57 protein-coding genes (1 of these 57 cut by a window edge) are annotated in these 55,411 nt (G+C 71.3%); 34 read left to right on the top strand and 23 right to left on the bottom strand.

Going from position 1 to position 55,411, the window contains the following annotated elements; all coding sequences use genetic code 11:
* Positions 1-198 precede the first annotated feature (198 nt).
* The 6 genes from ACFXJ8_RS13020 to ACFXJ8_RS13045 all read left to right on the top strand — a co-directional run bounded on the left by ACFXJ8_RS13020 (position 199) and on the right by ACFXJ8_RS13045 (position 2,937).
* Positions 199-837, top strand: a complete 639-nt coding sequence (locus tag ACFXJ8_RS13020) for a hypothetical protein (protein ID WP_379644066.1) — start codon at positions 199-201, stop codon at positions 835-837.
* A gap of 106 nt (positions 838-943) precedes the next feature.
* Positions 944-1,168 (top strand): hypothetical protein, encoded by a 225-nt coding sequence (locus tag ACFXJ8_RS13025; RefSeq protein ID WP_379644067.1) that lies wholly within the window; start codon positions 944-946, stop codon positions 1,166-1,168.
* Between the two features lie 474 nt (positions 1,169-1,642).
* A complete protein-coding gene (locus ACFXJ8_RS13030) occupies positions 1,643-1,948 on the top strand; it encodes a type II toxin-antitoxin system Phd/YefM family antitoxin (protein ID WP_379644068.1) in 306 nt (101 codons plus the stop codon).
* Positions 1,945-2,190, top strand: a complete 246-nt coding sequence (locus ACFXJ8_RS13035; protein ID WP_379644069.1) for a hypothetical protein — start codon at positions 1,945-1,947, stop codon at positions 2,188-2,190. The genes ACFXJ8_RS13030 and ACFXJ8_RS13035 overlap by 4 nt, the downstream gene beginning before the upstream one ends.
* Positions 2,191-2,471: 281 nt before the next feature.
* Positions 2,472-2,597 carry a hypothetical protein gene (locus ACFXJ8_RS13040; RefSeq protein WP_379644070.1) on the top strand — a complete coding sequence of 42 codons (126 nt, stop codon included), beginning with the start codon at positions 2,472-2,474 and terminating at the stop codon, positions 2,595-2,597.
* 118 nt (positions 2,598-2,715) lie between these two features.
* Positions 2,716-2,937 (top strand): hypothetical protein, encoded by a 222-nt coding sequence (locus ACFXJ8_RS13045; RefSeq protein WP_379644071.1) that lies wholly within the window; start codon positions 2,716-2,718, stop codon positions 2,935-2,937.
* 32 nt (positions 2,938-2,969) lie between these two features.
* Here the strand turns inward: ACFXJ8_RS13045 and ACFXJ8_RS13050 are convergent, their stop codons facing one another.
* The 7 genes from ACFXJ8_RS13050 to ACFXJ8_RS13080 all read right to left on the bottom strand — a co-directional run bounded on the left by ACFXJ8_RS13050 (position 2,970) and on the right by ACFXJ8_RS13080 (position 13,817).
* A complete protein-coding gene (locus tag ACFXJ8_RS13050; protein ID WP_379644072.1) occupies positions 2,970-4,634 on the bottom strand; it encodes an acyclic terpene utilization AtuA family protein in 1,665 nt (554 codons plus the stop codon).
* Entirely contained in the window at positions 4,625-5,398 is a 774-nt protein-coding gene (locus ACFXJ8_RS13055) for an enoyl-CoA hydratase-related protein (protein ID WP_379644073.1), read from the bottom strand. Before ACFXJ8_RS13055 ends, ACFXJ8_RS13050 begins: the two co-directional genes overlap by 10 nt.
* Positions 5,395-7,353: an acetyl/propionyl/methylcrotonyl-CoA carboxylase subunit alpha gene (locus ACFXJ8_RS13060; RefSeq protein ID WP_379644074.1), complete on the bottom strand. Its 1,959-nt coding sequence runs from the start codon at positions 7,351-7,353 to the stop codon at positions 5,395-5,397. The genes ACFXJ8_RS13055 and ACFXJ8_RS13060 overlap by 4 nt, the downstream gene beginning before the upstream one ends.
* Positions 7,350-8,882: an acyl-CoA carboxylase subunit beta gene (locus ACFXJ8_RS13065; protein ID WP_379644266.1), complete on the bottom strand. Its 1,533-nt coding sequence runs from the start codon at positions 8,880-8,882 to the stop codon at positions 7,350-7,352. The genes ACFXJ8_RS13060 and ACFXJ8_RS13065 overlap by 4 nt, the downstream gene beginning before the upstream one ends.
* A gap of 53 nt (positions 8,883-8,935) precedes the next feature.
* A complete protein-coding gene (locus tag ACFXJ8_RS13070) occupies positions 8,936-9,631 on the bottom strand; it encodes a TetR/AcrR family transcriptional regulator (protein ID WP_379644075.1) in 696 nt (231 codons plus the stop codon).
* A 285-nt stretch (positions 9,632-9,916) separates the two neighbouring features.
* Positions 9,917-12,064, bottom strand: a complete 2,148-nt coding sequence (locus tag ACFXJ8_RS13075) for a protein kinase (RefSeq protein WP_379644076.1) — start codon at positions 12,062-12,064, stop codon at positions 9,917-9,919.
* A gap of 397 nt (positions 12,065-12,461) precedes the next feature.
* Positions 12,462-13,817 (bottom strand): FAD-binding oxidoreductase, encoded by a 1,356-nt coding sequence (locus ACFXJ8_RS13080; RefSeq protein ID WP_379644077.1) that lies wholly within the window; start codon positions 13,815-13,817, stop codon positions 12,462-12,464.
* A gap of 56 nt (positions 13,818-13,873) precedes the next feature.
* Between ACFXJ8_RS13080 and ACFXJ8_RS13085 the strand changes: the two genes are divergently transcribed.
* Positions 13,874-14,455: a hypothetical protein gene (locus ACFXJ8_RS13085; RefSeq protein WP_379644078.1), complete on the top strand. Its 582-nt coding sequence runs from the start codon at positions 13,874-13,876 to the stop codon at positions 14,453-14,455.
* Positions 14,456-14,464: 9 nt separating this feature from the next.
* Here the strand turns inward: ACFXJ8_RS13085 and ACFXJ8_RS13090 are convergent, their stop codons facing one another.
* Positions 14,465-15,724 (bottom strand): aminotransferase class I/II-fold pyridoxal phosphate-dependent enzyme, encoded by a 1,260-nt coding sequence (locus ACFXJ8_RS13090; RefSeq protein ID WP_379644079.1) that lies wholly within the window; start codon positions 15,722-15,724, stop codon positions 14,465-14,467.
* Between the two features lie 150 nt (positions 15,725-15,874).
* Between ACFXJ8_RS13090 and ACFXJ8_RS13095 the strand changes: the two genes are divergently transcribed.
* From ACFXJ8_RS13095 to ACFXJ8_RS13105, 3 genes are read left to right on the top strand one after another with little or no spacing between them, the layout of a single operon-like run.
* Complete coding sequence (locus ACFXJ8_RS13095; protein WP_379644267.1) at positions 15,875-16,600, top strand: TetR/AcrR family transcriptional regulator; 726 nt, start codon at positions 15,875-15,877, stop codon at positions 16,598-16,600.
* Complete coding sequence (locus tag ACFXJ8_RS13100) at positions 16,600-19,260, top strand: ABC transporter ATP-binding protein/permease (RefSeq protein WP_379644080.1); 2,661 nt, start codon at positions 16,600-16,602, stop codon at positions 19,258-19,260. The genes ACFXJ8_RS13095 and ACFXJ8_RS13100 overlap by 1 nt, the downstream gene beginning before the upstream one ends.
* On the top strand, positions 19,257-21,029 hold the full coding sequence (locus ACFXJ8_RS13105) for an ABC transporter ATP-binding protein (protein WP_379644081.1): 1,773 nt from the start codon (positions 19,257-19,259) through the stop codon (positions 21,027-21,029). The genes ACFXJ8_RS13100 and ACFXJ8_RS13105 overlap by 4 nt, the downstream gene beginning before the upstream one ends.
* On the opposite strand, the gene ACFXJ8_RS13110 is transcribed toward ACFXJ8_RS13105, so the two are convergent.
* The 5 genes from ACFXJ8_RS13110 to ACFXJ8_RS13130 all read right to left on the bottom strand — a co-directional run bounded on the left by ACFXJ8_RS13110 (position 21,026) and on the right by ACFXJ8_RS13130 (position 25,722).
* Positions 21,026-22,444, bottom strand: coding sequence for an MFS transporter (locus tag ACFXJ8_RS13110; protein WP_379644082.1), 1,419 nt, complete (start codon positions 22,442-22,444; stop codon positions 21,026-21,028). The two genes, ACFXJ8_RS13105 and ACFXJ8_RS13110, sit on opposite strands and share 4 nt — an antisense overlap.
* A gap of 83 nt (positions 22,445-22,527) precedes the next feature.
* Entirely contained in the window at positions 22,528-23,103 is a 576-nt protein-coding gene (locus tag ACFXJ8_RS13115; RefSeq protein WP_379644083.1) for a TetR/AcrR family transcriptional regulator, read from the bottom strand.
* A gap of 2 nt (positions 23,104-23,105) precedes the next feature.
* Positions 23,106-24,107: a zinc-binding dehydrogenase gene (locus ACFXJ8_RS13120; RefSeq protein ID WP_379644084.1), complete on the bottom strand. Its 1,002-nt coding sequence runs from the start codon at positions 24,105-24,107 to the stop codon at positions 23,106-23,108.
* Positions 24,104-24,946 (bottom strand): SMP-30/gluconolactonase/LRE family protein, encoded by an 843-nt coding sequence (locus ACFXJ8_RS13125; protein WP_379644085.1) that lies wholly within the window; start codon positions 24,944-24,946, stop codon positions 24,104-24,106. The genes ACFXJ8_RS13120 and ACFXJ8_RS13125 overlap by 4 nt, the downstream gene beginning before the upstream one ends.
* Positions 24,943-25,722 (bottom strand): IclR family transcriptional regulator, encoded by a 780-nt coding sequence (locus ACFXJ8_RS13130; RefSeq protein WP_379644086.1) that lies wholly within the window; start codon positions 25,720-25,722, stop codon positions 24,943-24,945. The genes ACFXJ8_RS13125 and ACFXJ8_RS13130 overlap by 4 nt, the downstream gene beginning before the upstream one ends.
* 43 nt (positions 25,723-25,765) lie before the next feature.
* On the opposite strand from ACFXJ8_RS13130, the gene ACFXJ8_RS13135 reads away from it, so the two are divergent.
* The 8 genes from ACFXJ8_RS13135 (at position 25,766) to ACFXJ8_RS13170 (ending at position 33,914) form a co-directional block, all read left to right on the top strand.
* Positions 25,766-27,466 (top strand): IlvD/Edd family dehydratase, encoded by a 1,701-nt coding sequence (locus ACFXJ8_RS13135; RefSeq protein WP_379644087.1) that lies wholly within the window; start codon positions 25,766-25,768, stop codon positions 27,464-27,466.
* Positions 27,467-27,588: 122 nt separating this feature from the next.
* Positions 27,589-29,304 (top strand): cytochrome c oxidase subunit I, encoded by a 1,716-nt coding sequence (gene ctaD, locus ACFXJ8_RS13140; protein WP_379644268.1) that lies wholly within the window; start codon positions 27,589-27,591, stop codon positions 29,302-29,304.
* A 91-nt stretch (positions 29,305-29,395) separates the two neighbouring features.
* Positions 29,396-29,629, top strand: coding sequence for a hypothetical protein (locus ACFXJ8_RS13145; RefSeq protein WP_379644088.1), 234 nt, complete (start codon positions 29,396-29,398; stop codon positions 29,627-29,629).
* A gap of 3 nt (positions 29,630-29,632) precedes the next feature.
* Complete coding sequence (frdA, locus tag ACFXJ8_RS13150) at positions 29,633-31,366, top strand: fumarate reductase (quinol) flavoprotein subunit (protein ID WP_379644089.1); 1,734 nt, start codon at positions 29,633-29,635, stop codon at positions 31,364-31,366.
* A 37-nt stretch (positions 31,367-31,403) separates the two neighbouring features.
* Positions 31,404-32,180, top strand: coding sequence for a succinate dehydrogenase iron-sulfur subunit (gene sdhB, locus ACFXJ8_RS13155; RefSeq protein WP_379644090.1), 777 nt, complete (start codon positions 31,404-31,406; stop codon positions 32,178-32,180).
* Positions 32,177-32,557: a hypothetical protein gene (locus tag ACFXJ8_RS13160; RefSeq protein ID WP_379644091.1), complete on the top strand. Its 381-nt coding sequence runs from the start codon at positions 32,177-32,179 to the stop codon at positions 32,555-32,557. The genes sdhB and ACFXJ8_RS13160 overlap by 4 nt, the downstream gene beginning before the upstream one ends.
* Positions 32,554-32,895, top strand: a complete 342-nt coding sequence (gene frdD / locus ACFXJ8_RS13165; protein WP_379644092.1) for a fumarate reductase subunit FrdD — start codon at positions 32,554-32,556, stop codon at positions 32,893-32,895. The genes ACFXJ8_RS13160 and frdD overlap by 4 nt, the downstream gene beginning before the upstream one ends.
* A 71-nt stretch (positions 32,896-32,966) precedes the next feature.
* On the top strand, positions 32,967-33,914 hold the full coding sequence (locus ACFXJ8_RS13170; protein ID WP_379644093.1) for a diacylglycerol/lipid kinase family protein: 948 nt from the start codon (positions 32,967-32,969) through the stop codon (positions 33,912-33,914).
* Here the strand turns inward: ACFXJ8_RS13170 and ACFXJ8_RS13175 are convergent.
* The 5 genes from ACFXJ8_RS13175 to ACFXJ8_RS13195 are packed head-to-tail and all read right to left on the bottom strand — an operon-like array spanning position 33,885 to position 38,653.
* A complete protein-coding gene (locus ACFXJ8_RS13175; protein WP_379644094.1) occupies positions 33,885-34,862 on the bottom strand; it encodes an NAD-dependent epimerase/dehydratase family protein in 978 nt (325 codons plus the stop codon). The genes ACFXJ8_RS13170 and ACFXJ8_RS13175 overlap by 30 nt on opposite strands.
* Positions 34,859-36,106: a nucleotide sugar dehydrogenase gene (locus tag ACFXJ8_RS13180; RefSeq protein WP_379644095.1), complete on the bottom strand. Its 1,248-nt coding sequence runs from the start codon at positions 36,104-36,106 to the stop codon at positions 34,859-34,861. Before ACFXJ8_RS13180 ends, ACFXJ8_RS13175 begins: the two co-directional genes overlap by 4 nt.
* Before the next feature lie 2 nt (positions 36,107-36,108).
* On the bottom strand, positions 36,109-37,002 hold the full coding sequence (locus tag ACFXJ8_RS13185) for an endo alpha-1,4 polygalactosaminidase (RefSeq protein WP_379644096.1): 894 nt from the start codon (positions 37,000-37,002) through the stop codon (positions 36,109-36,111).
* Positions 36,999-37,931, bottom strand: coding sequence for an NAD-dependent epimerase/dehydratase family protein (locus ACFXJ8_RS13190; protein WP_379644097.1), 933 nt, complete (start codon positions 37,929-37,931; stop codon positions 36,999-37,001). Before ACFXJ8_RS13190 ends, ACFXJ8_RS13185 begins: the two co-directional genes overlap by 4 nt.
* Positions 37,928-38,653 (bottom strand): sugar phosphate nucleotidyltransferase, encoded by a 726-nt coding sequence (locus ACFXJ8_RS13195; RefSeq protein ID WP_379644098.1) that lies wholly within the window; start codon positions 38,651-38,653, stop codon positions 37,928-37,930. Before ACFXJ8_RS13195 ends, ACFXJ8_RS13190 begins: the two co-directional genes overlap by 4 nt.
* A gap of 102 nt (positions 38,654-38,755) precedes the next feature.
* On the opposite strand from ACFXJ8_RS13195, the gene ACFXJ8_RS13200 reads away from it, so the two are divergent.
* The 8 genes from ACFXJ8_RS13200 (at position 38,756) to ACFXJ8_RS13235 (ending at position 43,459) form a co-directional block, all read left to right on the top strand.
* Entirely contained in the window at positions 38,756-39,493 is a 738-nt protein-coding gene (locus ACFXJ8_RS13200; RefSeq protein WP_379644099.1) for a class I SAM-dependent methyltransferase, read from the top strand.
* A complete protein-coding gene (locus tag ACFXJ8_RS13205) occupies positions 39,490-39,636 on the top strand; it encodes a hypothetical protein (protein WP_379644100.1) in 147 nt (48 codons plus the stop codon). Before ACFXJ8_RS13200 ends, ACFXJ8_RS13205 begins: the two co-directional genes overlap by 4 nt.
* Positions 39,637-39,807: 171 nt before the next feature.
* Entirely contained in the window at positions 39,808-40,251 is a 444-nt protein-coding gene (locus ACFXJ8_RS13210) for a hypothetical protein (RefSeq protein ID WP_379644101.1), read from the top strand.
* A 77-nt stretch (positions 40,252-40,328) separates the two neighbouring features.
* Positions 40,329-40,661 carry a hypothetical protein gene (locus ACFXJ8_RS13215; RefSeq protein WP_379644102.1) on the top strand — a complete coding sequence of 111 codons (333 nt, stop codon included), beginning with the start codon at positions 40,329-40,331 and terminating at the stop codon, positions 40,659-40,661.
* A 10-nt stretch (positions 40,662-40,671) separates the two neighbouring features.
* Positions 40,672-41,385, top strand: coding sequence for a DUF1838 family protein (locus ACFXJ8_RS13220; protein ID WP_379644103.1), 714 nt, complete (start codon positions 40,672-40,674; stop codon positions 41,383-41,385).
* 15 nt (positions 41,386-41,400) lie between these two features.
* Positions 41,401-41,913, top strand: coding sequence for a MaoC family dehydratase (locus ACFXJ8_RS13225; RefSeq protein WP_379644104.1), 513 nt, complete (start codon positions 41,401-41,403; stop codon positions 41,911-41,913).
* Complete coding sequence (locus tag ACFXJ8_RS13230; protein WP_379644105.1) at positions 41,913-43,061, top strand: acyl-CoA dehydrogenase family protein; 1,149 nt, start codon at positions 41,913-41,915, stop codon at positions 43,059-43,061. The genes ACFXJ8_RS13225 and ACFXJ8_RS13230 overlap by 1 nt, the downstream gene beginning before the upstream one ends.
* Entirely contained in the window at positions 43,058-43,459 is a 402-nt protein-coding gene (locus ACFXJ8_RS13235) for an HIT family protein (RefSeq protein WP_379644106.1), read from the top strand. Before ACFXJ8_RS13230 ends, ACFXJ8_RS13235 begins: the two co-directional genes overlap by 4 nt.
* Here ACFXJ8_RS13235 and ACFXJ8_RS13240 read toward each other — a convergent pair.
* Positions 43,443-44,390: a DUF2332 domain-containing protein gene (locus tag ACFXJ8_RS13240; RefSeq protein WP_379644107.1), complete on the bottom strand. Its 948-nt coding sequence runs from the start codon at positions 44,388-44,390 to the stop codon at positions 43,443-43,445. The genes ACFXJ8_RS13235 and ACFXJ8_RS13240 overlap by 17 nt on opposite strands.
* A 29-nt stretch (positions 44,391-44,419) precedes the next feature.
* On the opposite strand from ACFXJ8_RS13240, the gene ACFXJ8_RS13245 reads away from it, so the two are divergent.
* The 6 genes from ACFXJ8_RS13245 to ACFXJ8_RS13270 all read left to right on the top strand — a co-directional run bounded on the left by ACFXJ8_RS13245 (position 44,420) and on the right by ACFXJ8_RS13270 (position 50,450).
* On the top strand, positions 44,420-45,598 hold the full coding sequence (locus tag ACFXJ8_RS13245) for a sensor histidine kinase (RefSeq protein WP_379644108.1): 1,179 nt from the start codon (positions 44,420-44,422) through the stop codon (positions 45,596-45,598).
* A 95-nt stretch (positions 45,599-45,693) separates the two neighbouring features.
* Positions 45,694-46,431, top strand: a complete 738-nt coding sequence (locus ACFXJ8_RS13250) for a LytR/AlgR family response regulator transcription factor (RefSeq protein WP_379644109.1) — start codon at positions 45,694-45,696, stop codon at positions 46,429-46,431.
* Positions 46,428-46,790 (top strand): hypothetical protein, encoded by a 363-nt coding sequence (locus ACFXJ8_RS13255; RefSeq protein WP_379644110.1) that lies wholly within the window; start codon positions 46,428-46,430, stop codon positions 46,788-46,790. Before ACFXJ8_RS13250 ends, ACFXJ8_RS13255 begins: the two co-directional genes overlap by 4 nt.
* 64 nt (positions 46,791-46,854) lie before the next feature.
* Positions 46,855-48,345 (top strand): cation acetate symporter, encoded by a 1,491-nt coding sequence (locus ACFXJ8_RS13260; protein ID WP_379644111.1) that lies wholly within the window; start codon positions 46,855-46,857, stop codon positions 48,343-48,345.
* Between the two features lie 177 nt (positions 48,346-48,522).
* Positions 48,523-48,852 (top strand): DUF485 domain-containing protein, encoded by a 330-nt coding sequence (locus tag ACFXJ8_RS13265; RefSeq protein WP_379644112.1) that lies wholly within the window; start codon positions 48,523-48,525, stop codon positions 48,850-48,852.
* The gene (locus tag ACFXJ8_RS13270) at positions 48,849-50,450 is read left to right on the top strand and encodes a cation acetate symporter (RefSeq protein ID WP_379644113.1); all 1,602 of its coding nucleotides are present in this window, start codon (positions 48,849-48,851) and stop codon (positions 50,448-50,450) included. The genes ACFXJ8_RS13265 and ACFXJ8_RS13270 overlap by 4 nt, the downstream gene beginning before the upstream one ends.
* Before the next feature lie 53 nt (positions 50,451-50,503).
* Here ACFXJ8_RS13270 and ACFXJ8_RS13275 read toward each other — a convergent pair whose 3' ends face one another.
* On the bottom strand, positions 50,504-51,430 hold the full coding sequence (locus ACFXJ8_RS13275) for an aldo/keto reductase (protein ID WP_379644114.1): 927 nt from the start codon (positions 51,428-51,430) through the stop codon (positions 50,504-50,506).
* A 35-nt stretch (positions 51,431-51,465) separates the two neighbouring features.
* Here ACFXJ8_RS13275 and ACFXJ8_RS13280 point away from each other — a divergent pair, with 35 nt between their 5' ends.
* Entirely contained in the window at positions 51,466-52,437 is a 972-nt protein-coding gene (locus ACFXJ8_RS13280; protein ID WP_379644115.1) for an alpha/beta hydrolase, read from the top strand.
* Here ACFXJ8_RS13280 and ACFXJ8_RS13285 read toward each other — a convergent pair.
* Positions 52,421-53,914, bottom strand: a complete 1,494-nt coding sequence (locus ACFXJ8_RS13285; RefSeq protein WP_379644116.1) for an MFS transporter — start codon at positions 53,912-53,914, stop codon at positions 52,421-52,423. The two genes, ACFXJ8_RS13280 and ACFXJ8_RS13285, sit on opposite strands and share 17 nt — an antisense overlap.
* 50 nt (positions 53,915-53,964) lie before the next feature.
* Positions 53,965-54,525, bottom strand: a complete 561-nt coding sequence (locus ACFXJ8_RS13290; RefSeq protein ID WP_379644269.1) for a TetR/AcrR family transcriptional regulator — start codon at positions 54,523-54,525, stop codon at positions 53,965-53,967.
* Between the two features lie 120 nt (positions 54,526-54,645).
* Here ACFXJ8_RS13290 and ACFXJ8_RS13295 point away from each other — a divergent pair, with 120 nt between their 5' ends.
* Positions 54,646-55,239: a TetR/AcrR family transcriptional regulator gene (locus ACFXJ8_RS13295; protein ID WP_379644117.1), complete on the top strand. Its 594-nt coding sequence runs from the start codon at positions 54,646-54,648 to the stop codon at positions 55,237-55,239.
* 67 nt (positions 55,240-55,306) lie between these two features.
* On the opposite strand, the gene ACFXJ8_RS13300 is transcribed toward ACFXJ8_RS13295, so the two are convergent.
* On the bottom strand, positions 55,307-55,411 hold the 3' portion of the coding sequence (locus tag ACFXJ8_RS13300; protein WP_379644118.1) for a wax ester/triacylglycerol synthase family O-acyltransferase. Its footprint extends 1,347 nt past the window's final position; 105 of the gene's 1,452 nt are visible here — the last part of the coding sequence; its start codon lies off the right edge, out of view — the gene reads right to left on this strand; the stop codon is at positions 55,307-55,309.

A 55,411-nucleotide genomic window follows, 5' to 3' on the forward strand; every position in this document is an offset into this window, starting at 1 on the left:
GGCACAACGACAAGACCGGCCAGCCGATCAAACGGTCTCTGATCCCCTACGACCACTGAACTTGACCAGACCCCTTGGACTCATTCATCTAGGCGTGGTGTCCGGGTCTCCGAGGCGAACCGGACCACTTTCAGCGGGATCAAGGGAGCCTTCCTCACCCGGACCACCGGAGTGATCGGGTTCGGAAAGTCCGCGGCCGTGGACTACGACCTCACGTCGAAGACAAAGCTCACGAACGAGCAGAAGGCAGCTCTCGGGGTAGGCGAAGACTATGAACCGACCACGCTCCGTGCGATCAAGGTGGGCCGCGCCACCTACGTGAAGGGCATTGAGTGGGGCGAGATGCCCGAAGGCAAGCACTGGATCCGGTTCAGCGGAAACTCCTCGTGGGGCGACAAGGGGCAGCGCGGCGACCAGCGTGTCGACGTCCTGAACCCGGCGATCCTGAAGTTGGTGATCTCGAAGGCCACCTTCGCCAAGGCCGGCGAATACCGCGGCACTCTCAGCGGGAAGGAGCTGTACAAGGACAAGTACGGTGGCTCCGAGGTGGGCAAGATTTCCTTCAGGCTCTTCGTCAACCGTGACCAGCTGCCTGTCCGCCTGATCACGGAGTACACCCTGAAAACCCACGTGCCCAAGGACGACAAGCTGGTGAAGGCCACGGAGCACGACATCGTCGACACGCGCTACAGCGACTGGGGCACGAAGGTGGCGATTGCGGCGCCTCCGGCCGGCGAGGTCGTCGACTTCGATGATCTGAGGTGGCCGCCGATCGACGACAACCCGATCAGCGCTCTGACCGACAGCGCGCAGTCCGCGAAGGTGCGGAGGAACTGAGGGAGCGTCAGCCGTTCACGGGGCGGAGGGCGCCGGGGTGGCGGTCGAGCGCGGCGGAGGTGCGGCGTCGGCCGGTAGACAGACAAGGATGCGCTGTTCGCCGTAGATGCTGTGCAGCCTTGGACTCGAGCGGGATGAGCGGCTCACCCACGAGGAGGGCCGCCGCTACGTGTGGTGCGGATGGCTGCCCGGCACCAGGTGGCAGCTGTCGGCCGTCGCTCGCGTGCTGCACCCCTTCCTGCAGGGCGAGCACAGCAGGTCCGCGCGTGAGGCGCTGAGGCTCTCCAAGCTCGTCCAGGGCGCGGCCGTCCGGGAAGGGGGCTCCGCCTGAACGCGCCCGGCGGTGCGTCGTGACGGGGAGCAGAGGCGCAGATCCTTCTCCCGCGCCTCACCATCCCAGTGCAGTCGGTTCATGAACCGCTCGGCGCCGACGTCCAGCGCGCTCCGACCGCTGATACATCCACGAGAGGCGGACACCTTGGCCACCTTCTCGCAGTTGCTCGGGTAGGTGTGCCCGCGGCGGGCTGCGGATGCGAGCGCGTTCACGGCGTTGGGCGGCCAGGAGATGCTGAACAGCGGGATCCGTGTCCCGTCCTACACCCCCGAGATGGCCGCCGGTGACGCCCGGCGAACGGTCAGACGGCCCGAGGCGGATCCGCGTGCGGCTGCCCCAACCAACCGCATACCTCGGGCTGACCGAGCTGCACGTGACCCCAGGGCGTAGTCGACGAGCACGCTATCGAGCTGTCGATTTCGGTATACGGCAATCTGTCAGATCCGGCATCATGAGCATATGCTGAGAGACATGACGATCGACAAGACGAGCCTGGAGACCTTCGGCATCGCCGCGGCCCGCGACAAGCTCGGCCTGCTCGTGTCCAAGGCCGTGATCGGCCACCACCCGACCCGCATCAAGCGCTCCGACGACGAGCAAGCCGTCCTCATCTCCGAGGAGGCATACGAGGAGTACCTGCGCCTCAAGCGTCAGCGAGAGATCGACGACCTGCGCGCCCGCATGGAATCCACCAGCCGCGAGACCATCGAGAGGGACGCCTACTCCAGCCGCGAGCAGGCCTACGCCGACCTCGGGCTGGGCGGCGCCCACCAGTGAAGCTCCGCATCTACCTGGACCCCAGCGTCAAGGATGTGCTTCGTACGGCGGCGCCAACGCTGCGCACGTCGATCGTCGACACCCTGTTGGACCTGGGCGACGATCCCGTCCCGCCGGCCGCCACGCCCTACGGCGAGATCGAGGGCGCGTACGAACTGACCACGCCGACGTTCCGCGCGCTCTACACCTACGTCCCCGACCTCGATCACGTGTCGGTCTGGGTGCTCCACATCAACACGTGACGACCACAGCCAGGAGGGGCGACCAGGGCGAACGACCGGACCAGAACGTGTGACTGTGAAGCCCTGGCGCAGACGTTGCGCACCTGCATCGCGACGCTTGGGCAGGATGCACTCCGCCTGCGCAAGGCCGGGGCGCAGCCTGATGGGGACGGCTGGTCGCTCGGGCGGGAAGACGACCCGTTGGAGGCTGCCCGCTGGCTGACCACTGTGGCCTGCGCTTTCAAGCGCTCCCCACTGGTGCGCGGCGCTGTGCTCGCTCCTGCTGGGGACGCGGCGAACGTATGATGGCGCAGCGGCGGGCCGCGCACATGATCAGCAGAGACCTGCACCTCGGATACTTACTGATGGGCCTGCGGGTCGTGGTCGGGTGGGTGGCCACCTGGCCCTCCCCGGCCGGGCTCGGCTGAGGTTTCTCGCGTCGGTGTTCTGCGGAGTCCTACCGTACATCGTCTTCCGGCGCACACCGTCCTGTACGGCGCAGGGCAGCACGGCGGCCGCGGCGATCGTGACGGGATCGTGCTGCTGGTGTCCAATGCGCAGTGGCCGATATCGGCCGCGCTCGCGGGCCTGCTGGCCTGCCTGCTCGGCATGGTGCCGCTGGTGAAGTCCAATGGCGCGGTGGGGGCCGCCGCCTTCGTGGTCGCCGTACTCGCGTTGGGTGTCGACCTGGCGATGGCAGGGTCGTGGGGGTCTGCGCGGCGGCCGGGATCGGCTGGTCACGGGTACAGCCCCACTCGCGCTACCTGAACCCGGCCGACCGTCCCGCCGTCGAGAGGAGCTCAGCGCAGGAACGTCTTCGGCACCTCCACTGTCTGGGCGCGCAGTTCCTCACCGAGCGCCTTCGCCTGCGGGTCGAGCCGGGGGCTGGCCGCGACCCCCCTGCCGAGCAGCCCGTGGACGACGAAGTTCAGCGCGTTGAGGTTGGGCAGCTCGTACCGCTCGACCCGCGATCCCTCCAGCCCGGGCAGCAGCTCCACGAGCCGCTCGGCGGTCAGCGTCGCGGCCAGCCAGCCGTACTCCTCGGGGGTGCGCACCCACACGCCCAGGTTCGCGTTGCCGCCCTTGTCGCCCGACCTGGCCCCGGCGACCCGGCCCAGCGGTGCGGTCACCGTCGGCACCTCCGCCCCCTCCCACCGGGGCGGCGGCGCGACCGGCACCTCGACCGCCGGGCTGCAGGAACCGTCCGAGGGCACCGCGACCTCCTCGCCGCCCATGAAGACCCGAGGGGTGACGTCGGCGGCGGGGATGAGCGTCGGCCAGTAGACGCCGTACGGCGAGGCGTCTCCTGGCGGGGCGAGCCCGTAGAAGCCCGGGTAGCTGGCCAGGCCCGTCTCCACCACGGCCGAGGAGAACGCCCGTCCCGCCCTGCGCGCGTCACGGTCCATCACGGTGATCCGCAGCAGCGGCGGGTCGAAGGAGACGTCCACCGACTCGAACGACTCGCGCGGCGCGCGGGCCCAGATCGTCTCCTGCGCCACCCGCGCCTTCTCCTCCAGGTCGAGCCCGGTCAGCACGAGCGTCATCGTGTTGCGGTAGCCGCCCAGGTAGTTGACCGCGACCTTCAGCGTGTCGGGCGGCGGCTCGCCGCGCACCCCCGACACCCGCACCCGGTCCGGACCCTCCTGCGACAGCGAGATGGTGTCGAAGCGGGCCACCACGTCGGGCCCGAGATATCGCGGCGAGGCGATCTCGTACAGCAGCTGCGCGGTGACTGTGCCCACCGAGACCAGGCCACCGGCCCCCGGATGCTTGGTGATCACCGATGAGCCGTCCTCGTGCAGCTCGACGAGGGGGAAACCGCAGTGGGCCAGGTCGGGCACCTCGTGGAAGAAGGCGTAGTTGCCGCCCGTGGCCTGGCAGCCGCACTCGATGACGTGCCCGGCCACGACCGAGCTGGCCAGCGCGTCCAGGTCGCCTGCTTGCCAGCCGTACCGCCAGATGCCGGGGCCGGTGACGAGGGCGGCGTCGGTGATCCTGCCGGTGACGACGACGTCGGCGCCCGCGGACAGGGCTGCGGCGACGGGGCGGGCGCCCAGGTAGGCGTTTGCGGTCAGGACGGGCTCGGCGAGCTTCTCGCCGGTGTCGAGGTTGACCAGGTCGAGGTCGTGCCCGGTGACGTCGTCGCCGGTGACGTAGGCGACCTTGGCCGGCAGGCCCAGCTTCTCGATCGCCGCCGCGCAGCCCTCGGGGTCGAGCCCTCCGGCGTTGGAGACGACCTTGATGCCGCGCTCCAGGCAGGTGCCGAGCACCTGCTCCATCTGCTTGACGAAGGTCGTGGCGTAGCCGGGGCGGCCCTTCATCCGGTTGCCCGCCAGGATCAGCATGGTCAGCTCGGCCAGCCAGTCGCCGGTGAGCACGTCGATCGGACCGCCCTCGACCATCTCGCGGGCGGCCGACAGGCGGTCGCCGTAGAAGCCGCTGCAGTTGGCGATCCTCAGCACCACTTCGGCGGCCTCTTCTCCATGAAGGCGGCGATGCCCTCCTGGCCTTCCTCGGAGGTGAAGCGCTGGGCCGACAGCGCGGCCATCTGCCGCAGCCCCTCCTCGAAGGAGACCGAGGGCAGGTCGCGGACCAGCCGCTTGGTGATGGACAACGCCTCGGGGCCGCCCTTGACCAGCATGTCGGCGTAGTGGGCGACGGTGGCGTCGAGGTCCTGCATCGGCACCGCCCGGTTGATGAGGCCGATCTCCTGTGCCCTCGTGGCGTCGAACACCTCGCCCGTCATGAGGTACTCGGCCGCGGCCCTGGCCTCCAGCCGCCGCAGCACGGGCACCGAGATCATCGCGGGCACCACGCCCAGCCGTACCTCGGAGAAGGCGAACGACGCCGTCAGCGGCGCGATCGCGAAGTCGCAGGAGGCCACCAGGCCGAGCCCGCCCGCCCGCGCGGTGCCGTTCATGCGGCAGATGACCGGCTTGGGGCTCTCCCAGATCAGCGTCATGATCTCGGGGAACGACGCGGTCACCGGAGCGTCGCTCACGCCGCGCGCGGGCTCGATGCGCTGCTCCTTCAGGTCCGCGCCCGAGCAGAACACCGTGCCGGCGCCGGTCAGCACGATCACCCGCACCTCCGGCTCGGCCAGAGCCCAGTTCAGCCGGTCCTCCAGATCGCCCAGCAGCCGCACCGACAGCGCGTTGCGGTTGGGCGGAGAGTCCAGGGTGATGGTGGCAATGCCACCCTCCAACTCCTTGTGGACCAGGCGCGTCATGCTTCCCCTTCCTCGATGATCGCGAGCACGGCTTCCGCCTCGACCTGTGAGCCCTTCTCCACCATGACGGCGGCGACGACCCCGTCGGCGGGCGCGGCGATCTGATGCTCCATCTTCATCGCTTCGAGCACCAGGACCACCTGGCCCTTGACCACGGCGTCCCCCTGCTCGACCTCGACGCGCAGCACGCTACCGGGCATGGGGGCCAGCAGGGAGCCCGGCGCGTGGTGTTCGGCGGGTTCGGGCAGGCGGGGCAGCGGGATGAGCCGGGTGTCGCCGACGTAGACGCGGCCGCCGTGGTGCGCGACGGCGAACGCGCGCCGCACGCCCCCGACCTCGACCACCACCTGGTACGGCGTCGCGCCCACCACGGTCACCTCGTCGGGCACCGGGTCGTAGCAGACCTCGATCTCCTCGAACCTGGCCACCTGCGGCTGCGACCTGACGTTGCGCCAGCCGGAGGGCAGGCTCCGCTGCACGACGGCCGCGTCCTTGGCGCGGGCCGCGATGGCGAGGGCCGCCGCCAGAGCCTCCAGTCCGGTGGGTACGGCCCGCGCGGCGAGGTCGTGCTCGTCGAGGAAGCTTGTGTGCGTGTCGCCCGCGGCGAACGCCGGATGCGCCAGGATGTTCCGCAGCAGTCGGCGGTTGGTGGCCAGGCCGTGGACGCGCGCCCTGTCCAGGGCGGCGGTCAGCTTCCTGATCGCCGCGGTACGGCTCCCGCCGTACGCGATGATCTTCGCGAGCATCGGATCGTAGTGGGTGGACACCACCGAGCCCGACTCGACGCCCGAATCCACCCGGACCGGGCCAGGGACCTCGAACAGCTCGACCACCCCCGACTGGGGCAGGTGGTCGCCGTCCTCCGCGTACAGCCTGACCTCGACCGCGTGCCCGCTCGGCGCGGGCCGCTGGGCGGGCAGCGGCTCGCCCTCGGCGACGCGCAGCTGCAGCTCGACCAGGTCCACGCCGTAGACCAGCTCGGTGACCGGGTGCTCGACCTGGAGGCGGGTGTTCATCTCCAGGAAGGCGATCGTGTCGTCCTTGACCAGGAACTCCACCGTGCCCGCGCCGACGTAGCCGATCTTCTCGGCGGCGGCGACGGCCGCGGCTTCCAGGCGCTCGCGCAGCTCGGGGGTGGCGGCGGGGGAGGGGCACTCCTCCACCACCTTCTGGTGACGGCGCTGGATCGAGCACTCCCGCTCTCCGAGCGCCCACACCGTGCCGTGCGCGTCGGCCAGGACCTGCACCTCGATGTGGCGGGCGCCGTCGAGCAGCGGCTCGACGAACACCGTGCCGTCGCCGAACGCCGCCTCGGCCTCCCTGCTCGCCGCGGCCACGGCCGGGCCGAGCTCGGCGGGCGTCCTGACGACGCGCATGCCGCGCCCGCCGCCGCCCATCGACGCCTTGACCAGCAGCGGAAAGCGCCAGCCCGCGTCCTGGCGCGCCGTGGCCTCCTCGGCCGCGCTTTCGTGCGCCTGCGCCTTCTCGCCCGTGGGTGAGGGCGGCACCGGCACGTCCGGCTCGACGGGGAGCGTGGGCAGCACCGGCACGCCCGCCTCCGCCATCAGCCGCTTCGCCTCGATCTTGGAGCCCATCGCGGCGATCGCCCCCGGAGGCGGGCCCACCCAGGTCAGGCCCGCGTCGATCACGGCCTGGGCGAAGGCGGCGTTCTCCGACAGGAACCCGTAGCCGGGATGCACTGCGTCGGCGCCCGACCGTCGCGCCGCGTCCACGAGTGCCTCGACGTCGAGGTAGGCCAGCGGCGCGCCGAGCCGTACGGCCAGATCGGCCTCGATCATGTGAGGCGCGCCCTCGTCGGCGTCGGAGAAGACCGCGACCGTCTCGATGCCGAGCTCGCGACAGGTCCTGAAGATCCTGCGGGCGATCTCCCCTCTGTTGGCGACCAGGAGCCTGGTGATCGTGGAGTGCGCCGTCATGCCCTGAACACCCCTCATGGCCTGAACACCCCGAATCCGGTCGCCTCCGGCACGGCCGCGCTGTTGATCGCCGACAGGCACAGCCCGAGCACCGTGCGGGTGTCGCGCGGGTCGATCACCCCGTCGTCGTACAGCCGGCCCGACAGGAAGAACGGCATCGATTCGTGCTCGATCTGCGCCTCCACCATGGCCCGCATCGCCGCGTCGGCCTCCTCGTCGTAGATCTGCCCGCGGGACTGCGCCGCCTGCCGTCCGACGATCGACAGCACGCCCGCCAGCTGGGCGGGACCCATCACGGCCGACTTCGCGCTCGGCCAGGCGAACAGGAAGCGGGGGTCGTAGGCGCGCCCGCACATCCCGTAGTTGCCCGCGCCGTAGGACGCGCCCATCACCACCGTCAGGTGCGGAACCGTCGAGTTCGACACCGCGTTGATCATCATCGCGCCGTGCTTGATGATGCCGCCCTGCTCGTACTCCTTGCCCACCATGTAGCCGGTCGTGTTCTGCAGGAACAGCAGCGGCGTGCGCGCCTGGTTCGCCAGCTGGATGAACTGCGTCGCCTTCTGCGCCTCCTCGCTGAACAGCACGCCGCGCGCATTGGCGAGGATCCCGATCGGATAGCCGTGCAGCGTCGCCCACCCCGTGACCAGGCTGGCCCCGTACAGCGGCTTGAACTCCTCGAACTCGCTGCCGTCGACGATCCGCGCGATCACCTCGCGCGGGTCGAACGGCACCTTCAAGTCTTCAGGGACGATTCCCCTGAGCTCCTCCGCCGGATACCGCGGCTCGCTCACCGCCCGCGGGCTGAGGCCGAGCTTGCGCCACCGCAACGACTTGACGATGTTCCTGCCGATGCGCAGCGCGTCGTGCTCGTCGGCGGCGAGGTAGTCGGCCAGGCCGCTGACGCGCGCGTGCATCTCGGCCCCGCCGAGCGACTCGTCGTCGGACTCCTCACCCGTGGCCATCTTGACCAGCGGAGGGCCGCCGAGGAACACCTTCGCGCGCTCCTTGACCATCACCACGTAGTCGCTCATCCCCGGCACGTAGGCGCCGCCCGCCGTGGAGTTGCCGAACACCAGCGCGATCGTCGGGACGCCCGCGGCCGACAGCCGCGTCAGATCCCGGAAGATCTGCCCTCCCGGGATGAAGATCTCCTTCTGCGTCGGCAGGTCAGCGCCGCCCGACTCCACCAGATTGATGTACGGCAGGCGGTTGCGCAGCGCGATGTCGGCCGCCCGCAGCGTCTTCTTCAGGGTCCACGGATTGGAGGCGCCGCCCCTGACCGTCGGATCGCTGGCGGTGATAACGCACTCGACGCCCTCAACGACGCCGATGCCGGTCACCACGCTCGCCCCGACGGGGAAGTCGCTTCCCCACGCCGCCAGCGGCGACAGTTCGAGGAAGGCGGAGGCGGGATCGATCAGCAGCTCGACGCGCTCCCTCGCCAGGAGTTTGCCGCGCCTGCGGTGGCGCTCGACGTACTTCTCGCCGCCTCCAGCGACGGCCTTGCCGTGTTCGGCGTCGAGGTCGGCGAGTTTGGCCAGCATGGCACGCCTGCGCGCCTGGTAGTCGGGGTCGGCCGGGTCCAGCCTGCTGATGATCACCTGTCCTCCTCGCCGATGCCACCGGTCATGCAGCCCGCGCCGTCCCCGGTGCTGCGGACGAACGGCGCGGACTCGGGAGTTGACGGCTGCGTCAGACCGATCGCGCGCGCCCAGAGCCTGGTCAGGTGGTCGACGGCGGTACGCTCGTCGGCCCGCTCGCCCAGATCCAGCCAGACGTGGGCGAAGTGCTCCACCATCCCGCCCAGCATGATCGCCGTCAGCCTCGGGTCCAGACCGGGATCGGCCAGGCCCTGCTCCTGCAAGCGGCGCAGCCCCTCGGCGCCCCGCCTGACGAACACCTCCCTGAGCTCCAGCAGCAACCCGCGGAAGCGGTCGTCGCCGGTCGCGATGTGCTCCAGCATCCTGAGCAGCCGGGAGTTGGCCGCCCATGCGCGCAGGTAGAGCAGGTTGGCGGCCTCGACGCGGGCGTAGGGGTCGTCGGGGACCGTGGGGCCGACGACGCTCGCGGTGAACATCTCACCCACCGCCGCGCCCGCCACCTCGCCGAACAGCGCCTCTTTGGAATCGAAGTAGGTGTAGAAGGTGCCGTGCGAGACTCCCGCCCTGGCGCAGACGTCGTCGATGCGCACGGTGTCGTACCCGTGCTCCTCGAACGCCTCGCGTCCCGCCTGGAGGAGCGCGGCCCTGGTCCGCCGCCCGCGGGCGGTCAGCGCCTCAGACTTGACGATCACGTCAACAACCTAGCAACGCGCGCCCGCCAGGAGAAGGGCCCCACCCGAAGTCGGCCGGGCAGGAAGCCGCGCGGGGGAGGGCACTGGGGAGAGGGGTCGCCCAGGGAGACCGAGGTCTGGGAGGACGGTATTGCGCGCTGGGGTCCCGGGGGCGGGGTCGGACGCTCTCGGGAGACAGGGCCGGGGGAGATGGGCTCGTTCGGGAAAGAAGGCTCCCGGGGAAGGGGAAGGAACGCGAAAGGCCCGGCGGGAGCGATTGTGCTTCCGCCGGGCCTTCACGGATGGTCAGCCGCAGTGGCTCCAGCCGCTCTTCCACGAGAGCGTGCCCCAGGAGCCGCCCCAGATCACGCACTTCTTGACCGCCGGCAGCCGGACCGGCCCCGCGTAGGCGGTGAACTTGCCGGGATTGGCGCCGCTGCTGCCGCCCTTCACCTGCAGGATGGCGTTCATCGACACCTTGGCGGGCACCACGTACTTCGACATGGTGACCACGCAGTTCCTACCCGCACTCGTGCTGTAGAGCAGGTAGATCGTGGCCTTGGTGCTCAGCGCGTGCGAGTCGATCACCTTGTAGCCGGACCCGCAGGCGCCGGTGGCCGTGTAGGGGTTCGGCTTCGGCGGCGTGGTGGGCTTGGCGGTCGGCTTCACCGTCGGCCTGCTCGTCGGCTTGGCGGTGGGCTTGCTGGTCGGCTTGGTGGTGGGCTTGCTGCTCGAGTGCCCGTACGCGTCGCCGACCGTCGGCTCGGTCAGCCCTGTCGGCTCGGGGTCGGGGTCGACCAGGCCCGTGCTCCTGGTCGGCTTGGCCGTCGGCTTCTTCTTCGTGGGCTGCGCCGTCGGCCGCTGCTGCGGTTGCTGGGGGAGAGGCACCGTGGTGTGCGGCACGGAGACCGCCGGGTCCTCCGGCTCCTTCTTCGACTTGGTGTTCTCGGGCGTCGGCGTGTCCTGCGTCAGGTCGGGAGTGATGTCGGGCTCGGTCGGCTGCTCGTCGGGCGGCAGCACCTCGACAGAGCCCGGGTCCTGCGGGGACGAGCTGACGGGGGAGTCGACCGCGACCAGGTTCGCGGGGACCTCCTTGCCCGCGTTCGCCCACACGACGGTTCCGGCCAGCAGGACGGCTCCCGCCGCCGCGACCGACACCGCCACCGTCACGGTACGGCGGCGCGCGCCCGAGCCGCCGGGTCGCGCCGCGTCCCCGGAGGGCGGACGCTGGCCGGGCACGGACGGCGGAGCGAAGGGCTGTCCCTGCTGCGGAGGCACGGAATGGCCGGGCGGCACCGGGTGCCCACCAGGCTGGCCGGGCTGACCAGGGCCGTGCTGACCAGGACCGTGCTGACCAGGACCGGGCTGACCAGGGCCGGGGTGACCCGGATGGCTTGGGCCGGGCTGGCCGGGACCGTGCTGTCCGTGCTGACTGGGCTGGCCGGGGCCGTGCTGAGCAGGGCCAGGCTGACCAGAACCGGGCTGACCGGCACCAGGCTGACCGGGGCCGGGCTGGCCAGCACCGTGCTGACCGTGCTGGCCGGGGCCGGGCTGCCCCGGATGCCCGGCGGGCGGGACCGGCTGGGGGAACGGCGGCGGCAGCTTGCTGCCCGTCTGGTGGACGGCCACCGCCGTCTCGCCGGTCGTCTGCCCCGTCAGGCGAGCGATCAGCTGCTCGGCCGTGGGCCGCAGGGAAGGATCCTTGGACAGGCAGGCCGCCACGAGCTCGCCGAGCACCCCGTCCAGCCCGCCGGTGTCCGGCTCCTCGTTCAGGATCCGGTTCATCACGACGGGAATGGAGTCGGAGCCGAAGGCGGGCTTGCCCGTCGCGGCGAACACCATCGTGACGCCCCACGCGAACACGTCGGCCGCCTCAGACACCGCAGCGCCGCTCAGCTGCTCGGGCGCGAGATAGGCGGGCGTGCCCATGGCCATCCCCGTGGCGGTCGCGCCGGGCGAGTCCAGGGCGCGGGCGATGCCGAAGTCGATCACTACCGGGCCCTCGGGGCCCATGAGCACGTTCGCGGGCTTGAAGTCGCGATGCAGGATCCCGGCGCGGTGGATGGCCGCCAGCGCGGTGGCCGTACTGATGGCCAACCGTTCCAGGGCCGCTCCCCTGCGCGGCCCCTCGCCTTCGACCAGCTGCCGCAGGGAGGGCCCTGGCACGTAGTCCGTCACGATGTACGGCCGGCTGCCCTCCAGATCGGCGTGCAGCACGGGCGCGGTGCAGAACCTCGCCACCCGCTGCGCCACCGCCACCTCGCGCAGGAACCTCGTCCGCGCGTCGGCGTCGGCCACCAGAGCGTTGTGCAGGAGCTTGACCGCCACCTGCTCACCGGCCTGGCCTTTGCCCAGGTAGACCACGCCCTGCCCGCCCTCGCCGAGCCGCGCGGTGATCTCGAACGCGCCCAGCCGGCGCGGGTCGTCCGCCGCCAACGGCTGGAACTGAGTCACGTCGAACCCCCGTAAGTCCGGTATAGGTGGGGCAAAACGCTATCAGTGTGGTTCGTGCGTCGTCTCACCGGTTTGACGATGTGTCCGGATTGCTATCGACCCTGCGCAGTCAGACAGCGACATGGACCCCGTGTCGCCCCCCACTTCGTCGTCGATACGGGGTCCCGGAAGGCCGGTGATCCTGCCGCCGCGCGCCCCCGCCACCCGCCATCCACGCGCGGTCCAGCAGGCGGCACCAGGCGCCGTTGACGGAGGTCCCGCCGCTGGTGTTCAGCGAGGCCATACGCGACTCGCGGAAGGCGGGCCCGAGGTGGACCTCACCGCTGGGGGAACATGACGCACGACGGCAGCACGTCAGCCACGGGTCGGGCGGGATCTCTTGAAGCGCGGGCGATGGTCAGATCGCCTTGCCCGGGTTGAGAATGCCGAGCGGGTCGAAGACCCGCTTGATGCCGTGCTGGATCTCGGTCACGACCGGGCCCGACTCCAGGCCCAGCCAGCGCCGCTTCAACAGCCCGACGCCGTGCTCGCCGGTCAGCGTGCCGCCGAGCTCCAGAGCCGCCTTGAACACCTCGTCGGCCGCCGCCCACACGTTGGCGGGCGGCTCCAGCGTGCCGTGCTCGAAGATGAAGACCGGGTGCAGGTTGCCGTCGCCCGCGTGCGCCACCGTGCAGATCATCACGTCGTGGCGCGCGGCGGCCGCCTCCACTGCCGAGATCATGTCGGGCAGCGCCGACCGCGGCACGCACACGTCCTCGACCAGGCACGCGCCGAGGCGCTCCTTGGCCTCGTAGGCCATGCGCCTGATGCCGATGAGGTCCTCGGTCTCCTCGGGCGTCGAGGAGACCGCCACGAAGGAGGCGCCGTTCGCCTCACACAGCTCCTGCATCACCGCCGCCATCGCCTGGCCGTCGGAGGCGTCCGACTGGCCGATCAGCATGGCGTTGGTGGAGTCCTCCAGGCCGATGTTGCGCCAGTCGTCGATCGCCTTCAGCGTGGCCCGGTCCAGCAGCTCCATCAGGGACGGCTGGCAGCCCGCCGCGATGATCGCCGAGACGGCCGCGGCGGCGTCGCGCAACGACCCGAACTCCGCGGCGATCGTCGCGGGCGGCGCGATCGGGGCGCGGCGCAGCCGTACCGTGGCCGAGGTGATGACGCCGAGCGTGCCCTCCGAGCCGACGAACAGGCCGGTCAGGTCGTAGCCGGTGACGCCCTTGACCGTGCGGCGGCCCGTGTTCAGGATCCGGCCGTCGGCCAGCACGACCTCGAGCCCGAGCGCGGAGTCGCGCGTCACGCCGTACTTCACGCAGCGCAGCCCGCCCGCGTTGGTGGCCAGGTTGCCGCCGATGGTGGAGATCTCGTAGGAGGAGGGGTCGGGCGCGTACATCAGCCCGTGCTGCCTGGCCGCCCTGTCCAGGTCGGCGGTGATCACGCCGGGTTCGACGACGGCGATCTCGTCGGCGGGGCTCAGTTCGCGGATCGCGTTCATCCTGGCCAGCGACAGCACGATGGACCCCTCGCTGGCGGTCGCCGCGCCGGCCAGGCCGGTGCCCGCCCCGCGCGGCACGACGGGCACCCGGTGCTCGGTGGCCCACCGCATCGTGGTCACGACGTCGTCGCGGGAGGTGGCGAGCACCACTCCGAGCGCCTTGCCAGGCTCGAGGAAGGTGCGGTCGCGGGCGTAGGAGTCGACCACGTCGGGATCGGTGAGCACCCTTCCCTCGGGAAGGCTCTGCACAAGTGCCTCAATCACGATGAGACTCTACGACCCGATTTGCGCCAGTCGCACGTCAGGGCCAGACTGCCCGGATGGATCTGTCCTGTCCGGAGTGCGGCAAGGCCGACAGGGTGGCGTCGGTGCCGGGGGTGGTGGCCGACGGTACGAGCTTTCACCTCGGGCGCGCGAGCATGCCCAAGGAGCGCGCCGTGGTCGACCTGCCCGCCGCCTCGCTCATCGGCACCAGGAAGCACCGGATGACCAGGACGCAGCTGGCGGTGTGGCTGTCCTTCCCCGCCAGGCACGAGGTGCCGCGTGCCCGCCATCAGGGTTACGTGCTGCTCGGCTTCGCCGCCCTCGCGCACGTGGTGCTGGCGCTGACGCTGGCCATGAGCGAATGGACGAACTTCCTGATCGTCCTGCTCGGCCCGTTCTGCGCGACCGGCGTCTTCTGGTGGTTCGGGCTGATGTTCGTCATGGGCGCGCAGGGCGCGCGCAAGCGCGACCAGGCCGAGGCGCCGGCCCGCGAGCAGGCGCTCCTGGTGTGGCAGGAGCTCTACTACTGCTCGCGGGACAACGTCGCCTTCGAGCCGGGGGTGGGCGTCTCCTTCCACCCCAGCGAGACCCGTGAGTACATCTTCGGCTTCAGGTACGGCAAGCGCCGCCGCCCCTGAGCCCGCCCGTCAGGCCCGCGACAGCAGCTTCTCGGCCGCGACCAGGCGGACGCACACGGTCAGACCGGTGATCGCCTCCTCCAGCTCCTCCAGACCGGGGTAGGTGGGGGCGATGCGGATCGTGCGGTCGGCGGGGTCGTCGCCGTACGGGTGGGTCGCACCGGCGGGAGTGAGCGCGATGCCCGCCTCCTTGGCCTTGGCGACGACCGCGCGGGCGCAGCCCTCGGGGACGTCGAGGCTGATGAAGTAGCCGCCCGTCGGCGCCGACCAGGTGGCCATGCCCGTGCCGCCCAGCTCCTTGGTGAGGATCCTGTCGACGGTCTCGAACTTCGGCCAGACCAGCTCGGCGTGCCTGCGCATGTGTGCGGCCAGGCCCTCGGCGTCGCGCAGGAACTCCACGTGGCGCAGCTGGTTGATCTTGTCGGGGCCGATGCTCTGCTTGGACAGGTTGGCGAGGTACCAGGCGACGTTGGCGGGGGAGGAGCCGAAGAAGGCCACGCCGCTGCCGGCCAGGGTCACCTTGGAGGTCGAGCCGAAGACGAAGGCACGGTCGGCGTTGCCGTGCTCCTCGCACAGCGCCAGCAGGTCGGCGAGCTCGGCGTGGGTGTCGGTGAGGTGGTGCACCGCGTAGGCGTTGTCCCAGAAGATGCGGAAGTCGGGCGCGGCGGCCGGCATCGAGGCCAGGCGGCGGACGGTCTCGTCGCTGTAGGTGACGCCCGAGGGGTTGCTGTACTTCGGCACGCACCAGATGCCCTTGACCCTCGGGTCGTCGGCGACCAGCCGCTCGACGACGTCCATGTCGGGGCCCTCGTCGGTCATCGGCACCTGGACCATCCTGATGCCGAAGCGCTCGCACAGCGCGAAGTGCCTGTCGTAGCCGGGCACCGGGCACAGGAAGACGGTCTCCTCCTCGTCGGCCCACCGGCGCGCGGCTCCGGGCAGGACGCTGAGCAGCGAGAAGACGATCGTGTCGTGCATCATCGCCAGGCTGGAGTTGCCGCCCGCGACCAACTGCGGGGTGGGCACCTGCAACTGCTCGGCGAACAGCTCGCGAACCTCGGCCAGCCCCTGCAGGTTGCCGTAGTTGCGGCAGTCGGTGCCGTCGGCGGCCAGATGCGTGGACGGCAGGCCGTTCATCCCGTCGGCCAGGTCGAGCTGGCGAGGGGAGGGCTTGCCCCTGGTCAGGTCGAGCTTCAGGCCGCGCCGGACGAGGGCGTCGTAGTCGGCAGCGGCCTGCTCGCGCTGAGCGGTCAGCTCGTCGAGGGTCACGGGATGTTCCTTCCTACGGTGGGATACGAACAATAGTGGGTCTCGAAATGATAACGGCGGCAGAACCCCGCGGGCACCTTGCGCCCGGCTGATCTCTTCTCTATGTTATGGCCCATAACTAAGGTTAGGCTTACCTACAGGGCGGTGCGGATGAAGACCGGCGGACGCACGGCGACGTTCACCCTCCAGGACGTCGTCGCGGCCGGAACGCGCATCGGCCTCGCCGATCTGACGATCCAGGGCGTGGCCGACGCGCTCGGCGTCACCAGCGCGGCCATCTACCGGCACGTGCCCAGCCGCTCGGCACTCGACAGCCTGGTCGGAGAGGCCATCCTGGCCGAGCTCACGATCGTCGACGATCCGGCCGAGCCGACCGCGACCGCCCTGGTCGGCTTCGCGGCCCAGCTACGGCGATTCACCCTGGCCCACCCGGGGACGGCCCAGTACCTCCAGCGCCTGTTCCCGCGCGGGCCGTCCGGGATCCGCCTGCTCGAAGAGCAGATCGCCAACCTGGGCAGGCGCGGCTACGATCCCGCGGCGGCCACCGTGCTCAGCTCCGCGATCGCCACCATCGCGCTCGGGATCGCGGCGGCCGAGGAGGCTCGGGCCGTCCACGCCCTCCTCGATCCGCGGGGCGACGACGAGGCGACCCGCGCGGCGTTGGCCGCGATGGCCGGCTCCCCGCTCCTGCAGGTGGCCCGCGAGGGCATCCCGAGCCACACGGCCGACGACTACTTCCTGCTCCTGCTGACCGCAGCCGCCGACGGGCTGGTCACCCACCTGCCCCCGGGCCGGCCGGTCACCTCGCTGTCGCTTCGGCACCCCGTCACCGCGACAGGAGAGCAAGACTTCACCGCGACAGGAGAACAAGACTGATGGCACGGGGTTACGCCGGGGCCGTGATGAAGACCTTCGGCGCGCTGGAGCACACGGCCAGCGTCGTCTCGATCGAGGACATCACCCCCCACTATCGCCGCATCACCTTCCACGCGCCCACGCTGTTCGACGGCCAGCCGTTCGAGCCGGCCGCCTGGGTCCGCCTGTGGGCGCCCGACCCGGCCCGGCCGGGGCGCGAGCACCAGCGCGGCTACACCCTCGTCGACCCCGACCCGGAACAGCAGCGGGTCAGCATGGAGTTCGTGCTGCACGAGCCGGCCGGCCCGGCCTGCACCTGGGCGGCCAACGCCCGGCCCGGCGACACCATCCAGGTGAGCCGCTGGGCGTCCGGGCACTTCGCCGCGCCCGATCCGGCGCCCGACGGCTACCTGCTGATCGGCGACGCCGCGGCACTGCCCGGGATCAACGCGATCCTCGCCGCCGTGCCCGGCACCACCCCGGTCGTGGTCTGCCTCGAGCAGTTCCGCGACGACGACCTGAAGATCCCGATCACGCCGCACCCGCTGTGCACGGTCACCTGGATTCCGACCGCCGACGACCCCGCCGCGCTGGCCCGCGCCATCGGCGAGCGGGACTGGTCGAACTGGTACGCCTGGGTCACCGCCGAATCGGCCGCGACCAAGCAGGTCAGGGCCAGGCTCAAGGAGCTGGGCTTCCCGAAGACCGACGTCAAGGCCAGGGCCTACTGGATCAAGGGCCAGGCCATGGGGGTCGGCCGCGAGGAGCGGTCCGCCGAGGAGGACCGGCCGGAGCGCGGCCAGGCCGCTGCCACCGGGCTGTCGCCTGCTCCATCGGCCGAGGCGGGCGTATCAGCCGGATCAGCCGGATCAGCAGGATCAGCAGGATCAGCCGGATCAGCCGGGACGGGCGCGGGCCACGGTCAGTGGCGGTCACGGGCCGGGGCGCGGCTGCTGGCGCCGCTGCGCTCCCGGCTCATCCTCGCCGGGGTGTTCCAGGCGGTGGTCTCCCTGGTCCAGCTGGCCCCCTTCCTCGTCCTGGTCGAGCTGTGCCGCCGCCTGCTCCTCGACGGCGCGGGGGCGGCGGGCCTGACCCACCTGGGCATCCTCGCCCTCGTCCTGCTCGGCGCAGGCGCGACGCTGGCGGGCGCGCTGGTGCTGGCCATGCACGTGCTGGACGCGCGCTTCGGCCACCACGTGCGCACGACCGTGGTGGGCAAGCTGTCCCGCCTGCCGCTGGGCTGGTTCACCGAACGCACCTCGGGCAAGATCAAGCAGGCGGTTCAGGACGACGCGACGAGCGTCCACTACCTCGTCACCCATGCGGTGCTCGATGTCGTGGCGGCGCTGGTGAGCCCGCTGGCCGTCCTGGCCTACCTGTTCTCCGTCTCCGCGGGGCTGGCCGCGATCCTCCTGCTGCCGTTGCTGGCCTACGCTGTCCTGACCGCCCGCATGGTCCAGGCGTCGACCGCCGAGCTCGCGCGCTTCAACGTGTGGGAGACGCGGGTCGGCTCCGAGGCGGTCTCGTACGTCGACGGCCTGACGGTGGTCAGGGCCTACGACGCCGGGCCAGCGGGCGGGTTCCGCGCCACCCTCGACGAGCGGGCCCGCTTCCTCGACCGCTGGCAACGGCCGCTGACGGGCCGCAAGACCCTGGTCGACCTGGTGACCCGCCCGCTGACCACCCTCCTGCTGATCGTCCTCACCGGCGGCCTGATGGTGGCAGGCGGCAGGCTCAGCCCCACGGACCTGGTCCCGTTCCTGCTGCTCGGAGCCACCTTCGGGCCACAACTGCTGGCCGCGGGCTACGGCCTCGCGTCGGTGCGCGAGGCCCAGGCCGCCGCCCAGCGCATCGGCCTGCTGGTGGCCGAGCCCGAACTGCCCCAGCCTGCCAGGCCCGGCTCCCTGCCGCCTGGCCGCTCAGGCCACACGGTCCGCTTCGACGACGTCTCCTTCAGCTACGGCGGGCAGCACACGATCCTGTCCGGAATCGACCTGGAGCTCGCCCCCGGTACGGTGACCGCGCTCGTGGGCCCGAGCGGGGCCGGCAAGTCCACGCTGGCCGCACTGCTGGCCCGCTTCCACGACGTGACCTCGGGCCGGATCACCATCGACGGGACGGACCTGCGCGATCTCCCCCTCGCCGAGCTGTACCGGACGGTCGGCTTCGTCTTCCAGGACGTGTCCGTGATCCGCGCGAGCGTCCACGACAACATCGCCCTGGGCCGGCCGGACGCCTCCCGCCAGGAGGTGGAGCAGGCGGCCGGGGCGGCCAGGATCCACGACCGGGTCACGCGGCTGCCGAACGGATACGACACGATCCTCGGTGAGGAGGCGCGGCTGTCGGGTGGCGAGGCGCAACGACTCACCATCGCCAGGGCGTTGCTGGCCGACCCGCCGGTGCTCGTCCTGGACGAGGCGACCGCCTTCGCCGACCCGGAATCCGAACACCAGGTGCAGCAGGCGCTCAGCAGGCTGATCGCCGGCCGTACCGTGCTGGTCATCGCGCACCGCCTGCACACCATCACCGGCGCGGACACCATCGTGGTCCTCGACGGCGGCCGAGTCGTCCAGCGAGGCACCCACACCGAACTGCTCGCCGGCCACGGCCCCTACCGCGACCTGTGGCAGGCCGCCCACGTCGACACCCCCGCCGCCGCACCGCAGGAGACCCCGGCATGATCCTCCAGACTCTTCGCCTGGCCGGCAACCGCCGTACGGTCGCCCGTTACGTGAGCCTGGTCGGGCTGAGCGCCGTGTTCCGCGCCTGCGCGGTGGTGAGCATGGTCCCGTTGCTCACCGCTCTGTTCTCCCCGGCTCCCGGCGACGCCCTGCCGTGGATCGCGGCGCTGGCCGTCCTCGTGGCGGGCAGCTGGGCGATCGACTACGCGGTCGCCGGCGCCGGATTCGCCATCGGCCTCGAGCTGCTGTCCAGCATCGAACGGCGGCTCGTGGACCGGCTCCATCGGATGCCGCTGGGCTGGCTCACCGCCGAGCGCAGGGCCGAGGCCCAGCTGGCGCTCACCTCCTCGGGCCGCGAACTCTGCCAAGGAGTCGGCTACCTGCTGACCCCGGCGGCCAACGCGATCGTCACCCCCGCGTTGATCGGGGCGGGCCTGCTGCTGGTCGCCTGGCCGCTCGGCCTGGCGGCCCTGGCCGCGGTGCCGCTGCTCCTGGCGACCGTGTGGGCGAGCGGGCGCTGCCTGCGCGCCGCCGACGACTCCTACGCCGCGGCGTCCAGGGAGGCGGGCCAGCGCATCATCGAGCTGGCCAAGGCGCAGCCGGCACTGAGGGCTGCGGGCCGCGCCGGCACGGAGGGCTCGGCCGTGGGGCGGGCGCTGGCCCGGCAACGCTCGGCGGCGCTGCGGCTGATCGGCTTCAGCCTGCCTGGGCAGGTGATGTTCGGGTTCGCCACCCAGGCGGCGCTGCTCGGCCTGGCGGCGACGGCCGTCATCCTGGGCCTGAACGGCGAGCTCGCTGGTGGGGAGGTGGTCGCGCTCGTCATCGTCGCGGTGCGCTTCGTCGAACCGTTCACCGCCCTGGCCGAGCTCTCCCCGGCGCTGCAGGCCATGCGCGGCACCCTCGCCAGGGTCCATGCCCTGCTCGACGCGCCCGTCCTGGCACATCCCGACGCCCGGACCGAGCCGGATCCGGCCGCGCCCGCCCTTGAACTGCGTGACGTGCGGTTCGGCTACGAACCGGGACAGCACACGATCGCCGGGGTGTCCTTCACCGTGGAACGGGGCACCACCACGGCTGTCGTGGGCCCGTCGGGCGTCGGCAAGAGCACCCTGCTGGCGCTGATCGCCCGCTTCCACGAGCTGGACTCGGGAAGCATCAGGGTGGCGGGGCACGACGTGCGCTCCTACGACCCCGCCACCCTGATGAGCCTGCTCGGCATCGTCTTCCAGGACGTGTACCTCTTCGACGCCAGCCTGTACGACAACATCCGCCTCGGCCACCCGGAGGCCACCGACGAACAGATCAGGCAGGCGGCCTCGGCGGCCCAGCTCGACGAGGTGGTCCTGCGCCTGCCAGACGGCTGGGACACCCGCGTCGGCGAAGGCGGCGCGGCCCTGTCCGGAGGGGAGCGCCAACGTGTGAGCATCGCCCGCGCCCTGCTCAAGAACGCGCCGCTGCTCCTGCTCGACGAGGCCACGGCCGCGCTCGACACCGGCAACGAACGGGCCATCATCGGCACCCTCGAGGCCGGCAGCCGGCAGCGGGCCACCCTCATCATCGCCCACCGGCTCAGCACCATCGCCCGCGCCGACCAGATCATCTTCCTCCACGAGGGGCAGGTGGCCGAGGCAGGGACGCTGGCCGAACTCCTCGCCCTCCAGGGCAGGTTCGCCGGCTACTGGCAGCAGCGTGAGAAGGCCGCCGACTGGACGCTGACCGCACCCCACGAGAGACCCCACGAGAGCCAGCCCAGCCTCGCCCGCGGCTAGCCGTGCCCGTGCCCGTGCGCGTGGTCAGGCGCGTGCCCGTGATCAGGCGTGTGACCGTGGCCGTGGGCGGGCTCCTGGACGTGACCGTGACCGTGGCCGACGAGCACGGCGGGCCTGCCCGGCGGCACGAGCCTGAGCGCGACGGCCGCCGCGACGGCCGCCGCGCCCGCGCACCAGGCCAGCGCGCCGGGGAAGCCGCCCACCGCCAGGCTGGAGACCAGCGCGACCCCGATCGAGCCGCCCAGCTCGTGGAAGGTGTTGATCACGCCTGAGGCCACGCCCGCCTCACCGGGAGGGACGTTGCCCATGGTCGTCGCCGTCGCGGTGACGAAGGCGGGTCCGATGCCGAAGGCGGCGATCACGAATCCGGGCAGCAGCGTGGTGTAGACGCCCGCCTCGGGCGAGACGCGGGTCATGAGCGCGGCGCCCGCGGCGGTCAGCAGGAAGGCGCCCACCGCGACGGGGCGGCCGCCGACCCTGCCGATCAGCCGCCCTCCCAGGTGCGCGCCGAGCGTGATCGCGATCGCCACCGGCAGGAACAGCAGGCCCGTCTCCAGCGCGCCGTAACCCAGCTCCCGCTGCAGGTGGAGTGAGGTGAGGAAGAACAATCCCAGCATCAGGCCGGTCGCCATGAGCATGACGAACGTGCCCGACAGCACCGGCCGCCTGGCCATCGTCGCCGCGCGCATGAGCGGGGCGGCGGCCACCCGCTCCCGCCACACGAAGGCCAGGTATCCGACCGCGGAGCCGGCCAGCCACAGGCCCGCCGTACCCCAACCCTCCTCGCCCGCGGTCACCAGGCCGTAGATGAGCAGCGCGGTGGCGGCGGTGACGAGCAGCGCGCCCGGCAGGTCGAGCGGCCCGCGCGCCGAGCGGGCGGAGGCGGGCACGCGGGACGGCAGCGCGGCCAGGACGGCCAGGCCCACGGGCACGTTCACGAAGAACGCCCACGTCCATCCGGGACCGGCCGTCAGCAGGCCGCCGAGCAGCACGCCGACGGCCGCGCCCGTGCCGCCGATCGCCGCCCACACCGCCAGCGCCCTGGTGCGGCGCTCGCCGTGGAAGACGGTGGTGATGGTGGCCAGCGCGGCGGGCGACAGCAGCGCCGCGCCGACGCCCTGCAGCGCGCGCCCGGCGATCAGTAGCCCGCCGCCGGGGGCGAGCCCGCACAGCAGCGAGGCGAGCGTGAAGACGGCGAGCCCCGTCATCAGCATCCGGCGGGCGCCGAAGGTGTCGGCGAGCCTGCCGCCGAGCACCATCAGGCCGCCGAAGCACAGCGTGTACGTCGTGACGACCCAGGTCAGCGCCTCACGGTCGAGGCCGAGATCGGCCCCGATGGACGGCAGCGCGACCTGCACGACGGTGATGTCGATGATCAACATGAACTGGGCCAGGCAGAGCAGGACCAGCAGCATGAGCGAACCCCTCTCAATAACTCGTACAGTAGTGTTCGAGTTATGAGGCAAGCATACGGAGGGCGGGTATGTCCAGTCGGAGGTCAGGCGGCGAGGACCGAGCGGAGCGTCCTGGTCAGCACCTCGGCCGCCTGCTCACGCGGCAGGCGGCCGGCCTCGATCTCGCCCGCCGCGTTGTGCAGCAGCCCGAAGAACGTGCTGACCAGCCACGACAGCGGCAGGTCGGTGCGGAAGGCGCCCTCGTCCATGCCGCGCGCGATCAGTTGCTCGACCCTGGCCAGCGGTCTGTCGTGCCGTTCGCGGATGCGCTCGGCCGGCAGCGCCCGGTCGGCGGCGACGAACAGGCGGCTGTGCCGGTCGAGGATCTCCCACGAGGAGCCGATGAGCCTGTCCATGGCCTGGACGGCGGGCACACCGTCCAGGTCGAGGCCCGACAGTGCGAGCTCGGCGCGGTCGACGGCCTCGCGCAGGACGGCGTCGACGAGCGACTCCCTGGAGGGGAAGTGGCCGTAGAGCGTGACCCTGCCGACGCCCGCCGCCTTGGCGATCTCGGCCACGCTCACGCCGGGGTCGGCGACCAGCAGGCGCGTGGCCGTGGCCAGGATCGCGGCGATGTTGCGCTCGGCGTCGGCCCTGCGTGGCTGCGTCGACTTGCCCATGGTCAAACTGTAGGACCCGGCGGGAGCGCGGGGTTGACGTGGATCTTCGGCCCCGGCCCCGCGCCCGGTGGCCGCCACCCCGCGAGCACGTCGCCCGCCCGTTCCAGCGGGACCGTAGCGGCCACCAGCGGTTCGGGGTCCACCGCGCCCGACCTGTAGTGCTCGACGGCGCCGCGCAACCCCTGTGAGCCGCCGAGGACGCCGACCGCCGTCACGTCCTTCAGCACGAGCCGCCTGGTGTCGATCGCGCTCGGCGTGGCGGCCAGCCCGATGTAGACCACCCTGCCGCCCGGCTCGACCAGGTCGAGCGCGGCCTTCGGCACCGTCGCCGCGTTCGTCGCGTCGATGATCGCCTCGTACGGCAGGTCCGGCAGCTCCTCGGCGCTCCACACGCCCTCCCCGGCCGTCAGCCCGGCCAGGTGGACCTCCGCGCCGGCCGCCCTGGCGAACGCGGCGGCCAGCCGTCCGATCGTGCCAGGACCCCAGACCAGCACCCTCATGCCCGGCCGTGCGCCCGTCGCCATGGCCGCGCGCAGCGCGTTGCCGCCCGGCTCGACGAGCGCGCCCGCCGTGGGGCCGACCTCGTCGGGAAGGGCGAGCAGCGCGGTAGCGGGCACCAGCAGCTGCTCGGCCAGCGCGCCGGGCCAGCCGCCCCTGATGCCGATCTCGAAGCGGTCCTCGCACACGTGGTGGCGCCCGCCCAGACACCTGGCGCAGCGGCCGCAGCCGAGCATCGTGTCGCCCGTGACCCGACGGCCCCGCCACGCGGCGTCGACGCCGTCGCCGACGGAGGCGACCGTGCCGCACCACTCGTGACCGAGCCTGATCGGATAGCTCGCGTGGCCCTGCTTCAGGTAGGCCATCTCGCCGGTGTAGAACTCCACGTCCGTGCCGCACAGCCCGACCCGCTCGACGTCCACCACGACCTGGCCGGGGCCCGCGACGGGCGGCTCGACCTCCCGCACGACCGCCTCGCGTGGGCCGAGCAACGCGAAGGCCCTCACCTCGCCGCGACCTGCTCGAGGTCGGCCGGGCCTTGGTACGGCGTCGCGGGCAGGCCGGTGACGCCGACGTCGGCCGCGAACAGCCCGCCTCCGGCGGTCGTGATGACCAGGGCCGAGCCGACGAAGGCCGCGCTGGAGGTCTTCGGCGAGGCGACCTTCACCGTGTCGAGCAGCCGCCCGCCGGGCGTGTAGCGGCGCACCTCGCCCGCGCCCCAGACGGCGATCCAGAGGTTGCCCTCGACGTCCACCGCCATCCCGTCGGGCACCCCGTCGCTCACCTCGAGGATCACCGCGCGCGGCCCGACCCGTCCGCTCTCGACGTCGTACGGCTGCGCCCACACCACGCCAGGGATGCTGTCCACGTGGTACAGCGTCCGGCCGTCGGGCGACCAGCCGAGCCCGTTGGAGATGGTCAGCCCGTCGGCCAGCACGCTCACCGTGCCGTCGAGCTCCAGCCGGTAGAGCCGTTCCTGCCCCCGCCGCTCGTCCTTGGCCAGGCTGCCGGCCAAAAAGCGCCCGGCCGGATCGCACCGGCCGTCGTTGAACCTGCTCACCGCCCCTTCGGGCAGCACCCTCGGCCCGTTGGCGGTCCGCGAACCGATCGTCGCGAAGCCGTACTGCGCCGCGACCACGAGCGAGCCGTCGGCGGCGGGCGCGACCGCGCCCACGGTGCCCGGCAGGGTGTGCGTCCTGACCACCCGCAGCTGGCCGTCGCGCAGCTCGCCCTCCAGGATCCGGCCGGTCGGGATGTCGACCCAGAGCAGCCGCTCACCCACGGGATCCCACAGCGGCCCCTCGGCCAGCGCGTAGGTCTCGGTGGACAGCGAGTCGGCGATCATCGCAGCTCCTTCACGATGGCGTGGATCTCGGGCAGCGCCTCCACCAGGGAGGCCAGGCTGGTGCGGTAGGCCAGCGCGCTCACGCTCACCGCGCCGCTCGGCGTGGTGGCGGAGGTCAGGAAGACGGGGACGGCCACGCAGTTGACGCCCTCCTCGTTCTCCTGGTCGTCGACGGCGCAGCCGCGCTCGCGCACCGTCGCCAGCTCCGCGCACAGCTCTTCGACACTCGCCTTGGTTCGCGGGGTAAGGCGCTCCAGCGGGGCCTGGCGCGCCCACGCCGCCACCGCCGCGTCGTCGGGCAGCGCCCAGGCCAGCAGCAGCTTGCCGACGCCGGTGCTGTGGGCGGGGTTGCGCCCGCCGACCGTGGAGGTGAGCCGCACGGGCCCCGACGGCGGATCGACCTTCGCCCGGTAGACCACCTCGCGCCCGTCGAGCACCGCGTAGTGGGCGGTCTCCCCGAACCTGGCGGCCAGCCGTTCCAGCGCGGGGCGGACCCTGATGTGGTCGGGCCTGGCCTCGTGATGGGTGAAGGCCAGCCGGAGGAACTCGTCGCCCAGCAGGTAGCGACCCCTGCCGTCCTGCACGGCGAACCCGGCGCGGCGCAGCGCGGCCAGGGCCCTGTGCACGGTCGGCTTGGGGCTGTCGACGGCCTTGGCCATCTCCTCCAGCCCGATGCCCTCGGGCCGTTCGGCCAGCACCCGCAGCACGACGAGCACCCGGTCGGCGCCGACGAGCCGGTCTTCTCCTCGCGGCGTTTCGGAGTTAGGGTCGATCACGTTCCGAATGTTAGATCAGTGTTCCGGTTGATGGAAGAAGCGCATGCGTAGCTCGCACTGGTACGAGGGAACCGATCGCAACGCCTACATCCACCGCGCCTGGATGCGCCGCGGCCTGCCCCGCGAGGCCTTCGAGGGCGGCAAGCCGCACATCGCGATCGCCAACACCGCCTCCGACCTCACCCCGTGCAACATCCACCTCGACGAGATCGCCACCAGCGTCAAGCAGGGCGTGTGGGAGGCGGGCGGCGTCCCGCTGAACCTGCCGGCCATGTCGCTCGGCGAGACGAACCTCAGGCCGACCGCGATGCTGTGGCGCAACCTGGCCGCCATGGCCACGGAGGAGATGCTGCGCGCCAACCCCGTCGACGGCGTGGTCCTGCTCGGCGGCTGCGACAAGACCATTCCCTCGCTGCTGATGGCCGCCGCCTCCGTCGGCCTGCCCGCCGTCGTCGTACCCGGCGGGCCCATGCTGACCGGGCACTTCCGCGGCGTCCCGCTCGGGTGCGGCACCGACGTCTGGCGGCTCAGCGAGGAGGTGCGGGCGGGCACCCTGTCCCAGGAGGCGTTCCTGCGCTCGGAGTCGGCGATGATCCGCAGCAGGGGCCACTGCAACACGATGGGCACCGCCTCCACGATGGCGTGCCTGGCCGAGGCGCTCGGCATGACCATCCCCGGTACGGCCGGCACCCCCGCGGCCGACAGCAGGCTCCTGGAACGGGCGCACGAGACGGGCCGCCTCGCGGTCGCCATGGTCGCCGCGGACAGGACGCCGAGCCAGGTGATGACCCGCGCCTCGTTCCGCAACGCGATCGTCGCCCTGGCCGCGATCGGCGGCTCGACGAACGCGGTCGTGCACCTGCTGGCCATCGCCGGACGGCTCGGCGTCGACCTCGCGCTGGACGACTTCGACCGCATCGGCGCGGGGGTGCCGCTGCTGGCCGACCTGCAGCCCGCCGGACGCCACCTGATGGACGACCTGTTCAGGGCGGGCGGGCTCCTGGCCGTACTGAAGGAGGTGGCCGACCTGCTCGACCCGTCCGCGATGACGGTGACGGGACGGCCGCTCGTCTCGTACCTGGAAGAGGCGGAGATCTGGGACGAGGCCGTCATCAGACGCCGGTCCTCGCCGCTGCTGCCGGAGGCCGGTATCGCCGTCCTGCGCGGCAACCTCGCGCCGCGCGGCGCGGTCATCAAACCCGCCGCCGCCTCGCCCGAACTCCTCACGCACCGGGGCCGGGCGGTCGTCTTCGACAGCGTCGAGGACCTGCGCGAGCGGCTCGACTCACCGGACCTCGACGTCGACGAGACCAGCGTGCTGATCCTGCGTGGGTGCGGGCCGCGCGGCTACCCCGGCATGCCCGAGGTCGGCAACCTGCCGCTGCCTGCCAAACTGCTGGCCAAGGGGGTGCGGGACATGGTCCGCGTCAGCGACGCCAGGATGAGCGGCACCGCCTACGGCACCGTCGTCCTGCACACCGCGCCCGAGGCGGCCGTCGGCGGGCCGCTGGCGCTGGTGCGCACCGGCGACCCGATCGTGCTCGACGTGCCCGCCAGGCGGCTGGACGTCGACCTCCCGCAGCGGGAGCTGGCCCGGCGGGAGCCGGTCACCACCGGCTTCGCCAACCCGGCCAGGGGGTGGCAGCGGTTGTACATCGACCACGTCCTGCAGGCCGACCAGGGGGCCGACCTCGACTTCCTGGTCGGGTCGAGCGGTCACGAGGTCGGCAGGGAGTCCCACTGAGATCTTTTTCCGTGACCCGCGGTGGGGGCTTCCGGTACGGCGGGCATTGGCGTCAAATGGAGTGATCGGGGCAGTACTCCGCGTGGAGGGGAGCAGCTGTGACGACCGTACGCGAGACCTCGATGCAGCAGGTCAGACGCCGCCGCACGGGCACCGTCATCGCCGCGTGGATGTCGACGACCGACCACAAGGTCATCGGATACCTCTACCTGATCACCTCGTTCGTCTTCTTCATCATCGCCGGCATCATGGCCATGATCATCCGCGCCGAGCTGGCCCAGCCCGGCCTGGAGTTCGTCACCCAGCAGCAGTACAACTCCCTGTTCACCATGCACGGCACGATCATGCTGCTGCTGTTCGCCACCCCGCTGTTCGCCGGGTTCGCCAACGTCATCATGCCGCTGCAGATCGGCGCCCCCGACGTCGCCTTCCCCCGGCTGAACGCCGTGGCGTACTGGCTGTTCCTGTTCGGCGGCATCATCGTGCTGGCCGGGTTCGTCACGCCCGGCGGCGCGGCCGACTTCGGCTGGACCGCCTACACGATGCTGTCGACCGCGACGTACTCGCCGAGCATCGGCGGCGACCTGTGGATCATGGGTCTCGCGCTGTCGGGGCTCGGCACCATCCTCGGCTCGGTCAACTTCATCAGCACGATCATCGGCATGCGCGCGCCCGGCATGACGATGTTCAGGATGCCGCTGTTCACCTGGAACACGCTGCTGACCAGCATGCTCGTGCTGATGGCCTTCCCTGTGCTGGCCGCCGCGCTGCTCGCCCTGGAGGCCGACCGCAAGCTCGGCACCCACATCTTCGCCCCCGAGACCGGTGGCGCGATGCTGTGGCAGCACCTGTTCTGGTTCTTCGGCCATCCCGAGGTCTACATCATCGCGCTGCCGTTCTTCGGCATCATCACCGAGGTCATCCCGGTCTTCAGCCGCAAGCCCATCTTCGGCTACATCGGCCTGGTCGGGGCGACGATCGCCATCGCCGGCCTGTCCATGACCGTGTGGGCCCACCACATGTTCCCGACCGGCCAGGTGCTGCTGCCGTTCTTCTCGTTCATGACCTTCCTCATCGCCATACCCACGGGCGTGAAGTTCTTCAACTGGATCGGCACGATGTGGCGGGGCCACCTGAGCTTCGAGACGCCGATGCTGTTCGCGGTCGGCTTCCTCGTCACGTTCCTGCTCGGCGGCCTGACCGGCGTCATCCTCGCCTCGCCGCCGCTCGATTTCCACATCAGCGACACCTACTTCGTCGTCGCGCACTTCCACTACGTGGTGTTCGGCACGGTCGTGTTCGCGATGTTCTCCGGCTTCTACTTCTGGTGGCCGAAGATGACCGGCCGGATGCTCGACGACCGGCTCGGCAAGGTGCACTTCTGGTCGCTGTTCGTCGGCTTCCACACCACGTTCCTGGTCCAGCACTGGCTGGGCATGCTGGGCCTCCCCCGGCGCTACGCCGACTACAGCGCCGGCGACGGCTTCACCACCCTTAACGTCATCTCGTCGGTGGGCGCCTTCCTGCTCGGGATCTCCACTCTGCCGTTCCTCTACAACATCTGGAAGACCGCGCGCAGGGCGCCCAAGGTGACGGTCGACGACCCCTGGGGGTTCGGCTGCTCGCTCGAATGGGCGACCTCCTGCCCGCCGCCCCGGCACAACTTCGTGAGCATCCCGCAGATCCGCTCCGAACGACCCGCCTTCGACCTGCACTACCCCCGCGTGGCCGCGCAGACCCGCCAGATCGACGAACCCGAACCCGCCCAGATTCCGGCAGAACCCACACAGGAAGGCCACCAGGCGCCCAGGGAAGGCGGGCCCGGCGCCCCCACATGATGTGCCACGCCGTACCGGATCGGGGCTTTGCGAAACGCCCGTCCGGTGCTTACGTGGAAAGCGACGTTTCGCCAATTCAGGGAGATCGGCGATGACCGGTACACGTACTCCCTTCAGCCCGGAGACCGCCCCCTGCGGCAGGAAGACCGGCGGTGAACGGCTGATCGACGACGACGGCTACGGCCTGTTGATCAAGGACCAGTACTTCGACTGCGGATGCCGCAGGATCCGCCACGAGTACCACGACGGCAGCATCCACCTGACCGCGGTCCGCCACGACGGCAAGCCCGTCAGAGAGCAGGACGAACCCGACCACGGGAGCTGACACATGATCGACGTGCTCATTGTCGGGGGAGGCGGGGCCGGGCTGCGGGCGGCGATCGCGGTCGCCGAGACCGACCCCTCGTTGACGGTGGCGGTCGTGTCGAAGGTCTACCCCATGCGCAGCCACACGGTCTCGGCCGAGGGCGGCGCGGCGGCGGTGATCGGCGTCGGCGACACCCTCGACGAGCACGCCTACGACACCATCTCGGGTGGCGACTGGCTGTGCGACCAGGACGCGGTCGAGGCGTTCGTCGCCGAGGCGCCGCGCGAGCTGATCCGGCTGGAGCACTGGGGCTGCCCGTGGAGCAGGGAGGGCGACGGGCGGGTGGCGGTCAGGCCGTTCGGCGGCATGAAGCGCATGCGCACCTGGTACGCCGCCGACAAGACCGGCTTCCACCTGCTCCACACCCTCTTCCAGACCACCCTGAAATATCGGGAGATCGCCAGGTACGACGAGTGGTACGTCTCCCAGCTCATCGTCGACGACGGCCGCGTCCACGGCGTCGTCGCCATCGAGATCAGGACGGGCAGGGTCGAGGCCATCGCCGCCAGGACGGTCATCCTGGCCACCGGCGGGTGCGGGCGCGTCTTCCCCTTCACCACCAACGCGGCGATCAAGACGGGCGACGGCATGTCCCTGGCCTACCAGGCCGGCGCGCCGCTGAAGGACATGGAGTTCGTCCAGTACCACCCGACGGGCCTGCCGTTCACCGGCATCCTCATCACCGAGGCGGCCCGCGCGGAGGGCGGCTGGCTCATCAACAAGGACAGCTACCGCTACCTGCAGGACTACGATCTCGGACAGCCCACCGACACGCCGAAGCTGCGCAGCATGGAGCTCGGCCCCCGCGACCGCCTGTCGCAGGCCTTCGTCGCCGAGCAGAACAAGGGCCGCACGGTCGAGACCCCCTACGGCCCCGTCGTCTACCTCGACCTGCGCCACCTCGGCGAGGCGAAGATCGACACGCGGATCCCGTTCGTCAGGGAGCTGTGCAGGAGCTACCAGAACCTCGACCCGGCCACCGACCTGATCCCCGTGCGGCCCGTCGTCCACTACATGATGGGCGGCGTCCACACCGACCTCGACGGGGCGACCCCGATCGCGGGGCTGTTCGCCGCGGGGGAGACGGCGTGCGTGAGCATCAACGGGGCCAACCGGCTCGGCTCCAACTCCCTGCCCGAGATCCTCGTCTTCGGCGCGAGGGCCGGAGTGGCGGCGGCCAGGTTCGCCACAGCGCACCCGGGCGAGGAGGCGCGTGCCGTCCACAGCCAGGGGGAGGACGAGCGGCGGCGGCTGCGGCGCCTGCTGGATGGCGATGACACCGGGCCGAGGATCGCCGACCTGCGCGAGGAGATGCAGCACACGCTGGAGGGCGCGGCGGGCATCTACCGCACCGGCGACACGCTCGCCAAGGCCGTGGAGACGCTGGCGTCGCTGCGCGAACGCGCGACGGACGCGCGGGTCGACGACCACAGCACGACGTTCAACACCGAGCTGATCTCGCTGCTGGAGCTGAACGCGATGCTGGACGTCGCCGAGACGGTCGTGGCGTGCGCGCTCAACAGGACCGAGTCCAGGGGCGCGCACCAGCGGCTCGACTTCCCCGCCCGCGACGACGCGCGGTTCCTGGCCCACTCGCTGGTCCACCGCGCGCCGACCGGCGTCCCTTCGGTCGGCCTGCTGCCCGTCACCCTCACCCGCTGGCCTCCGGGAGAGAGGGTGTACGGCCGTGACTGAGACGCGAGGCCGAAGCGGCGAGACGGAAGGGAGGCCGATGAGCGCCAGGGTGAACGAGGCGGCCGCCGACGGGCAGGGCACGCCGACGATCAGGCTGGAGATCAGCCGCTACCGCCCCGAACAGGACAGCGAGCCCGTCTTCGAGTCCTTCGACGTGCCGATGAGCGAGGACTGGGCGATCCTCGACGGCCTCAACTACGTCAAGGACCAGCTGGACGGCACGCTGTCGTTCCGGTGGTCGTGCCGGATGGGTGTGTGCGGTTCCTGCGGCATGACCGTCAACGGCAGGCCCAGGCTCACCTGCGGCACGTTCCTGTCGGAGTTCGGCGGGGGACCGGTCAGGATCGAGCCGCTCAAGGGCTTCCCCGTCATCCGCGACCTCGTCGTGGAGATCGACGACTTCCTCGCCAAGCTCTCCCACGTGCGGCCGTGGCTGGTCAGGGAGGGCGAGGAACTGCCGCTGACCGCCGAGTACGCCCAGACGCCCGACCAGCTCGAGGCCTACAAGCAGTACTCGATGTGCATCAACTGCCTGCTGTGCTACTCGGCCTGTCCCGTCTACGTGCTCAACCCCGACTTCCTCGGGCCGGCCGCGATCGCGCTGGCCCAGCGCTACAACCTCGACTCGCGCGACCAGGGCGACCGGCTCGACCTGCTCAGCACTGACGAGGGGGTGTGGGGCTGCACGTTCGTGGGCGAGTGCACGAAGGTCTGCCCCAAGCACGTCGACCCCGCCGAGGCGATCCAGCGCTACAAGGTCACCGCGGCCATGCGGTCGGTGCTGCCATGGAGCAGGAGTAGGAGCAGGAGATGACCGCCGGGGCCTACCGGCCGCCCCGCGACCGGGTGTGGTTCCTGCGCTCGCGGGCCTACGCGCTCTTCGTCGCCAGGGAGCTGACCAGCCTCTTCGTCGCCTGGACGATCGCCTACCTGCTGCTGCTGATCGCCGCCGTGACCGGCGGCACGCTCCAGGAGTTCACCGCCCTGGCCGCCCGGCCGTGGATGATCGCGATCAACGTCGTCGCGCTGGCCGCCACCGCCTTCCATACCGTCACCTTCCTCAACCTGGCGCCCAAGGCCACGGTCGTCAGGCTGGACGGCTGGCGGGTGCCCGCCTTCATGATCCAGGGCGGCAACCACACCATGTGGCTGCTGGTCTCCGCCGTCCTGGCCTGGGCGGTGCTGCGATGAGGCGCACGCCCGAGCCGTACCTGTGGCTGCTGTTCAGCGGCGGCGGCGTGGTGGCCGCGCTGCTGCTGCCGGTGCTGGTGCTGCTGTTCGGGGTGCTCATGCCGCTGGGCGTGCTCGACTGGCCGAGCCAGGCCGACCTCGCCGCCCTCCTCGCCCCCCTTCCGGTACGGCTGGCGCTGGTCGCGGTCGTCCTGCTGTGCCTGTTCCACGCCGCCCACCGGATCAGGTTCACCAGCGAGGAGGTCCTCGGCATCGCCAGGTTCGACCTGGTCATCGCGGTCCTGTGTTACGGCGCCGCCCTCGCAGGCGTGGTCGTCGCCGTGCTGCTGCTGTTCTGAGCCTTTTCTGACACCTTTTCTGAGGCACCGCCCGCCGGGGCCGGTGTCGCGGCGGCCCTACCATGTCATCCATGACCGAGCTCCGCAGCAAGGCCGAGCACACCGAGGCCATCCGCAGGGACCGCAGGATCGCCGTGGTGATCAACACGCGTTCCCGGCGTGGCCGCCGCCACTACTTCGAGGTGCTGGACCAGATCCACGCCCTGGGCTTCGAGCCTTTGGCGGAGTACTCCGTCGTCAACCCCAAGCGGCTGCGCGCCCACCTCGACAGGGCGCTGGAGACCAAGCCCGACCTGCTCGTCGTCGGCGGCGGCGACGGCACGCTGTCGTCGGCCGTGCGCCACGTCGCGCACCGCGACGTCGCCCTGGGCGTGCTGCCGCTCGGCACCACCAACAACTTCGCCCGCAGCCTCGGCCTGCCGCTCGACCTGGCCGGAGCCATCCGCGTCTTCGACACCGGCAAGGTCGCCGACATCGACCTGGGCATGGCCGAGGACCGGCCGTTCGCCAACCTGGCCAGCTTCGGCGTCTCCGTCGAGGTCGCCGGCACGGTCAAGCCGTGGCTCAAGCGCATCCTCGGCCGCCCCGCCTACCCGCTGACCGCCCTGACGATCATCCCGGGGCACAAGCCCTTCCGCGCCATCCTCACCGTCGACGGCAAGCGCCACGAACTGCTCACCGACCAGCTCAACATCGCCAACGGCCGCTTCCACGGCGGCTGGCAGGTCGCCCGCGACATCAGCATCGACAACGGCATGCTGGTGGCCTACCAGCTCGGCTCCGGCAAGAAGCTGCGCCTGCTCGGCGAGACCCTGGCCCGCGCCATCACCGGCAGGTGGCGGAACCTCGCGGGCGGGCCGTTCCTGATGGGCCGCGAGATGCTGCTGGAGACCGAGCCGGCGATGGCGGCCGACGTCGACGGCGAGGTACGGCTGCGCACCCCGATCAGGCTCCGCGTCGTGCCCAACGGGCTGCGGGTGATGGTGCCGTCAGATTTCCACGACAGCTGCGACAGCTGAGCGCCGGTACCAGTCGAAGGTGCGGCGCACGCCCTCCTCCAGGGACACGCGGGGCTCGAACCCCGTCAGCCGCCGCAGCAGCGACAGGTCGGGGCAGCGGCGGGCCACCGAGCCGGCGGGGGCCGGGACCGGGTCGATGACCGGGTCCCTGCCCGCGACACTGCCCCCGACACTGCCCGCGATCCGCAGGACGAGCTTGGCCAGGTCGGCGATGTTCGTCTCCTCCGTGTCGTCGCCGATGTGCACGATCCGGCCGAACGCCGCGGGCGTGGCCATCAGCCGCACCATCGCCTCCACCGCGTCGTCGACGTAGCAGAAGGCGCGGCTCTGCTCACTGCCGTACAGCGTGAACGGGTTCTCACCGCGCATGGCGCGCAGGGAGAGCTCAGGGATCACGTGGTCGGCGCCCATCCTGGGCCCGTACACGTTGTGGAAGCGGCCCACGACGGCGTGCGCGCCGTGCAGGACTGCCGCCTCGCCGTGCAGCTTGCTGATCGCATAGGAGAAGCGCGGCGAAGCCACGTCCTCGATCACCAGCGGGACACTCTCGGGAGTGGGCACGGGCACGAGCCCCGCGCTGACGCCGCCCGCGTACGCCTCACTGGTGGAGGCGAAGAACAGCGGCTCGTCCCGCTCGATCCAGTCGAGCAGGTGCATGAGGGCCAGCGTGTTGACGCGCAGCACCCGCGAGGGGTCGCGCTCGACGTTGCGGACGCCGACGACGGCGGCCAGCATGAAGATCTGGTCCCAGCCGTGCTCCAGCGCCCGGTAGGTGCGCGGGTCGGTCAGGTCGCCGTCGCGCACGTCCAGCGGCATCCCCTCCAGATCCCGGTCGCGCCTGCCCCGGGAGAAGTCGTCGACGACGGTGACGGCGTGGCCGTCGGCCAGCAGCCGCCTGGCCAGGTGGAGCCCGATGAAGCCGGCGCCGCCGAGCAGAAGGGTTCTCATCGCGTGTATCCGATCCCCGCGTAGCGGATGCCGCGACCGGTGATCCGGTCGGCGTCGAGGATGCGCCAGGAGTCGAACAGCACCCTGATCGGGGTGTCGCCGACCTCCATGCCCCGGTAGTCGGGGTGGTCGTTGACGATCAGCATGGCGTCGGCCTCGGCGAAGGCCTTGTCGAGGCTGACGGGCCGCCCGCCGTACCTGGTGATGACCTCGTCGCTCACCAGCGGGTCGTGGCCGAGGACGGTGAGCCCGGCCCGCGTGAAGATCGGCACCATGTCCTCGACGGGTGTGCCGCGCATGTCGTCGGTGGCGGGCCAGCCCTTGTAGGCCCAGCCGAGCACCGCCAGCGTGCGGCCGTCCGTCTCGCCGAAGGTCTCCCTGACCAGGGCGACCAGGCGTTCGGCGACGTGCGACGGCAGGCGTTCGTTGAGCGCGCGGGCGTGGCCGACCAGGGAGGTCGTGGCGCAGGACTGCATGAGGTAGGGGTCCTTGGTCAGGCAGCCGCCGCCGACGTAGCCGGGCTTGGCCAGGTCGGGGCGGGGGTAGTCGAGGTTGGCCGCGTGGATGACCTCCAGCGGGTCGAGCCGGTGCTGCTCGGCGATGAGGGCGAGCTCGTTGCCGTAGGCGTAGATCAGGTCGGTGTGGCAGTTGTTGGCGAGTTTGACCATCTCGGCCGCCTCCAGGCTGGAGACGGGGACGATCTGGTCGGCCAGCCCCTCGAACAGCGCGATGCCCGCCTCCAGGCTGTCCTGGTCGAGCCCGCCGATCACCTGGGGCAGCTCCACCAGCTCGCGCAGCGCCTGCCCTTGGATGGTCCGTTCGGGCGCCATCACCAGCCGGGTGCCCTCGGCCAGCCGGGGCAGCACGACGGCGCGGCTGGTGCCGATCGGGACCGTGGAGCGCACCACGACAAGCCGCTGCCGCCCGCACGCCTGCGCCGCGGCGGCCAGGTGGTCCAGGCGGGGCGTGCCCGTGCTGAGGTCGACGGGGGTGGAGACGCACAGGATCACCGCGTCCAGCGGCCGGTCCGGCAGCACGGCGCTGATATGGACGCGGGTGCCGAGGTGCTCGTCGAAGACCTCCTGCACCCCCGGCTCGAACACGTGGACCCGTCCGTGGGACAGCTCCTCGACCACGGTGGGGTTGGCGTCCACGCCGTGGACCACGAACCCCTTGCGGGCCAGCGCGGCGGTGAGCGTCAGGCCCACGTATCCCATGCCGACAACGCCGACGGTCTGCGGCATCGTCACTCCTTTCCTTCACAGGGTGGACTCACCACGTCCAGGTCGACCGTGGTGACGTTGCCCGCGAACCCGTGCCTGCGATAGGCCTGGCAGGCGGCACGGCGGTTGGCGGGGGTGGTGGCGTAGTCGGTGGCCAGGACGGCCTTGCCCCTGGCGCGCAGCGCGGCGGCCCCGGCGAGGTTCTCCGCGCACCAGTCCTCGGCGCACTTGGTGTCCGTGGCTATGAAGAACAGCTCCTCCATGCCGATGCCGTCGATCGCACCGACGTAGCCGGGGTGGTGGCGCAGCTCGGGCGAGTTCTGCGGCACGATCAGGAAGCCGGGCCTGGCCGCCTTGGCGTAGGCGCTGATCCGGACGATCAGGTCGGTCATCTTCCTGCCGAGGCTGTGGCGGGTCTCTCCCGGCACGCGGGCCAGGTCGATCTCCTCGTACGCCAGCGGCGTGTCAAGGTAGACCCCGTCGAACCCGGCCTTCACCGCCTGATCAACCCTGGGCCTGATGACCCGCTCCCACCACCACGGATCCCAATATTTGACGAAATGCTCGTCGGGCCAGTCGGGCCACACGTTCAGCTTCAGCTCGGGGGGCAGGCTCGCGTACTCCGTCCTGAACTCCTCCATCGAGCCGATCTCGAAGTAGGCGAGCACCTTCTTGCCGCTCTCCCGCACCGCGGCGATCTCGGCGGCGGTGAAGTAGCCGGGCACGGTGGCATCACGAGAGAGGTCGACGATGGCCAGCTCGTGCGGCCCGGCGGCGACCGTGTCCAGCCTGCCGTCCGGATATCCGGTCAGCGCGTAGGTGAACGAGGTGACCCCGGCCAGCCCCTGCGTGCCGGAGGCGGGCAAGCAGCCGGTCGTCGCCACCAGCAGGGCGAAGGCGGCGACAGCTGGTCTCACCTCTCCTCCGCCGGGCCGCCCACCGGGCCTTCTACCGGGCCTTCTATCATGGCCGCGACCGACTCGGCCAGGCCGTGGACGGGCCGCCAGCCGAGCACCTTGCCGGCGCGCGTGATGTCGGCCCGGCTCCACGGCGCCGCCCCCGACCGGTCCGAGCCCGCCGCGACCTCGTGGATCCCGCCGGTGAAGCCCATCGCGGCGGCCAGCAGCCGCACGGCCTCGCGTACGGTCACCGCCCGTCCCGACCCCACGTTGAACACCCGCTCCCCGCCCAGGTCGGCGCCCAGGTCGGCGCCCAGGTCGGCGAACGTCGCGGCCACCACGGCAGCGGCGACGTCACGCACGTCGACGAAGTCGCGCACGGCGTCCAGCGGCCCCAGCGTGATGTCGTCCCCGCCCTCTTGTCTGGCCGCGCGCAGCAGGCGGGCCGCCCGTCCCAGCACGTTCGTCTGGGAGAGGCCGGGCCCCACCGGGTTGAAGACGCGCAGCGACACACCGTCCACCGCTCCCGAGGTGACCAGGCCCGTGCCCGCCAGGTGGCTCACCCCGTAGGCGGTGACCGGCCTGGCCTCGTCCTCCTCGCGTGCGGACCGCCCGTACGGCGTGGGCCCGTACTCGGCCGCCGAGCCGAGCCGTACCAGCCTGGCGGAGGGCACGACCGCGCCCATCGCCTCCACGAGCATCGCCACCACCCCGGCGTTGCCGCGCAGCAGCTCGTCGGGCCCGCCCGTCATCCGCCCCATGCAATTCAGCACGGCGCCGGGCCGTACCGACGACAGCAGCTCCGCGACGGCCGGAACGTCGGCGGTGAGCAGGTCGAGCCGGGCCCGCCCCGCGCAGACCACCTCCCCGACCCTCGGGTCGTGCTCCAGCAGGACCCGCACCTGGCGGCCGAGGAACCCCGAGGCGCCCAGCAGCAGCACCCTCACCGCGCCCGCTCCGGCTCCGGCAGCAGCAGCGGCCTGATCTCCTCGAAGCGGGCGTTGGCCTCGTCGTAGTCGTCGGGGCGGCCGATGTCGAGCCAGTAGCCGTCGAACTCGAAGACCGCGGGCGGCCGCTGGTGTGCCAGCAGGTCGAGCACCAGGTCGTCGAAGCCGAAAGACATCCCCGCGGGGTAGCCCTCGATGCAGCCGCGTGACAGGGCGTAGACGCCCATGCTGACCAGGTAGCTGAGCAGCGGCTTCTCCCTGAAGCCCGTTATGTGCCCGCCCGCGGCCTCCAGCACCCCGAAGTCGATCTTGACGACGCGCGGGGCCGTGGCCACCGTCAGCGGCGCCGCGGACAGGGTGTGGTGGCGCAGCAGGTCGGCGTAGTTCAGGGTGGTCAGCACGTCGCCGTTCATGACCAGGAAGTGCTCGGGCAGCCGGTCCCTGATCGAGAACAGCGGCCCGATCGTCGACAGCGGCGAGGCCTCCTCGGTGTAGTCGACGGCGAGGTCCCATCTGCTGCCGTCCCCGACGAAGGCCCTGATCAGCGGCGACAGGTGGCCGACGGCCAGCGTGACGCCGGTGAACCCCTGCGCGGCGAGCTGGCGCAGGATGATGTCGAGGATCGCGTACTCCTCGCCGATCGGCACCAGCGGCTTGGGCAGCGCCGAGGTGTACGGCCGCAGCCGCACCCCCTTGCCACCGGCCAATATGACGACGTGCATGGACATCCCTTTCACGTGGAACAGGCGTGCACAGAGTGTGGTGACGGTGAGTTTCACTTCGGTTCCTCGGCGATTTCTCCCGCCGAGCTACGCTCGGTGCCCGTGGGGTTCAGCGGTGCGGAGGACAGGTGGCGCGACGGCCTTGTCGGGCTGCGCAACGTCGTGCGGCAGGAGGTGGTGTCCAGGCAGCTCGACGCGCACCTGCCCGGCGAGCGCGCCACGGTGCTCGACGCGGGCTGCGGCCAGGGCACGCAGGCGCTGCGCCTGGCCGAACGCGGCCACGACGTCACCGGCGTCGACGCCTCACGCGACCTGCTCGACCTGCTGCCGCCAGGGCGGATCAGGGCCGTCCACGCCGACCTCGCCGAGCTGTCGTCGCTGTTCGAGCCCGCCTCGTTCGACGTGGTGCTCTGCCACGGAGTGCTGATGTACTTCGACGACCCCGGGTCGCTGCTCACCGACCTGGCCCGGCTGGTCAGGCCGGGCGGGCTGCTGTCGCTGCTGGTGCGCAACGGCGACGCGCTGGCCATGCGTCCTGGCCTGGCGGGCGACTGGCGGGCCGCCCGCGAGGCGTTCACCGCCGACGGCTACACCAACAGGCTGGGCGTGCGCGCGCGGGCCGACCGCCGCGCCGATCTCACCGCGGCGATGTCGGCGCGGGGCCTGGAGGTCGTCCAGTGGTACGGCGTGCGCGTCTTCACCGACACCTGCCCCGATCTCGCCGGTCCGCCCGGCGACCTTGACGCGCTGCTCGAGTGTGAGGAGGTCGCGGGCCGTACCGACCCCTACAGAGGAGTGGCCGCGCTGACACACCTCATCGGTGGTAGACAGGAAGCATGAAACGTCCCGGCTCATGGTGCGAAACACCGCGCCCGCCCCAGCCGTGGTGCGAGCGTCCCGCGCCTGCCGCCCCGTGGTGCGAGGTGCCGAAGTCCTCGGTGCTCGGGGTGCTCGACGCGCTGCTGAAGGTCGCCAAGCGCTGAGGTTTCCCCGTCGCGGTGCGGGTAGTCGCCATACGGCGTCCGGAATCGTGACCGGCGCATTACTCCTGTTTGCCGCCATTCTTGGTCTGATCGGTAGAAACCAGGTCAAACAGGCGAAGCCGCCGATCCCGGAAGCGGCGATCGTGACGTGGTGAAAGAGAGGGCACGACGATGACCGAGTCCGATCCGGGCTTCAGCGAGGCGCACGCGGGCGACGTGGGCGCGCGCAGGGCCACGGTGGGCATGCCCACCGACCACGAGTCCATCAACGTCCCGCCGACCAGGGAGGGTGCGGTCGAGAACGCGGAGGCCGCGGCGGAGGCGCGCAGGCCGCACGAGGAGTTCGTGCCCGAGGGTCCCATTCCCGACGATCGGGCCATGGCCGAGGCGAGCGCGAGCGCGCACGACAGTGAGACCCCCCTGGGCAAGCGGGTGGCCGGCTGGCCGGGAGAGGGGAACGCCAGCGGCAATCCCGGCACCCCTGTCGGGGCCGCAGTCAACGAGACCAGCGTCAGAGGCGCGCAGGCCGGGCACCGGCCGAAACTGCTCATCGCGGCGGCGGGAGCCGTGGCGCTGCTCATCGCCCGCCGCCTGATGAAGCGGGGCAGGAAGTAGGCATGCGCCGAGCGCCCCGTCGAGGCCGGACCCGACGCGGTTGCGAGACGGCCGCCGGGGCCCGATACGCTGCCGCGGTGATTCGTCGTGCGGCGGTGGCCGTGATCCTGGCGCTCGGCCTGACCGGATGTGGTGGCGGTGGCGCGGTCAGCGACCTCGGCGAGGTCGTCGAGGGCGCTCCGGGGGCGACCACCGCGGTCGAGGTGGCCAAGGGGCAGCGGTTCTCGGTCTCGCTGTCGGACGGCGAGTGGGACCTGAAGCAGGTGCCCGACGCCAAGGTGGCCTCCTTCATCAGCGAGGAGCACGCCGACGGCCGCTCCTACTTCGTCTTCAACGCCAAGCATCCGGGCAGCACCCGCGTGGAGATCACCGGTCGGGGAGAGGCGATCTTCACGATCACCGTGCAGTAGGGTGCCGCGCATGAGCGATCTCCGAGAGTTCATGCGGGTGCGGGCCAGCGCCGACGGGGCGGAGACGGTGACCTGGTGGACCGGCGACGTCTACGCCTACCTCCTCGACGACGGGCCGCGCCACCTGTTCGGCTTCGAGGGCGTCAACGTGGCCAGGGCGGTGGAGAGCGACGGCGGCTGGGAGCTGCTGACCAGGGAGGCCGCCGCCTACCTCGACCCCGCCTCGCGCGACCCCCTCGACACGTGGGACAACCCGTTCACCGGGCGGCGGGTCGACGTCCAGCACGTCTACAACGACCCCGTCAACCAGCGGCTGCGCGGCTTCACCGTGCCGACCACCAGGCTGGGCGGCACGGTCGTGTTCAACACCGACATCCTGCTGGCCTACCCCTCGCCGCTGAAGGTGGCCGACCACCCCGGCAACTCCTTCAGCGACACCTACCGGGCGATGGAGCTGTTCCAGTTCTTCGCCCCAGCCGCCGACCTGGACGGCGAGGCCCCCTCGGTGCCGAACACGCTGTCGTGGTGCAGGGTCTCACCATGGCTGCCGTGGATGGAGATGGCCCAGCGGCCCGGCGCGCTGGTCTACCACTGCAGGGGCGCCAAGGTCGGCGAGGTGCCTGGCAACCTGGAGGCGTTCTTCGGGCCGATGAGCGCGCCGACCGAGTGGAGCGCCCCCAACCAGTCGAGCTGGACGACGTTCGTTGACCGAAGAAAGTTCTAATCGTAGATTGCCCAGGTGACGGTGCACCAACCCGGCCTGGGCCGGTACTACGAGGACTTCGTCGTCGGCGACGTCTACCAGCATCCGCTCGGCCGCACGATCAGCGAGGCCGACAACACCTGGTTCACGCTGCTGACGATGAACACCAACCAGAACCACTTCAACGCGCACTTCGCCGCGGGCGCCCCGGCCGGGAAGGTCATCGTGAACTCCGGCCTGTCCGTGGCGATCGTGCTCGGCCTCTCGGTGATCGACGTCAGCCAGACCGCGATGATGAACCTCGGCTGGGAGGAGATCAGGCTCACCCACCCGGTGTTCATCGGCGACACCCTCTACGCCGAGTCGAAGGTGCTGGACAAGCGCGAGTCGAAGTCGCGCCCCTACGCGGGCATCGTCACCTGCGCCACCCGCGGCCTCAACCAGGACGGCGACGAGGTCATGTCATGGCGGCGGACCGTCATGGTCTACAAGCGGGACGCGCCGCACGACAAGGGCTACTTCCCGACCGCGAAGAACGGACCCATGTGATGGACTTCGAGCTCGACGAGGACCAGCAGCTGTTCCGCGCCACCCTGAGAGAGTTCGTCGACAAGGAGATCGTGCCCGTCGCCGCCGAATGGGAGCGCTCCGGCCGCTACCCGGCGGAGATCGTCGAGCGGTTCAGGGAGCTCGGCCTGTTCGGCATGACGATCCCCGCCCGCTACGGAGGGCTCGACCTCGACCGCGTCTCCTATGCGCTGGTCTTCGAGGAGATCGCGCGCGGCTGGATGGGCGTGGCGGGCGTGCTCGGCTCCCACTCGCTGTCGACGTGGATGATCGACCGGTACGGCACGCAGGACCAGAAGGACCGCTACCTGCCCGGCCTGGCCAGCGGCGCCCGCCGTACCGGGATCGCGTTGACGGAGCCGGGGGCCGGCACCGACCTGCAGGGGATCACCACCCGCGCGGTCCGCGACGGCGACCACTACGTGATCAACGGCGCCAAGACGTGGATCACCAACGCCCGCCACGCCGACCCGATGCCCGTCCTGGTGAAGACCTCGGTGCAGACGCCCGCCCACAAGGGCATGTCGATGCTGCTGGTCGAGGCGGGCACGCCCGGCTACACAGTCAGCCGCGACCTGCCCAAGCTCGGCTACAAGGGCACCGAGACCTGTGAGATCACCCTGCAGGACGTGCGCGTGCACCAGGACCAGCTGCTCGGCGGCGTCGAGGGGCGCGGCATGCAGCAGGCGCTGTCGGCGCTGGAGCTCGGCAGGGTCAACATCGCCGCCCGCGCGGTCGGCGTCGCCCAGTGCGCCTTCGACGCCGCGCTCGCCTACGCGGGGCAGCGGGAGGCCTTCGGCAGGCCGATCGGCGACTTCCAGGCCATCCAGCTCAAGCTCGCCGACATGGCCACCGACATCCAGGCGGCCAGGCTGATGACCTACTGGGCGGCCGCCAGCTCGGGGAAGGCCGAGGCCGCGATGGCCAAGTACTTCGCCTCCGAGGTGGCCCTGCGGGTGACGATGGAGGCGATGCGCGTGCACGGCGGGTACGGCTACTCGCAGGAGTTCGTCCTCGAACGCCTCTACCGCGACGCCCCGCTGATGGCGATCGGCGAGGGCACCAACGACGTGCAGCGCATGGTGATCGCGCGGGAGCTGCTGAAGGGAACGGTTAGGGTCGGCTGGTGAGCTGTCCGTTCTGCGAGATCGTCGCGGGGGAGCGGGCCGCCTTCGTCGTCTCCTCCGACGAGGTGGCGGTCTCCTTCCTCGACGCCAGGCCGGTCTTCAAGGGCCACCTGCTGGTCGTGCCGCGCGAGCACGTGGAGACGCTGACCGACCTGCCCGACGTGGGGCCCTTCTTCGAGCGCGTCCAGCACCTGGCGGGCGCGGTCGAGAAGGGGCTGGAGGCGGCCGGCACGTTCGTGGCGATGAACAACCGCGTCAGCCAGAGCGTCCCGCACCTGCACGTCCACATCGTGCCGCGCAACAGGCAGGACGGCCTGCGCGGCTTCTTCTGGCCGCGCGTGAAGTACGCCTCCGACGAGGAGGCCGAGTCCTACGCCGCCGCCATCAGGCGAACCAGCTGAGCGACTGCCCGTGCGGGCCCGCGTAGGCCAGCGGCCTGCCGTCCAGGACCAGCACCATCACCGCCCTGCCGGAGGGCGGCGGCTGCGGCATGCGCGCCCACGGCATCCGGGCCGGCCCCTCGTTGGCCAGCCAGTGGCACGGCAGCCCGCGCACGGTCGTGGCGAACCGCTCCCGCTCGGCCTGGCTCAGGTACGGCATGACCGCGGTGTGGTAGACGACGACCGTGGCCCCCTGCGGCGCGGCCGCCACCAGCTCCTCGACGGTGTCGTTGAGGTCGCCGCGCACCAGCGGGGGCGGCTCCCGTTCGGCGACGGCGATCGCCCGCTCCAGGTGGGCCAGCCGTTCGGGCTGCCATGGCCAGATCAGCGCCCGCAGCCAGGCCACCGTGTCGGGATCGCGCACGTCGAGCGGGTTGAGGTCGACACCGGCCCGCCAGACCACCTCGGGCGTCCGGCCGGGCAGCGGCGCGGGCCCGTCGACCGCGCACGTGAACGCGCCCTCGGGTGGGCCCACCAGGTGCTCGCGCCCGCCGGGCAGGGTGTAGCGGTAGCCGTACCGGTCGGGGTAGAGGCACAGCCCGGCCGACGCGCCCACCTCGACCAGCGCGAGCGGGCCGTCCAGCAGGCCGAGCGCGGGCAGCAGCACGGCGCACCTGGCCGCCTCGTTGGTCTGCGTGGAGCGGGCCAGCATGGTCGCGCGCACCTCGGGCCAGCGTCCGGCGACGAACGCCGCGAACGCGGGATAGGAGGCGGTGGGGCCGCCCAGATAGCGGACGGCGGCGAACAGCAGGTTGGGCTGTTGCTTGGCCTCGGGCAGCGCGGCGATGCGCCCCAGCATGGTGGTGTCGCGGGTGATCCCCTCGGTGAGCGGACGGTACCCGATCGCCTCCACCTGCCCGAACAGCTCGTAGCGGCGCGCGAGATCGTCCACACCGTGCAGCATAGAGGTAGGCTCCGGCCGTGGAACCCGTGGTCGTCGTCCTGCTGCTGGCCCTGCTCGTGGGCGGCCCCGCCCTCGTGCTGTGGCGGGTGCTGCGCGGCCGCCGCGAGTTCGGCTCGGGCCCGGCCGCGCGGGCCACGTTCGAGACCCTCCACACCGCCTCGCTGGCCGCGCCGCCACTGCGCGCGGGCCTGTCGGAGGACGGCGCGCAGAAGGCCTCCAGGCACCTGCGCGAGCTGCTCGGCTCGCCCGCCATCGCCATCACCGACGGCGAGCGGCTGCTGGTCTACGACGGCGCGGGCGAGCACCACGCGGCCGAGGCGTTCGCCCACGCGGCCGAGACGCTCAAGGACGGCCGCACCCAGGTGCTCAACCTCGACTGCGAGCTGCTCGAATGCCCGATCAGGCACGCGGTGGTCGTGCCGCTCACCACCGACGACAGGGTGGTCGGCTCGCTGACCGCCTACGGCGAGCACACCTCGGCGGGGCTGGTGCGCGCCACCCAGGAGGTCGCCCGCTGGGTCGACTCCCAGCTGGAGCTGGCCGACCTCGACCGCAGCCGCACCCTGCTGATGGAGGCGGAGGTGCGCGCCCTGCGCGCGCAGATCTCCCCCCACTTCATCTACAACTCGCTCACCACGATCGCCAGCTTCGTCCGCACCGACCCCGAGCGCGCCCGCGAGCTGCTGCTGGAGTTCGCCGACTTCACCCGCTACAGCTTCCGCAGGCACGGCGACTTCACCACCCTGGCCGAGGAGCTGCGCTCCATCGACCGCTATCTCATCCTCGAACGCGCCCGCTTCGGCGACCACCTGCGCGTCACGCTGCGCATCGCCCCCGAGGTGCTGCCCGTCGCCGTGCCGTTCCTGTGCCTGCAACCGCTGGTCGAGAACGCCGTACGACACGGTCTCGAATCCAAGAACGGCGTCGGCCGCATCACGATCCTCGCCGAGGACGCGGGCGCCGAATGCCGCATCAGCGTCGAGGACGACGGCCTCGGCATGGACCCCGAGCGCCTGCGCCGCCTGCTGGCCGGAGACGTCTCGGCCGACAGCGGCGTCGGCCTGGCCAACGTCGACGAGCGGCTGCGCCAGGTCTACGGTGACGAGTACGGCATCGTCGTCGAGACGGCCGAGGGCGCGGGCACCAAGGTCAATGTCAGGGTCCCGAAGTACCACCCCGGCGTCTCGGCCCGCTGAGCGGGCCCTGCGAATTCGCGAGCCTGTGACCGGGCCGTGACAGGCTTGACGCCTGATGTCTGTTTCATCACTCTCAACTGATGGGAGGGAGAGCTGTGAACGGGCTGCGGGTGCTGGCGGTCGACGACGAGCTTCCCGCCCTCGAAGACCTGTCCTACCTGCTGCGGGCCGACCCGCGGATCGGCGAGGTGGCCACGGCGCGCGACGGGGCGGCGGCGCTGCGGCTGCTCGACCGGGCCATCGCCGAGGGCAGGCCGATCGACGCGGTCTTCCTCGACATCAGGATGCGCGGGCTCGACGGGGTGGTGCTGGGCAGGCTGCTGTCGCAGTTCGCCAACCCGCCGCGGGTCGTCTTCGTGACGGCCTACGAGGAACACGCGGTCGACGCCTTCGAGATCAAGGCCGAGGACTACCTGCTCAAGCCGGTGCGTCCCGAACGGCTCGCCGAGGCGATCAGGCGGGTGTGCGTCTCGGCCGACGTGCCGGTCGAGAGCGCGGAGTCCGACACCATCCCGGTCGAGCTGGGCGGCGTGACCCGCTTCGTCTCCACCGCCGACGTGATCTACGTGGAGGCGCAGGGCGACTACGCGCGCCTGCACACCTCCACCGGCAGCCACCTGGTGCGCATCCCGCTGGCCACGCTGGAGGAGCGGTGGGCCTCCTCGGGTTTCGTCCGCGTCCACCGCAGCCACCTGGTCGCCGTCAAGCACATCGAGGAGCTGCACATCGATTCGGGCCGGTGCACGGTCAGGGTCGGCGACACCGAGATCCCGGTCAGCCGCCGTCACACGCGCGAGCTGCGCGACCTGCTGCTGCGGAAGGCGAAGCGATGAAGGGCCGCGTCACCGTCACCAGCCCGCGCACCGCCGCCGCCCGCCGTCGGCGCTACACGGCCGGCAGGGAGATCGACGAGCAGACGCGCTTGGGCGAGGTCTACATGCGCTCGCTGCTGCGCACCCAGTTCCGGCTGGCGCTGTTCGTGTGCACGGTGCTGGCCTGCGTCGTGCTCGGCCTCCCGCTGCTGTTCCTGCTCGTGCCCGAGCTGCGCTCGGCCGACCTGGCGGGCGTGCCGCTGCCGTGGGCGGTGCTGGCGGGGCTGATCTACCCGCTGTTCGTCGCAGGGGCGTGGCTCTACGTACGGCAGGCCGAACGCAACGAGCGCCACTTCGCCGACCTGGTCGAACGCCAATGAGCGAGCTTGCGAGCGAATCAATCAACACTGCAGCCTGGCTCACAGGCCCGACGAAGGAGGGGCTGTGAGCCTGGCCGCCATCGGCCTGGTGGTGCTCGCGGCGATCCTGATCGGGGCGTTCGGGCTGCGCCTGTCGCGCACCACCTCCGACTTCTACGTCGCCTCCCGCACCGTCACCCCGCTGTGGAACGCCTCGGCCATCGGCGGCGAGTATCTGTCGGCCGCCTCCTTCCTCGGCATCGCAGGACTCATCCTCGCCCACGGCGCCGACATGCTGTGGCTGCCCGTCGGCTGGACCGGCGGCTACCTCGTCCTGCTCGTGCTGGTCTCGGCGCCGCTGCGCCGCTCGGGCGCCTACACGCTGCCCGACTTCGCCGAGTCCAGGCTGGAGTCGATGGCCGTGCGCAGGACCGCCAGCGTGCTGGTCGTGCTCCTCGGCTGGCTCTACCTGATGCCGCAGTTCCAGAGCGCGGGCATCGTGCTGCGCGCGATCACCGGCGCGCCCGACTGGGTCGGCGGGCTGCTGGTGGCGGTGGTCGTGGCGGTGAACGTGCTGTCGGGCGGGATGCGGTCGATCACCTTCGTCCAGGCCTTCCAGTACTGGATCAAACTGACCGCTCTGGCGCTCCCGCTGGTGTTCCTGCTGATGGCCTGGCGCTCGGGCGGCTCACCCGGGCTGTCGGAGCACGACCTGGTCCACTGGCAGCGGCCGCTGGCCAGCACGAAGGAGTACGGGCTCTACTCCACCTACTCGCTGATCCTGGCGACGTTCCTCGGCACGATGGGGCTGCCGCACGTGCTGGTGCGCTTCTACACCAACCCGGACGGGCGGGCGGCGCGCCGTACGACGCTGGTGGTGCTGTCGCTGCTGGGCGCCTTCTACCTGCTGCCGGCGATGTACGGCTGGCTGGGCCGGATCTACACACCCGACCTGGTCGGCACGGACGCGGTGGTGCTGACGCTGCCCGCGCGGGTGATCGGCGGCACGCTCGGCGACGTGCTCACCGCGCTGGTGACCGCGGGCGCGTTCGCGGCGTTCCTGTCGACGTCCTCGGGGCTGACGGTGTCGGTGGCGGGCGTGATCGCGCAGGACCTGCTGGGCGGCGGCGCGGTGCGCGCCTTCCGCGCGGCGACGCTGATGGCCGTGGCCGTACCGCTGGGTCTGGCGGTGTGGGCCAGGGCGCTGCCGGTCGCCGACGTGGTCGGGCTCGCCTTCGCCGTCGCGGCCTCCTCCTTCTGCCCCCTGCTGGTGCTGGGCATCTGGTGGCGCAGGCTGTCGTCGACGGGCGCGCTGGCGGGGCTGCTGGTGGGCGGCGGCCTGGCGTGCGCGGCGGTGATGGCGCAGATCACCGGCGGCCCCTACGCAGGGCTCGTCGGCGCGCTGCTGGCCCAGCCCGCGGCGTGGACGGTGCCGATCGCGTTCGCGGTCATGATCGTCGTGTCGTTCCTCACCCCGCACCGCGTGCCCGCGGGTGTGGCCCGCACCATGGTGCGCCTGCACACGCCCGAGACGCTCAACCTCGACCGCGGCGACTGGCGGCCCCGCTCGTCGTGACGGGCACAAACGGCCGACCGTTCAACCCGCAAATCAGACCTTTCACCGCAAGCCCGCTTCTATTGGTCGCCATGGCGTGGCGGCTCGCCGAACGAGCGGACTCACCCCCTCCACGGCGGGTACCTTCCCCTCTTACCTTGTGCGTGATCCGCATCACACCCTGGAGGGCGTTGAGCCGTGACTACCAGAGAACATGACACATCTGTCTACGAACAGGTGCAGGCCAGCAGTGAGTTCCAGGAGCTGAAGCGGCGCTTCAGGGCGTGGACCTTCCCCATGACCGTGGCGTTCCTGGCCTGGTACCTGCTGTACGTGGTGCTGTCGGCCTGGGCACGCGACTTCATGGGCACCAAGCTCTTCGGCAACATCAACGTCGCGCTGATCTTCGGGCTGCTGCAGTTCGTCTCGACCTTCTGGATCGCGTGGGCCTACGCCAGGCACGCGGAGAGGAAGCTCGACCCCATCGCCGACAAGCTGCGCCACGAAGTCGAGGAGAAGGCCCAGTGAACCTCTCCGCGACCCTCTTCCTCATCTTCGTCCTTGTCACGCTCGGCATCACCTTCTGGGCCAGCCGCCAGACGAAGACCGCCGCCGACTACTACGCCGGCGGGCGCTCCTTCACCGGCTTCCAGAACGGCCTGGCCATCGGCGGCGACTACATGTCGGCGGCCTCGTTCCTCGGCATCGCGGGCATCATCGCGCTGTCCGGCTACGACGGCTTCCTCTACTCCATCGGCTTCCTGGTGGCGTGGCTGGTCGCGCTGCTGCTGGTGGCCGAGCTCATGCGCAACTCCGGCAAGTTCACCATGGCCGACGTGCTGGCCTTCAGGATGAGCCCCCGCCCGGTGCGCACCGCGGCCGGCGTCTCCACGATCGTGGTCAGCATCTTCTACCTGCTGGCCCAGATGGTGGGCGCGGGCGCGCTGGTCGGCCTGCTGCTCGACATCCACTCGGCCGAGGGCAAGGTCTGGACGATCATCGGCGTCGGCATCCTGATGATCATCTACGTGGTGGTCGGCGGCATGAAGGGCACCACCTGGGTCCAGATCGTCAAGGCCGTCCTGCTGATGGGCGGCGCGGCCCTGGTCACGCTGCTGGTGCTCGGCAAGTTCGGCTTCAACCTGTCGGGACTGCTCGGCGACGCCGCCGCGCAGAGCAGCAAGGGCGACGCCTTCCTGAACGGCGGCGGCAAGTACGCCACCGAGGCCCAGGGCCTGACCGGCAAGATCGACCTGATCAGCCTCGGCCTCGCGCTGGTGCTCGGCACCGCGGGCCTGCCGCACATCCTCATCCGCTTCTACACGGTGCCGACCGCCAAGGACGCCCGCAAGTCCGTCCTGTGGGGCATCGGCATCATCGGCACCTTCTACCTGCTGACCCTCGTCCTCGGCTTCGGCGCCGCCGCCATCGTCGGCAGCAAGGCCATCGCCGCTGGCGACAAGGCGGGCAACACCGCCGCGCCGATGCTCGCCCAGCAGATCGGCCAGGACATCTTCGGCCCCATCGGCGGCACGATCCTGCTCGCCCTCATCGGCGCCGTCGCCTTCGCCACCATCCTGGCGGTGGTCGCCGGCCTGACACTGGCCTCCTCCTCCAGCTTCGCCCACGACCTGTACGCCCACGTGTTCAAGCGCGGCAACGTCACCGAGCGCGAGGAGGTCGTGGTCGCCAGGGTGTCGGCGTTCGTCATCGGCGCGGTCGCCATCGGCCTCGGCATCCTGGCCCAGGGGCAGAACGTCGCCTTCCTGGTCGCCCTCGCCTTCGCCGTCGCCGCCTCAGGCAACCTGCCCGCGATCCTCTACAGCCTGTTCTGGAAGCGGTTCAACACGGTCGGCGCGGTCTCGGCCATCTACGGCGGCCTGCTGTCCGCCCTCATCCTGGTGATCTTCTCGCCGGTGGTGTCGGGCTCGGCGTCCGCGCTGTTCAAGGACGCGAACTTCGCCTGGTTCCCGCTGTCGAACCCGGGCATCATCTCCATCCCGCTCGGCTTCTTCTTCGGCTGGCTCGGCACCGTGCTGAGCAAGGAGTACAACGCCGGCAAGTACGCCGAGATCGAGGTCCGCTCCCTCACCGGTGTCGGCGCCGAGAAGGCCGTAGACCACTGACCCCCTCCGAAGAAGGGGCCCGGCTCGTAGCCGGGCCCTTTCTGCTGCCGCCCTCAGCGCGAAGCCTGGTCCAGCAGGGCGAGCTCCTCGGCGCTCAGCCGCAGGCCGACCGCCTGGAGCAGCGGCTTGAGCTGGACGGCCGCCCGCACGCCCGCCAGCGGGGCGGCCACCGTGGGCTGGGCCAGCAGCCAGGCCAGCGCCACCGACGCCTGCTCGACACCCCTGCCGGAGGCCACCGTCGCCAGCGCCTCGAGGACGCGCGGCCCCCGCTCGGTCGCCAGGTACTCCGACGCCCGCTCGGCGCGAGGGCTGTCGACGGTCACGCCCGGCGCGTACTTACCCGTCAGGAACCCGCGCGCCAGCCCCGCCCACGGCGTGCTCGACAGGCCCTCGCGCGTCACGACGTCGCGCAGGTCGCCCTCGTAGCCGCGCTCCACGAGGTTGTAGTGCTGTTGCAGCGCCACGTACCGGGCCAGGCCCTCCTCGTCGGCGATTCGCAGTGCCTCGGCCAGCCGCGGTGCCTCGTAGTTGGAGGCGCCGAGGTAGCGCACCTTGCCCTCGCGCACCAGCGCGTCGAAGGCCGCCAGCGTGTCGGCGAGCGGGGTGTCGCGGTCGTCGACGTGCGCCCAGTACAGGTCGATGCGGTCGGTGCGCAGCCGGCGCAGCGAGTTCTCGACGGCGGTGCGGATCGTGGCGGGCGACAGGCCCTGCACGCCCTCCAGCATCCCGACCTTGGTGGCCAGGACGATCGAGTCGCGGTTGCCGCGCTCGGCCAGCCACTCGCCGATGATGATCTCCGAGGTGGGCTCGCCCGTCGCCCAGCTGGGGTAGACGTCGGCGGTGTCGATGAAGTTGCCGCCCGCCTCCACGTAGGCGTCGAGGATCGCGAAGGCGGCCTCGCGGTCGGCGGTCCAGCCAAAGGTGTTGGTGCCCAGGCAAAGAGGGAACACGGACAGGTCCGTGGTGCTGATTGTTCGCATCCGGTTATTATGCGCGGGTCTCATAAGGAGGCCGGATGGCGGGCCGGGGCATCGTACTGGGCGGCCTGCTCGTGCTGGGCGTGGCGATCGTGGTCGCCGTGCTCGTCACCGGGAGCCCCGATCCGGGCGAGCGGCAGGCGCCTGCCGTACCGCGGAGCACCGGACCGATCGGCGAGGTCAGCGAGCGGCGGCTCGACGAGCGGCGCATGGAGCTGACGATCGAGTCGGCGGCGCTGGAGGCCACCACCAGGGTCAGGCTGCTGCTGCCCGAGGGCTGGTCGCGCGAGGCCGACCGCACCTGGCCCGTGCTGTGGCTGCTGCACGGCGGCCTCGACAGCTACACCTCGTGGACGGCCAGGACCGACGTCGAGCGGCTGACCAGGCACACCGGCGTCATCGTGGTGATGCCCGACGGCGGCAGGTGCGGCAGCTACTCCGACTGGTGGAACGGCGGGAAGGGCGGCGCGCCCCGCTGGGCCACCTATCACCTGAAGGAACTGCTGCCGCTGCTGGAATCGCGCTACCGCGCCGGCCCGCGGCGCGCCGTCGCCGGCTACTCGATGGGCGGGCAGGGCGCGATGCTGTACGCGGCCCAGGGGTACTTCCAGGCGGCGGCCTCCTTCAGCGGCGCCGTCAACATCCTGGAGCAGGGGGTGCCGCAGGCGGTCATGGCCGGGACCACGCTCGGCTGCCTCGGCACCGACTGGAAGCGCATCTGGGGCGACCCCGACGCTCAGCGCGACATCTGGCGCGCGCACAACCCCTACGACCAGGCGGTCAAGCTCAAGGGCGTGCGCCTGTACGTCGCCTCTGGCACCGCCGAGTTCTGGCAGGATCCGGCCGAGCACCTGGCGGGCAAGGCGGGCAGGGCGTTCGCCGCCAGGCTCGGCGAGCTCGGCATCGCCGTACAGACGCACTTCTACCGGGGCAGGCACGATCACGCCCACTGGCAGCGGGAGCTGCACCGCGCCTACCCCATGCTGATGCGCGCTATCGGTGCTCGATGAGCTCCCGATGCTCGCTCAGGTCGAGCGCGCGCGGCGTGAGCCACCACACCGCGACGGCCGCCACCAGCATCAGCGCCGCGCCCGCCACGCCGGTGACCGCGAGCGAGTCGGTGAAGGCCGCCTGCGCCTGCCGCGCCAGCAGCGCCCCCGCCGTGCCCGCCGCGCGGGCCACCTCCAGCGCCCCGCCCAGTGACTCCTGTACGGCCTGCGCGGGAAAGCCGTCGGGCACGGTGAGGTTGGCGCGGTAGACGGCGGCGGCGACGCTGCCGAGCACGGCCACACCCAGCGCGCCGCCCAGCTCGTAGCTGGTCTCCTCGATGGCGGCCGCGCTGCCGGACTTCTCCGGCGGAGCACCCGCCATGATCACCGCCGAGGCGATCGCCAGCGAGCCCATGCCCGCGCCCACCAGGAGCAGCGATACCGCGACGGGGCCGTAGCCGAGCGGGCTCGGCGCGACGAACAGCACCAGGAAGCCCACCCCGGCCACCAGCAGGCCGCCCGCCAGCACGGTCCGCGCGCCGATCCTGGCCGCCAGCGCGGGCGCCAGCGGCGACAGCACGAACGCGCCGATCGCGGTCGGCAGCATGCGCACGCCGGTCTCCAGCGGCGAGTAGCCCATGACGAGCTGCATCCACTGCGCCAGCAGCAGCATCATCGCGGCCATCGCGATCGAGGTGGTCAGCGCGGCCACCGTGCCCGCGCTGAAGGCCGGGCCGCGGAACAGCCTGATCTCCAGCAGCGGGTCCGGCCTGGTCAGGCAGCGCCGCACGAACCACGCCATCGTCACGACCGCCACCGCGAGCGCGATCCACCCATCGGTGACGCCGAAGTGCTTGATGCCGTAGACCAGCGCGACCATGCCGGCGATCGACAGCACCGTGCCCAGGGCGTCCCAGCGGCCCGGGTTCGGGTTGCGCGACTCGGGCAGCAGCACCAGGCCCGCCACGATCGCCAGCGCCATCACCGGCACGTTGACCAGGAAAGCCGCGTGCCAGCTGAACATCTCCAGCAGCAACCCGCCGAGGATCGGACCGAGCGCGGCGCCCAGTGCGGCCATCGCCGACCAGATGCCGAGCGCGGTGGCCCGCTCCTTCGGGTCGGTGAACAGGTTGCGGATCATGGACAGCGTCGACGGCATGATCATCGCTCCGCCGACGCCGAGCAGCGCCCTGACCGCGATCAGGCCGGTGGAGTCGCCGGCCCACACCACCGCGACGGACGCCACACCGAACACCGCGAAGCCGCTGATCAGCATTCTCTTGCGGCCCCACCGGTCGCCCAGCGCGCTCACCGTGACCAGCAGCCCTGACACGGCCAGGGAGTAGACGTCGACCATCCACAGCAGCTCTACCGCGCCGGGCCGCAGCTCCTCGGAGATGGCGGGCAGCGCCACGTTGAGGATCGTCATGTCCATGACGACGAGCAGCAGGCTCGCCGACAGCACGGCCAGCGCCGCCCAGCGCCGTCGGGCGGTCATCGGCCGGCTCCCGGTCATCGGCCGGCTCCCGGTCATCGGCCGGCTCCCGGTCATCGGCCGGTTCCCGCGAAGAAGGTGTCGACGAGCAGCCCCGCCACGTCCCTGCGGGCCACATCGCCCCTGCGCAGGCTCTCCCGTACGGCGACGAGCAGGCCGTACCACGTGTTGCTGATCCAGCGGACGGGAAGGTCGGCGCGCAGCAGCCCGGCCCGCTGGGCGGCGGCGAACAGCGCGATCTCCCTTTCCTCCAGCTCGTCGGCGCGCCGCAGCAGGTCGGGGTGGACGCTCATGGCGTGGTCGGTCAGCGCGAACCCGTGCTCGTCGGCCACGTCGACCAGCCCGGTGGCCAGCTCTCGCAGCGCCTCCCGCAACCGGCCAGGGTCGCTCTCCCGGGCGGCGGCGGTGATGGCGACGCTTTCCTGCGCCTGCTCCCAGCGCTCCAGCGCTCTGCTGCCCAGCGCGACGAGGAGGTCGTCGCGGCTGGAGAAGTGGCGGTGCAGGGTCGCCCTGCTGACCCCTGCCGCCTCGGCCAGCTCGGCCATCGAGGCGGTCGGGTTGTCGTTGAGGTGGTGGATCGCCGCCGTGACGATCTGATCCGACGTCACCGCCATCATACTTCTCCGTCTCTTTTGCGACATCAATGTCTCAAATGATACACGATCCTTTCGTGTACGGTGATCTCGCCTTGACGGCAGGTACTGAGGCGGGGGGCCTTGGCTATCGTTCGGGCTGTGCACGAGACCTCCTTGCCGCCACACGCGGCCCACTCCCACCAGGTCGTCGAGGGAAGCGACTCGCGGACGCGGATCCTGGACGCGGCGGAGGAACTGTTCGCCGGGGGAGGCTACGCCGCCACGCCGACCTCACTGATCGCCAAGCTCGCGCAGGTGCCGAAGGGGCTGCTGTTCCACTACTTCCCGCGCAAGATCGACGTCCTGGTGGCGCTGGTGGACGAGCGGACGCTGGTGGAGGAGACGAAGGAAGTCGACGCCGTGCCCGGCGATCCCGCGGGCACGCTGTCCAAGCTCGCGCGGCGGCTGCCGCTGCGGGCCTCGCCGGCGATGCGGCGCATCCTGTTCCGGGAGGCCGACACCCACGGATCGGTGCGCGAGCGGCTCGGCCGGTTGAACGGAGAGCTGATCGGGCGGGCGCGGTTCGCGCTGGAACTGGCGCTTCCCGGGGCGCGGGGGGACAGGGCCCGGCTGGAGGTGGCGGCGGCGACGTTCGCGGCGGTGCTGCTCTACCAGGAGAACCTCTGCCAGCTGACCGGCCACCAGATCGACCCGGACGCGGTCGCCGACCTCATCGCCCACTCCCTCATCTAGCGATCACCCGCGCTCGACCTTCTACCTACCCCCCGCCTCGGCTTGCCCTCGCCTCGGCCACCGGCGGTCAGGACGGGCTGAGGTCGCGGGTGAGGGCGGTGAACTCGTCCATCGCCGCACGCAGGTGGTGCATCAGCCGCCACGCGTCGTCCATGCGGTTGGGGCAGGAGAC

The sequence above is a fragment of the Nonomuraea sp. NPDC059194 genome (genome assembly GCF_042754765.1).
In the GTDB taxonomy this organism is placed as follows: domain Bacteria; phylum Actinomycetota; class Actinomycetes; order Streptosporangiales; family Streptosporangiaceae; genus Nonomuraea.

Excerpts from the sequence above, each read along its gene's own strand:
- ACFXJ8_RS13025 (WP_379644067.1), top strand. The coding sequence starts at position 944 with ATGCTGTGCAGCCTTGGACTCGAGCGGGATGAGCGGCTCACCCACGAG.
- ACFXJ8_RS13030 (WP_379644068.1), top strand. The coding sequence starts at position 1,643 with ATGACGATCGACAAGACGAGCCTGGAGACCTTCGGCATCGCCGCGGCC.
- ACFXJ8_RS13040 (WP_379644070.1), top strand. The coding sequence starts at position 2,472 with ATGATGGCGCAGCGGCGGGCCGCGCACATGATCAGCAGAGACCTGCAC.
- ACFXJ8_RS13055 (WP_379644073.1), bottom strand. The coding sequence starts at position 5,398 with ATGACGCGCCTGGTCCACAAGGAGTTGGAGGGTGGCATTGCCACCATC.
- ACFXJ8_RS13060 (WP_379644074.1), bottom strand. The coding sequence starts at position 7,353 with ATGAGGGGTGTTCAGGGCATGACGGCGCACTCCACGATCACCAGGCTC.
- ACFXJ8_RS13065 (WP_379644266.1), bottom strand. The coding sequence starts at position 8,882 with ATGCTGGCCAAACTCGCCGACCTCGACGCCGAACACGGCAAGGCCGTC.
- ACFXJ8_RS13085 (WP_379644078.1), top strand. The coding sequence starts at position 13,874 with ATGGATCTGTCCTGTCCGGAGTGCGGCAAGGCCGACAGGGTGGCGTCG.
- ACFXJ8_RS13095 (WP_379644267.1), top strand. The coding sequence starts at position 15,875 with ATGAAGACCGGCGGACGCACGGCGACGTTCACCCTCCAGGACGTCGTC.
- ACFXJ8_RS13100 (WP_379644080.1), top strand. The coding sequence starts at position 16,600 with ATGGCACGGGGTTACGCCGGGGCCGTGATGAAGACCTTCGGCGCGCTG.
- ACFXJ8_RS13105 (WP_379644081.1), top strand. The coding sequence starts at position 19,257 with ATGATCCTCCAGACTCTTCGCCTGGCCGGCAACCGCCGTACGGTCGCC.
- ACFXJ8_RS13110 (WP_379644082.1), bottom strand. The coding sequence starts at position 22,444 with ATGCTGCTGGTCCTGCTCTGCCTGGCCCAGTTCATGTTGATCATCGAC.
- ACFXJ8_RS13115 (WP_379644083.1), bottom strand. The coding sequence starts at position 23,103 with ATGGGCAAGTCGACGCAGCCACGCAGGGCCGACGCCGAGCGCAACATC.
- ACFXJ8_RS13125 (WP_379644085.1), bottom strand. The coding sequence starts at position 24,946 with ATGATCGCCGACTCGCTGTCCACCGAGACCTACGCGCTGGCCGAGGGG.
- ACFXJ8_RS13135 (WP_379644087.1), top strand. The coding sequence starts at position 25,766 with ATGCGTAGCTCGCACTGGTACGAGGGAACCGATCGCAACGCCTACATC.
- ctaD (WP_379644268.1), top strand. The coding sequence starts at position 27,589 with ATGCAGCAGGTCAGACGCCGCCGCACGGGCACCGTCATCGCCGCGTGG.
- ACFXJ8_RS13145 (WP_379644088.1), top strand. The coding sequence starts at position 29,396 with ATGACCGGTACACGTACTCCCTTCAGCCCGGAGACCGCCCCCTGCGGC.
- frdA (WP_379644089.1), top strand. The coding sequence starts at position 29,633 with ATGATCGACGTGCTCATTGTCGGGGGAGGCGGGGCCGGGCTGCGGGCG.
- sdhB (WP_379644090.1), top strand. The coding sequence starts at position 31,404 with ATGAGCGCCAGGGTGAACGAGGCGGCCGCCGACGGGCAGGGCACGCCG.
- ACFXJ8_RS13160 (WP_379644091.1), top strand. The coding sequence starts at position 32,177 with ATGACCGCCGGGGCCTACCGGCCGCCCCGCGACCGGGTGTGGTTCCTG.
- frdD (WP_379644092.1), top strand. The coding sequence starts at position 32,554 with ATGAGGCGCACGCCCGAGCCGTACCTGTGGCTGCTGTTCAGCGGCGGC.
- ACFXJ8_RS13170 (WP_379644093.1), top strand. The coding sequence starts at position 32,967 with ATGACCGAGCTCCGCAGCAAGGCCGAGCACACCGAGGCCATCCGCAGG.
- ACFXJ8_RS13175 (WP_379644094.1), bottom strand. The coding sequence starts at position 34,862 with ATGAGAACCCTTCTGCTCGGCGGCGCCGGCTTCATCGGGCTCCACCTG.
- ACFXJ8_RS13180 (WP_379644095.1), bottom strand. The coding sequence starts at position 36,106 with ATGCCGCAGACCGTCGGCGTTGTCGGCATGGGATACGTGGGCCTGACG.
- ACFXJ8_RS13195 (WP_379644098.1), bottom strand. The coding sequence starts at position 38,653 with ATGCACGTCGTCATATTGGCCGGTGGCAAGGGGGTGCGGCTGCGGCCG.
- ACFXJ8_RS13205 (WP_379644100.1), top strand. The coding sequence starts at position 39,490 with ATGAAACGTCCCGGCTCATGGTGCGAAACACCGCGCCCGCCCCAGCCG.
- ACFXJ8_RS13210 (WP_379644101.1), top strand. The coding sequence starts at position 39,808 with ATGACCGAGTCCGATCCGGGCTTCAGCGAGGCGCACGCGGGCGACGTG.
- ACFXJ8_RS13220 (WP_379644103.1), top strand. The coding sequence starts at position 40,672 with ATGAGCGATCTCCGAGAGTTCATGCGGGTGCGGGCCAGCGCCGACGGG.
- ACFXJ8_RS13230 (WP_379644105.1), top strand. The coding sequence starts at position 41,913 with ATGGACTTCGAGCTCGACGAGGACCAGCAGCTGTTCCGCGCCACCCTG.
- ACFXJ8_RS13255 (WP_379644110.1), top strand. The coding sequence starts at position 46,428 with ATGAAGGGCCGCGTCACCGTCACCAGCCCGCGCACCGCCGCCGCCCGC.
- ACFXJ8_RS13275 (WP_379644114.1), bottom strand. The coding sequence starts at position 51,430 with ATGCGAACAATCAGCACCACGGACCTGTCCGTGTTCCCTCTTTGCCTG.
- ACFXJ8_RS13280 (WP_379644115.1), top strand. The coding sequence starts at position 51,466 with ATGGCGGGCCGGGGCATCGTACTGGGCGGCCTGCTCGTGCTGGGCGTG.
- ACFXJ8_RS13285 (WP_379644116.1), bottom strand. The coding sequence starts at position 53,914 with ATGACCGCCCGACGGCGCTGGGCGGCGCTGGCCGTGCTGTCGGCGAGC.
- ACFXJ8_RS13290 (WP_379644269.1), bottom strand. The coding sequence starts at position 54,525 with ATGGCGGTGACGTCGGATCAGATCGTCACGGCGGCGATCCACCACCTC.